The organism is Aeromonas sp. sif2416 (assembly GCF_019218665.1).
GTDB classification, from domain to species: Bacteria; Pseudomonadota; Gammaproteobacteria; order Enterobacterales; family Aeromonadaceae; genus Aeromonas; species Aeromonas encheleia.
The window spans coordinates 229,851-287,521 of sequence record NZ_JAHUXC010000004.1 but is presented as its reverse complement, the minus strand read 5'-3'; the positions used below and the strand labels follow the sequence as shown (position 1 = coordinate 287,521).

The window sequence follows — 57,671 nt, the reverse complement described above, 5'->3', positions numbered from 1 at the left end:
AGATCCAGCATGGACCAGCGCCCGATGAAATCGATGATGCGATACATGATGAGTTGGCGCTTGCGTCGCACCGGCTTGGCCCGCTGCAACTGCCAGCAGATCCAGCCCAACCCCAGTATCTTGCCGATGGGGACTATGATACTCGCGGTCAGCACTATGGTGGCGATACCCGACATCTTGCTGCGATAGAGCGCCATGATACCGCTGAAGATGGTATCGGACTGCAGCAATCCCTTGTTGTAAAAATGGGTGATGGGCAGCAGATTGGCGGGCAGCAGCATGAAGGTAGCCAGCGCCAGCAAACCCCATGACCAGGCCAGCGAATGGGGGATACGCATCTGCAAGGGGCTGTGGCAGCGGGGGCAACTCAGCGAAGGCTGATAGCGCACCAGCAGGCCGCAGGTGTGGCAACGGCACAGCCCCAGCTCACGGGCGCTGGTCGGGATCATGGTTTTGCTCCTGCGAGGCTGCTTGCAAGGGTATCCGCTCCCAGTAGGGGGCGGGGTCAAACAGGATCAGCAGCGTCATGTTGAGCAGCATCAGGATCCCGAGGCTCAGCAGCCCGCCCCCCAAGCGCACATCGGCGATGTCGATGAGCTTGAACAGCGCGACCAGCAGGCTGACGATGTAGACCTCCAGCATGGCCCAATGGCGGAACACCTCCACCATCTTGAGGGTCAGGGCCAGTATGCCCCAGCGTTTGGCGAGACCGGAGGCGAGCGCAAAGATCCCCAGCAGCAAGCCGGTCGGCGCCAGCGCGGCGCACCAGAGCACCAGAGCCGCCACCCAGAACTCGCTCTCATCCAGTAGCACCATGATGCCCTTGAGCAGGTTGGCATCGGAGTTGACCCCGGCCAGGCGCAGGTAGATCAGCGGCTCGAAGAAGGCGGAAGGCAACAACAAAAAGCCGGTGATGGTGAGTGCCATCAACTGGGAAGGGCGAAAGGCATAGCGCCCGTAGAGGTGCTGATGACAGCGGGGACAATGAGCATGCCGGCGCAGCGGCAGCAACTTGCGTTCGATCAGCAAGTCGCAGGCCGGGCAGACAAGCACGGAATGGGGATCCGACATACGATTCAACCTGTTGAAGGAATTGATGAAATTTACCCTAAAAGCGCTCTCCTGTCTTGTTTGGGGCAGAGCGGAGGCCATAAGAAGAGCGGCTCGCTGGCCAGCTGCCGGGGGGAGGGGACATGGCATCCACCCAACCACGCCGTACAGAAGAAGGCTGCGGCCCAGTCACGATGGGATCTCAGCGTCCCAAAGCATCGGCTCATGGCGTTATTTGCAATACTGTATATACGTACATATACTTGTACTCACTATCATGAGGAGGACGCCACTATGGCCGTTGAGATCAAGTATGTTGTCGTGCGTGGGGGAGTGGAGAAGATGACCTTTGCCAGCAAGAAAGAGGCGGATGCCTATGACAAGCTGCTGGATACCGCCGATGAACTGATGACGCTGCTGGCCGGGGCCCCCGTCCAGCTGACGCCCGAGCAGCAGGAGAGCCTGGCCTTTTACCTGGCCGAGCAGCGGGATCTGCTGCAAAACGTGCTGCGCGGTGGCAAGGGGCAGGGGATCAGCCCCAAGGAAGAGAAGGTGGACGTCGAGAAGCCCAAGGGAAAATCCCTCAAGAGTGTGGCCTGAGGCGAGGAGGGCGGGGTGATCCCCTGACAACTCAGGGCAGCAGCTTTCCTATTCAACAAATTTGAATTCACAGTCATTTTTATCGATATTCCCCCGGGGAAATTTCCAACCAAGGTGCATATCCATTGAATAATGTCATGTTGCGCCGCAGCCTGAGCCACTAACGCGACCGACCGGCAGTCTATGCCAGAGCAGTCCAGCCGACCCTGATGCCGATAACCCCATTTATCGGCATCAGGGTCGAGCGGCCCCCAATCTCACTTCAGTCCACAAGAACCACAAGCGCTACCATGATCCATCCGTCACTTCCGCCCGCCATGCCGCTGTTCGACAACTTGCTCCATCTGGAGGCGGGCAACCCCCAGGTTAACCAGTATCTGGCCAATCTCAGCCTGGGCGGCGTGCCCGACGCCGGCCTGGTCTATGAGCTGGCCGTCGACTGGCTGCTGGAGCAGCGCCATAGCGAGAACAACTACAAGACCTATCGCAGCGAGCTGACCACCTTCCTGCATTGGTGCTTCAGCGAGGTGGCCATCAGCCCGAAGGATCTCACCAGGCGCATCATGATGCGCTATCTCGACTACTGCCAGGCACCGCCACAGGTGCTGATCGCGTATCGTAACGTGGCCCAGTTCATGCTCGACAAGGAGTGGGGTGAGCGACTGCCCAACCCCCAGTGGCGGCCATTCCTGGGCAAACGGGAACTGGGCCTGGAGCTGCCATACCGCCTAAGCGAGCAGGCGATGAAGACCAAACTCGCCATCTTGTCGGCCTTCTTCCAGTTCCTGATCCAGGAAGAGTACATGGACCGCAATCCGGCGCTCCTGCTGCAGCGGGTGAAACGGCCCGTCAGCCAGGATGCCGACGATCAGGGCCAGTCTTTTACCGAATTGCAGTGGTCCTATGTGATGCAGGCCACCGAACAGTTGGCGGACGAATGCCCGGCCCAGCACGAGCGCAGTCGGTTCCTCATCAGCCTGATGTATGCCTGCTATCTGCGTATCTCTGAGGTGGCGGCCAGACCCGGCTTCAGCCCGGTCATGAGCCAGTTTCGCCGAGACAGCAAGACGGGCGTCTGGGGCTATTACATTCCACGCAGCAAGGGCGGCAAGCGGCGCACCGTGGCCGTATCCCAGGCCTTGCTGGAGGCACTCAAACGCTATCGCACCTTTCTGGAACTCTCGCCGTTGCCTGCGCCCAACGAACAGACACCGCTCTTCGTCCGCCACAAGGCGGCAGCCCACGGCCGGGAGCAAGGTGAGCTGAATGCCAACCTCGGGATCCGCCAACTGCGGGACCTGGTGATGACGGTACTGGAGCAAGCGGCCAGCCTGGCCGAGCGGGATGGCTTTCCTCAGGATGCGGCCGAGATGCGCCAGCTGACACCACATTCCATCCGCCACACCGGCATCACCCATGACATCAACTTGCATGGCCGGCCGCTGTCCCACGTCCAAGCCGATGCGGGGCACGACAGCATCGACACCACCTCCAAGTATCTGCACACCGGCAACAGCGAGCGCCACGAGAGCGCCAACCATAAACCGCTGGATCGTCTACATGAATGAGGCCGCCACTTACTAAAGAATCCAGATTGCCGTTTGTGGACGACCCACACGATGGCAATGAAAACGCCAGCACTCATGCCTAAAACCAATAACCGCGCATAATGTATATTATGTTAAATAACATAATCTTGTTTCCTGTTCCCGCTAATCGAACTGTGTATAATGGAAACAATTGATCCTATCCCCGACCGGATGTCTTAAGTGGCTGAATTAACATCAGAACAATTAAAACCCGCTTTTGCGATTGAGCAGTTTCCTACGCTCAGCGAGCTCGACCCCATCCCTTTTGCCGCCTTACAACCCAGAGCCATTTCTGGCATCAAACGACTGGCCAGTTTCGACGGTGACTGCCCGGTCATGCTGCTCAACGGCTTCCCGGGGGCCGATTATGAGAACGTCTGCCAGACGCTGATCGCCGCCTCCAATGGCAAGGATGGCGACCTGTTCGATCTCTGCTATACGGAAAACCTCAACAATCCGTTCAAGCCGATCTGGCTGCGCCTGCAACCCGGCAGCGGTTTCGAGTTTTGCGAGATGGTTGGCGAACTGCTCAAGCTGATGAGCCATCACCTGGATGCCGAGCGTCTGGTCACCCGGATCATCCGCAAACAGAAAAATGACCCCAAGATCGTGGATTTTCTCTCCGATCTGGCGGCACACGTGGCCCAGGGGCTCGAATTCCAGCATCCGGTGCTCATCAATCTGCTGATCCATCATGAGGATCAGCAAGCCCCCGTCATCTATGGCCGGGACCTGAACTGGGACACCCTGTTCGGTTCGATCAACTACCAGACGGAACAAGGCTCGGTCTATGCCAACCAGCATCTGCTGGAGCCGGGCCTGCTGCGAGAAGCCAACGGCGGCTATCTCATCCTGCAGCTCGACGAGCTGCTCGATCAGCCCCATCTCTGGTTCAAGCTCAAGAATGCCATGCAAAAAGGCGAGCTGGACTGGAACGCCTATCAGGAAGGCAAGACCCTGACCCCCTTCTTTACCCCTGAGGCCACCCCGATCCGGTTCAAGCTGATCCTGGTAGGCGACCGCCTAGAGGTGGCCGAGTTCCAGATGCTGGACAGGGACATGTCGGAGCGTATCTTCCTGCGGGCCGATCTGGTGTCCGAGGTGAATATCGAAGAAGATCTGCCCGAGTTCCTGCAATACCTGGCCTGGTTGCGGCTGCGCTGGAACCTGCTGGACTTCACTCCGGGTGCCCTCCTCGCCTTGTGCCGCCATGCCAGCCGCCTGTGCGACCATCAGGAGTGGCTCGCCCTCTCCGAGGTGCAACTCGGCGCCATCATGCGTATGGCCGACAGCCTGGCTCGCGAGCTGGAGGCAACGACCGTCACCGACGAACACATCCTGCTTTCCCTGGAAGAGCAGGATTACCGCCTCAACTATCTGGTGGAGCAGTCGGATCAGGGGGTCATCGATGGTCAGATCCTGCTGCAGACCGACGGTGAGGAGATCGGTCAGATCAACGGCCTGTCCGTAATTCAAGTGGCCGGACACCCCTATGATTTCGGTGAGCCCGTCCGCCTGACCGCGACCGTGCACCTGGGGGATGGCGATGTGGCGGATATCGAGCGCAAGGCCGAGCTGGCTGGCCATATCCACGCCAAGGCGATGATGATCATCCACGGTTATCTCTCCAACAAGTTTGGGGCCGAAAACCCCTCGCCGCTCTCGGCTAACCTGGTGTTCGAGCAGTCTTACCACGAGATTGACGGCGACAGCGCCTCCCTGACCGGTCTGTGCGCCCTGCTCTCCGCCCTCGCCCGCCAGCCCATCTCTCAGCGCTTCGCCGTGACCGGCGCGGTCGATCAGTTCGGCAATGTGCAAGCTGTGGGTGGCGTGAACGAGAAGATCGAAGGCTTCTTCCGGGTGTGCAAGATCCACGGCATCACCGGCAAGCAAGGCATTATTCTGCCCGGCACCAACGCCCAGCAGCTCAACCTGTCCGATGAGGTGATTGCCGCCGTCGAGGCGGGTCAGTTCCATATCCATCCGGTGGATCATGTGGAAGAGGCCATCGAGTTGCTGACCGGCTGCGTGGCGGGTGAGCCGGATATTCCGGATACCCTGTTTGGCCGGATCCAGGACAGACTGGATGAACTCAATGGCACCGCCCCCAAGAGCGGGTTGCTGCGCAGCCTGCTTGGCCGCCTATTCGGCCTGTAAATAAAGAGATCGGAGTTGTTTAGCGCACAACTGTACGCTAAATTGGCCCGGCTTTGACTCATATGAAGGATAAACAGCGTGACCCTAGATAACGACACCATTCAGCCCCGCCTTTCCCTGTGTGAACAAGGCAAAGAATCCTTTACCCGTGACGAGCTGCTTGCCTGCAGCCGTGGCGAATTATTCGGTGAAGGTAACAGCCAACTGCCCGCCCCCAACATGTTGATGATGGATCGCATCGTCAGGATCACCGACAACGGTGGCGAACATGGCAAGGGCGAGATCATCGCCGAACTCGATATCACCCCGGACCTCTGGTTCTTCGACTGTCATTTCCCGGGTGACCCCGTCATGCCAGGCTGTCTGGGTCTGGATGCCATGTGGCAGCTGGTCGGCTTCTTCCTGGGCTGGAAGGGTGGTCCTGGCAAAGGCCGCGCCCTCGGCGTGGGTGAAGTGAAGTTTACCGGTCAGATCCTGCCGACCGCCAAGAAGGTCACCTACAAGATCACCTTCAAGCGGGTCATCAATCGCAAGCTGGTCATGGGCATCGCCGATGGCGTGGTCGAAGTGGATGGCCGCCCCATCTACAGCGCGACCGACCTGAAAGTGGGCCTGTTCAAGGACACCACCGCATTCTGATATGTGACCTGCGCGCATAAGGTCAAGGGGCTGAACATGGCCCCTTTTCCTTTTTCAGGATGGGTGACCAGAGTGATCTTGCTCGAGAGGGATCTTCTCGGGGAAACGTAAAGGGGCCAGCACGGCCCCTTTCCTTTTTTGATGAGTGATGAAGTCTCGGTTACTTCATGAAGAGGCCTGAGCCTCGCCCCTCCATGGCGTCGCGCCAACCACCAAGCCAGTGCCCTCTGGCATCCAGGCATTGGTACGGACACGCTTCTTTCTGTTTGCCGACTACGCCAGCCTGATAACCACGAGCGCGAGCTCTTTCCAGACGGTCCCGTTTCTGTCTCTTCATCATCTACGACCCTCTTCGTGGAACAAAAAAGCGACCAAGTTTTCACCGGTCGCTTTCATCTTTACCCCACGGGGGGAATAGGGTCAAACAAAAAATGTCATGCTATTCCGGCATTGTGACACAAGGTGCTGAACTGCATTAATTTTTCATTACCCCACTTTTTATCGTGGGTGGCGGCGCAGCCAGGCAAAAGGCAAGGCCAGCAGCGTCAACCAGAACAGGCTGCCACCACCGCCATCTTCGCCATCCTGACCGGTCTGGTTATTGACCGGCGCATTGCTGACCACATAGTTGGCTGGATCGTTACCCTGGTAATCCTTCACCGCCGGAGTGAGTTTCACACTCACTACGGTGGCATTGGTACGCAGGTTCAGATCGCTCTCGCTGTTGTAGCGATAGGCGGTTGCCACCACGGTGCCATCGGTGCTGATGCCGCTGGCGTAGGCAATATGGTAATACTTGCCATTCTGGGCACACTGCTTGGCGCCGGCATCATCCAGACCACAGATCAAGTCGTTGAGGTACCAGTTGTTGCCAGTGTCCGCATTGAGCAGGAAGCCTTCCTGCATGCGGTTGGTGCCGTTAGCCACAGGCTGGGTCTGGTGGCGGGAATCACGCCAACCGACCACCATGTCGTGATCATTGATGGCAGCGCCTTCGGAGCCGGAGCCGCTCAGCGGTTTGTCCTGCAGAGGAATGGACGCGGTTTCCTTCGTATTCAGATTGAATACGAACATCTCGGTCGGCCGGTTCTGACCCTTGTTGATACTGTAACGCTGGTTACCGATCACATAACCATTCTCGTTGACAGACACCGCCCAGCTATTTTGCAGCACGCTATCATCCTTGCCCGGCTCACCGTCGGGCAGCGGAATGACCTGAGTCGTGCCTACGCTGCCGGCATTGAGATCCAGCGTCCAGTAGCTGGCCAGGTTGCGGCCATCCAGATCACCCGATCCCACTTCACCGGTGGAGCTGTAGCCCACCCCATACAGGGTGCCCTTGTATTCGGCGGCGCCCAGTGCAGAGGCAGTCTGCAGCACCTCGTCGCGCTGACGGCCATAGTCGCGGGCCTGCATCAGCTTGTTGAAGCCACCCGAACCATTGAGCAGCCAGAAACTGGCCTGGGTATCGAGGCCCGGGCAGTAACGGAAATCGCCGTACTCATCGTCATTGCCAGCGAAGCACCAGTTGTAGAAGTCACCGCCTACGTTATGGCGATATTTGCCACTGGCGGCGGTTCCCGTCACCAGGTACTGACCGTTGTCCAGCTTCTTGATGCTGGTCGGGACGCTTATCGCGTGGGTGCTGGCGGCATCCTTAAGCTCAACCGGAGTACCGTCATCGACGATGGCAAAGGCGGTGCGCAGCTTGCCGTTCATCTTGTAACCAACCCGATTTGTCGGCGTATCACCCAGGGCAGTCACCAGGCCGTCGGTCTCAGTGCTGACGACATAGCCGACTTCGCTGCGCTGATCGATGCCATCAAGGAAATCGCGGCGCCACTGGTAGGCAAAGCCCGGATTGTCGTCCCAGAAAGAGTCACAGACGGAGCTTGAGAGGAAGCAGCCCTGCTCAAACCGGAAACGATCAACCAAGAAGTCGGCAGACCGCACGGTCGAGAAGTACTCGGCCATGTTGTTTCTGGTATTGATCCCGATGAGTCCGCTACCATCGGCACTGATCCCGCTGGCATATCCCTTGACTTCGTCATCGACAATGGTGAAAAAGGGGCTCTGTGCCGCCTGTGCATTGAGGCTGGCGCCGACCAGGATGGCCAGCATGGATAATTGCTTTTTCATCTACTTCCTTAGTCTTGATGTTTCAACGCTTCCAACTCCTCCCAACGGGAGAAGGCGTGTTCCAATGCAGCCTCTGCTGCATTCAATGCATCCAGTTTAAGCTGGGTTTGCTCGGCAGGCAGGGAGAAGAAACTCGGGTCGTTTACCTCCGCCTGCAGGGCATCAAGTTCGGTCTCCAACTGTTCCAGTCTGGCCGGCAGATTATCCAGCTCCAACTGCAACTTGTAAGAGAGCTTACGTGTTTTTTTCGCCTGCTCCGCCGCTTGCGCGACAGGCTCTGCCACTTTCGGCGCCGCGGTCTTGACCGCCAGCTGTGCCTCTTGCAGGGCACGGGTTGCCATCATGTCGGCATAACCACCCACATAATCGCTGATCCGGCCATCCCCTTCAAACAGCCAGCAACCGGTGACAGTGTTGTCGATGAAGCGACGATCGTGGCTGACCAGCAGCAGAGTGCCAGGGTAATCCGCCAGCAACTCTTCCAGCAATTCCAGCGTTTCGACATCCAGATCGTTGGTTGGTTCATCCAAAATCAACAAGTTACTGGGTTTGAGGAACAACTTGGCCAACAGTAAACGGTTTTTCTCACCCCCTGACAAGGCCTTGACCGGGGTCCTTGCCCGTTTGGGTTCGAACAGGAAGTCTTGCAGGTAGCCGAGGATGTGGCGGGAACGGCCGCGCACCATCACTTCCTGCTTGCCCTCCCCCACGTTTTCCATCACCGTCTGCTCGGGATCGAGCTGATCGCGATACTGGTCAAAATAGGCCACTTCCAGCTTGGTGCCGCCCTTGACCACACCACGGCTTGGCTCGAGTTGGCCGAGCAGCAGCTTGATCAGCGTCGACTTGCCGCAACCGTTGGGGCCCACCAGCGCAATCTTGTCGCCGCGCAGCACCTGCAGATCCAGCCCCTGGAACAGAGTACGATCGCCAAAGTCCAGCCCCAGACCTTCGGTCTCGAACACCAGCTTGCCGGAGCGATTCACATCGTCCATCTGCAGCTTGGCTTTACCCTGCAGCTCACGGCGCTGACCACGCTCCATCCGCATCGCCTCGAGGGCGCGCACCCGGCCTTCGTTACGGGTGCGGCGTGCCTTGATGCCCTGGCGGACCCATACCTCTTCCTGGGCCAGCTTGCGATCGAACTCGGCGTTTTTCAGCTCCTCGACCCGCAGCCACTCCTCTTTACCCAGCAGGTACTGATCGTAGTTGCCGGGCCAGGAGGTGATCTCGCCGCGATCGAGATCGATGATCCGGGTCGCCAGCTTGTGGATGAACTCCCGATCGTGAGAGATGAAGACGATGGCGCCACGGAAATCTTTCAGGAACTCTTCCAGCCAGTTGATGGCTTCGATGTCCAGGTGGTTGGTCGGCTCATCGAGCAGCAGCAGATCCGGATCGCAGGCCAGGGCACGGGCCAGCGCCACCTTGCGCAGCCAGCCACCGGACAAGCTGTCGAGGGTCGCATCGGGATCGAGGTTGAGCAGGGTCAGCACCTGGCTGATCCGGGTCTCTAACTGCCAGCCATTCTGGTAATCGAGCTGCTCTTGCAGCTCGCTCATCTTGCGGATGTTGGCGTCGGAGGAATCGTGGCCCAGCTCAATGGCAATATGGTGATACTGCTTGAGCAGTTCGCCCACCCCGGCCAGCCCTTCGGCGGTGTAGTCAAACACCGTCAGATCGCTCGACGCGGGCGGATCCTGCTCGAGGCGGGTCACTTTCAAGTCTTGCTGCTGCACCATGCGGCCGTCATCGAGCGGCAGTTCACCGGCGATGACCTTCATCAGGGTGGACTTGCCCGCCCCGTTGCGTCCCACCAGACAGAGACGCTCGCCACGCTCGATCGCCAGTTCGGCATGGTCGAGCAGCGGGAAATCACTGAACGACAGACAGGCGCCGTGCAATGTTAATAAAGCCATGTCATTTCCTTAATTCTTCATGAAAAAGCGGGCCAGACCCGGTCTGCCCCACTCTCAATGTCATACGCACACAATAGTGTTTCGCCTACGCCGCCAGCCAGAGCCTGAGCTCGGCCAGGGTGAAGGGCCAGCCCAGCTCGCGGCCGGCCTCGTCACGCAGCACCGGGATGCGCACCCGGTAAGCGGCCAACCAGTCGGCATCCTCCATGATGTCGCACTGGCGGGTCCGCGCGGCCAATCCCGCTTCCTCCACCAGCGCCCAGGCCTGTTCGCACAGGTGACAGCCGTCGGTGTGAAACAGGGTCAGCATCAGCTGGCATCCGCCGCTTGGTCGGCGTGGGTGATGATCCAGCAGTTATGGATATGCACGTTACGCTCGAAGTCTTTCGGCCGGGTCTTGCTGGTGATGTTCTGCGCCTTGAGGCCCGTGGCCTCCAGACCGGCCAGGTCCATCTTGAAGTGACGCTTGTTGTTGGAGAACACCAGGGTGCCGTCGGCCGCCAGCAGACGTTTCAAATGCTGCAACAGCAACAGGTGATCGCGCTGCACGTCGAAGCTCTCGTCCATCCGCTTGGAGTTGGAGAAGGTGGGCGGATCGATGAAGATGAGGTCGTATTGATCATCGGCCTCGGAGAGCCACTTCAGGCAGTCGGCCTGCACGAACTTGTGCTGGCGGCCCACCTGGGAGTTCAGACGCATGTTGTCCTGCGCCCAATCCAGGTAGGTGTAAGACATGTCGACCGTGGTGGTCTCACTCGCACCGCCCAGCGCCGCGTGCACTGTGGCACTGCCGGTGTAGGCGAACAGATTCAGGAAACGCTTGCCCTTGGCCATCTGACCCAGCATGCGACGGGTCTGACGGTGATCCAGGAACAGGCCGGTATCCAGGTAGTCATAGAGGTTGACCCAGAGGCGTGCACCGTACTCCTGCACTTCCATCCGGTGTTGCTCGGTGGCAAGCTTCTGATACTGCTGCTTGCCTTCCTGGCGCTCGCGCACCTTGAGGATCACCTTCTCGCCGTCCATGCCGGTCACCTTGATGGCGGCCTGCACCATGTCGAGCAGACGCTGACGGGTCTTCTGAGCGGGGATGTCCTTGGGCGCCGCATACTCCTGCACCACCAGGTAATCCTGATAGCGGTCGATGGCGGCGTTGTATTCCGGCAGGTCCGCATCGTAGATGCGGTAGCAGTCGATACCCTCTTTACTCGCCCACTTCTCCAGGGTCTTGAGGTTCTTGCGCAGACGGTTCGCGAAGTCCTGGGCCACCTCTTTCTGGGAGGCCACGGAGTCCAGCGCTATCTGGTAGTTACGCAACTGACACTCGAGTGCGCCGTTGAACAGGCGATACTGCTTGTCGGCCCGCAGGCGCAGGCAGCTCAGCAGCTCCGGCGAGGCAGACAGGATGGAGACGCGCCAGCCCTGGAAGCTGCGACGCAGGGCATCGCCCAGCGCCTGGTGCACTTCCAGCAGGGCCGGGAATTCGCCGAGGCGCTCGCCATAGGGCGGGTTGGAGATCAACATCCCCACCTGACGAGCCTCATCCTCACCGGCCGGCATGGGCAGCGGGTTCTCCAGCGCGCTCACATCGGCCTGCTTGAAGGTGATGAGGTGAGCGACACCGGCGGCCTTGGCGTTGTCACGGGCCTTCATCAGCACCCGGGGATCGGCGTCACAACCAAACAGCTTGACCTCGCAGCGCTGCATGCCGCGCTTGGCACGCACCTGGGCTTCCATCATCAGGCTCTGCCACAGCTCGGCATCGTGTTGCAGCCAGCGATCGAAGCCGAAGCGCTCGCGGCGCAGGGCCGGTGCCATGTCGGCGGCGATGAAGGCCGCTTCGATCAGCAGGGTGCCGGAACCACACATGGGATCCATCATGGGCTCACCGGCCCAACCGCTGCGGGCTATCATGGCGCAGGCCAGATTCTCCTTGAGCGGCGCCTCGCCGGTACCCTGGCGATAGAAACGCTGGTGCAGGGCCGGACCGGACAGGTCCAGGGTGATGTTGGCCTTGCCCTTGCCAAGGTGCGCCATGATGCGAATGTCCGGCGACTTCTTGTCGATGTCCGGGCGCACATGACCGCGCTTGGTGAAGCGATCGACGATGGCATCCTTGATCTTCAGCGCGCCGTATTGGGTGTTACGGATGGCGGGGTTGGTGCCGGTAAAGTCCACCGCTATGGTGGCGGTGCCGGGGAAGTGCTCCTCCCAGGGGATGGTGTGGGCGCCCAGATAGAGATCCAGATCGTCGTTCATCTGGAACTCGGACAGCACCAGCACGATACGGGAGGCGAAACGGCTCCACAGGCAGGCCTTGTAGCCTATCGCCAGCTCGCCTTTGAAATGCACGCCGGCCACGGTCTCACGGACCTGCTCTGCGCCCAGGGTGGTCAGCTCGTCGGCCAACAGGTTTTCCAGCCCCTTGGGGCAGGTTGCAAAGAATTCTTTCATCACGCTCACGGGGATGCCATAAAAATAGTGCCGCATTATACCTTATCGGCCCGCACTCGGCATCCGAACCTTGGGTATCCCGCGAATATAAAGGGCCCTCCGCCATGGCCAAGCGCCGGGGCGGCGTGTTGTCTCGCCGATCCCGGGTCTATTTGAGGGGGTCGTCAACATCCTGCGGTTGCAGGCCAGCTACCGCTGACTCAGTCCCTGTCGCAATGAGGCATTTTAAAACAAAGGGAAATAGAGACAGCGACGATCTCGCTCGATGAGCCGCCAGGCAGAGATGGATATCATTGAAAATAACCGGAGCCGATTATTGGAAGGTGAGTTTAAAAAATGAACGATTAATGGCGGCACGCTATTAGCTGACCTGCCGATACTGCGCCACCGTTGTCGTTCTGAGCTGCATGCGATTATTCATCACCTTGATCACTCCGAAGCGTGGCAGGATCTTGCTGGTCGCCAACACTAATTCCTCGGTCAGGTTCAGACAGACGCTCGCCTGTTCGCCTGCCTCTATGATCATGAATTCTCCCCTGCCATGGGAGGTATCCATACGCACCAAGGTACCGATATCGAGCGTGCAATGAGTCTGTTGTTCATTAAAGAACCAGCTCTGCGGCATCAAGGGTTTATAAAAACGACTGACGGCGATGGCATTCAGCACCAGCTGAACCTGATGGGGTGTACTCCAATCGAGTTCGGCAGCCTTGTCCATCAGCTGATAATAGAGGGCGGCGTCGTCCACACAGAATGGCTGGGTGGTGAAGGAGCTGGGGACGAGTTGTCGCCCCTTATATTCGGTGGCAAATATCATGCGGTCGGACAAATCCAGCATCAGACGATCATCCTGAGCATCGTAATGCCACTGCCAATTGTCATTGGGTTGGATACACATGGAGTTGCCCTTACTTAAGCCGTTACTCGACTTTATTCCATGTCGAGAATTTGAGCAACTTTAAATAAGGGCAACCGTCTATTTTTTAAATATGGGTGACGATCTCTTTCACCAGACTCGGGCCCTTATAAATAAAGCCGCTGTAAATTTGGACCAGACTGGCACCCGCGGCTAATTTCTCCCGGGCGGCCATGGCACTGTCGATGCCCCCTACCCCGATAATAGGCAGCGCGCCATCGAGGGCCTTGGCCAGCTGGCGGATCACTTCGGTGCTCTTGTGTTGCAGGGGGCGCCCGCTCAGGCCACCCGCCTCGCCGGCGTGGGGCAGGTCATAGATCATGTCACGATCCAGGGTGGTATTAGTGGCGATGACCCCATCAATCCCGTTTTTGATCAAGGACGCGGCCACCTGATTAATTTCATCCAGGCTCAAGTCAGGTGCAATTTTAACGGCGAGTGGTACGTACTTCTTATATTGAGCCGCCAACTCCTGCTGCCGAACCTTCAACGCCGCCAGCAACTCATCCAGTGCCTCGCCGTATTGCAATTGGCGCAGACCCGGGGTGTTCGGCGAGGAAATATTGACGGCGATATAACCGGCATGATCATAAACCTTGTCCATGCAGATCAGGTAATCATCCTTGCCCTGCTCGATGGGGGTATCCTTGTTCTTGCCGATATTAATGCCGATCACCCCCTGATATTTGGCCTCCTTGACCCGGGCCACCAGATGATCGACACCCTTGTTGTTAAATCCCATCCGGTTGATGATCCCCTCCGCCGGAATAACCCGGAACAGACGCGGCTTGTCATTCCCGCTCTGGGGCTTGGGAGTCACTGTCCCCACTTCGATAAAGCCAAACCCCATGGCGCCAAATGCATCGATACACTCCCCGTCTTTATCCAGCCCAGCGGCCAGTCCCACCGGATTGGCAAAATTAAGCCCCATGACGGTGACGGGGCGAGTGGGCAATGCGTGGCGGAAGAAACAATCGAGTGGCGTACCGAGAAGGCGGGGCAAATATTTGATGGAGAGATCGTGTGCCTGTTCAGGATTGAGCTTGAACAGGAAATGCCTTGCGAGGGGGTACAGCATGTTTGCTCCTTAAAAAAGCCCCGGCAACTGGCCGGGGCTTTTGGTGTGATGATGCCAATAAACGTTATATCGAGGTTCGGCAATTCAACTGGAGCAGGTTCAACTCTCGCAAGGCCACCGAGAACTTGGCGAACTCGTGAGTACTGGTGGTCTTGAAGTCGGCCAACATGTGGGTCCAACGGGACAAGAGTTGCTCATGCTCCGAAATCCAGTCGGCCAGTATGGTAGCGCATTCACCCTGCTCTTTGCACCCTTCCAGTACCACGGAAGTGAGGCTGCGTTGCTGCCAGTCCAGATCTTCGCGGAAGGAGGCCCGCGCCATCGCCTGCCAGTGGTTGCCCACGGGTTGATGGTTGATCTGCTCGAGGAACCAGTGCAGGTCGAGCTTGGCGCCGAGGCGGTAGTAGACGTTGGCGGCGCGCAGTATGTCGGTCTTGTGCTCAGCGGCGATCTGCGCCAGATCCAGGCTGGAGAACAGGCTGCTCATGTGCGCCACCTGACGGGCAATCTGCTCGGGGACCTGCTTGGCCACCAGCGCGGCCACCGCCTGCTGGTGCTCGGCCACTTCGCTCTCGTCCATCACCTCGTAGAGGTGCTGGGCCAAAGTCTCGAAGGCCGGGCGGAAGAAGGCGATGTTTTCGCTGATGCTCCAGCTGCGATTGCGGGCGCGCAGGAACCAGCGGGTGGCACGGCGCACGATGCGGCGGCTGTAGAACATCAGCTCGAGCTGGGTATTGGCATCCACCAGGTTGTCGCAACCCTCGATGTCACGCCAGAGCGCATTGAGGCCAAACACCTCGCGGGCCATGGCGAAGCAGCAGGCCACCTCGGCCACCGAGGCACCGGTCTCGTCCTTCATCCGGCTGGCGAAGTTGAGCCCCATGTCATTGACCAGCATGTTGGCGACGCGAGTCGCGATGATCTCGCCGCGCAGCGGGTGCTGGGCAAGCTGGGCACCGAACTGCTGCTGCAGCTGGGCCGGGAAGCTGGTCACCAGCATGTTGGCGAGGAAGGGCTCGTCGATCACTTCCGGGCAGTTGAGCTGCTCTTTCAGCACCATCTTGCCATAGGCCACCAGCACGGCGAGCTCGGGACGGGTCAGCCCCTGCCCTGCCGCCATCCGCTCGGACAACTCCTCATCGGAGGGCAGGAATTCCAGCGCCCGATCCAGCTTGCCTTCGCGCTCCAGCCCCTGGATGAAGCGTTGCTGCTCCTTGAGCTGCTCGGCGCCACGGAAGGCAGTGACCGAGATGGACTGGGACTGACGATAGGCGTTGGTGATGACGATCTTCGCCACCGCATCCGTCATCTCGTACAGCATCTGGTTGCGCTGCTTGAGGGTCATGTCGCCTGCGGCCACCAGCTGGTTGAGCAGGATCTTGATATTGACCTCGTTGTCGGAGCAATCCACCCCGCCCACGTTGTCGGTGAAGTCGGTGTTGATGTGACCGCCCTGGCTGGCGTACTCCACCCGACCGAGCTGGGTGAAGCCGAGGTTGCCGCCCTCGCCGACGATGCGGGCACGCAGATCACGACCGTTGACCCGCAGCACGTCATTGCTGCGATCGCCGACCTCGGCATCGCTCTCGCGGGAGCTCTTCACATAGGTGCCGATGCCGCCATTCCAGAGCAGGTCGACGTTCAGGCAGAGCAGCGCCTTGATCAGCTCGTTCGGCGCCATGCTGGTCTTGTCGGTGCCGAGCAGGGCCTGAGTCTGCGGGCTCAGCTTGATGGACTTGGCCGAGCGCAGGAAGATGCCGCCGCCCTCGGAGAGCAGTTCGCGATTGTAGTCATCCCAACTTGAACCCGGCAGATCGAACAGGCGCTGGCGCTCGACGAAGCTCTTGGCGGCGTTGGGGGTCGGGTCGATGAAGATGTGCATGTGGTTGAAGGCGCCCACCAGCTGGGTGTGCTCGGAGAGCAGCATGCCGTTGCCGAACACGTCCCCCGCCATGTCGCCTATCCCCACACAGGTGAAGTCGCTGGTCTGGCAGTTGAGGCCGAGCTCGCGGAAGTGGCGCTTGACCGACTCCCAGGCGCCGCGCGCGGTGATGGCCATCTTCTTGTGGTCATAACCGACCGAGCCGCCGGAGGCGAAGGCATCGCCGAGCCAGTGACCATATTCGTGGCTCAGCTCGTTGGCGATGTCGGAGAAGGTCGCGGTGCCCTTGTCGGCCGCCACCACCAGGTAGTAGTCATCCTCGTCGTGGCGAACCACGTCTTTGGGCGGGATCACCTCGCCCTGGATGATGTTGTCGGTCACATCGAGCAGGCCGCGGATGAACAGGCGATAGCAGGCCTTGCCCTCTTCCTGAAGGACGGCGCGCGGGGCGCCGACCGGCATCTGCTTGCAGTAGAAGCAGCCCTTGGCACCGACCGGCACTATGACGGTGTTCTTGACCTGCTGCGCCTTGACCAGACCCAGCACCTCGGTGCGGAAGTCTTCCTTGCGATCCGACCAGCGCAGGCCGCCACGGGCGACCTTGCCCCAGCGCAGATGCACCCCTTCCACTCGCGGTGAGTAGACGAAGATCTCGAATTTTGGCAGCGGCAGCGGCATGTCGGTGATGCTGGACGGCGCCAGCTTGAAGGAGATGTAGGGCTTGATCTCGCCCTGCGCGTCCCGCTGATAGAAGTTGGTGCGCAGGGTGGCGTCGATCATCTCCATGTAGCGGCGGATGATGCGATCGTCATCCAGGTTCGCGACCTGATCCAGCTTGGCGGCAAGCTGCTCGTGCAGTTTCTCCTGCGCCTTGGCATCTTGCTTGATGGCTGGGCAGAGGCGTTGCTCGAACAGGGTGAACAACAGCTGGGCAATCTCGGGATAACGGGTCAGCGTCTCCTCGATGTAGGACTGGCTGAAGGAGACACCGGTCTGGCGCATGTACTTGGCATAGGCCCGCAGCACCGAGACCTGACGGCCAGTGAGGCTGGCCCCCAACACCAGACGGTTGAAGCCATCATCTTCCAGGGTCTTGTTCCAGACGCCGGCGAAGGCCTGCTGGAAGCGCTGCTGGCTCTGGGCCAGATCGAACGGCTGATCGCCGCGCAGCAGCATGGAGAAGTCGAGGATCCAGAACACCTCACCGGTCGGGGTGCGCACCTGGTACGGGGTCTCCCCGATGATCCGCAGCCCCATGTTTTCCAGCATGGGCAGGACGTCAGAGAGGTGGATTGGCTCGGTGCGGTGGAACAGCTTGAGGCGCACCCGGCGATCGTTCTCCTCTTCCTGGGCGCGGTAGAACAGCATGCCGAGCGGATTGCTCTCGCTCAGGCTGTCCAGCGCTATGATGTCGGCCACGGCGGAGCCTGGCAGCACATCTTCCTTGTAGGCACGGGGGAAGGCGGTGCTGAAGCGGCGACGCAGGCCGTTGCCGAGGGCCTCGCCATAATGGGAGAGCAGCACGGAATCCAGGCGGTCATCCCAGCTGCGGGCGGCTTCAATCAGGTTGTTCTGTACTTCGTTCACATCCACATCCACGTTGTTATTGTTGACCCGCACTATGTAGTGGGTCCGGGCCAGCACGCCTTCGGAGAAGTAGACGTTGAACTCCACCTCGTCGCTGCTGCCAAAATATTTCTGCAATATCTGCTGGGTCTTGACCCGCAGCGCCGTGTTGTAGCGCTCCTTGGTGACATAGACCATGCAGGAGAAGAAGCGGCCGTACACATCGCGGCGCACGAACAGGCGCAACATGTCGCGCTCCTGCATCTCCAGCACGCCGAGGCCGGTGGCCAGCAGCTCCTCTTCACGAGCCTGGATCAGCTCGTCGCGCGGGTAGGTTTCCAGCACGTTGAGCAGCGCCTTGTAGGCGTGGGAGCCCTTCTCGTGACCGGAGGCGGCCATGATGCGCTCGAGACGATGGCTGATGAGCGGTATCTGGGTGGCACTGGTGTTGTAGATGGACGAGGCGTAGAGACCGATGAAGCGATCCTCCCCCACCACCTTGCCGTGCTCATCGAAGCGCTTGATGCCGATGTAGTCCACATAGGCCGGGCGGTGCACGCGGGCCTTGCTGTTGGACTTGGTCAGGATCAGCAGATCCGAGCTCAGGGCCGCGTGACGGGCGCTGGCGGGCATGCTGCCCAGCCGCTGGCCCTCGTCCTTGATGGAGTTCTTCATCAGGCCGAGGCTGGAATCCGACAGCGGCAGGATCTCGTGATCCCCTTCCACCGCCTTGACGTCATAACGGCGATAACCCATCAGGGTGAAATTATTGGCCGCCACCCACTTGAGGAAGGCGACACTGGAATCCACCTCGGCCTGGCTGACCGGGTTCTTGCGCTTGGGCAGCTCATCGATGATCTCGTTCAGGCGGGCCAGCATCGGCTGCCAGTCACCCACCGCCAGCGCCACTTCGCCAGCCACGGATTTCAATTCGGCGGCCAGGGCCTCCATCTGCTCGTCAGAGGTCAGATGGTCGATCTCGATGAGGAAGGCGGTCTCCACCGAGGTCTGCTCGGCGGTGTTGTCGAGCTCAAGAATGGCGCTGATCTTGCCCTCGCCGCTACGAATAAGGTGCAGCGGCTGGTGCAGCATCATGTGAGCGGTGATGTTGAGACGCTTGAGGGCCATGCGGATGGAGTCCACCAGGAAAGGAGTGTCCTGCAAGATGATCTCGACGATGGTGTGGGGAGACTGCCATCCGTGGCGGGTCAGCTCGGGGTTGTAGACCCGGATATAGGGATCCGTGCCGGTGCGCTGGTTGAGCGCATTCCACAGGCTCAGCGCCGCCCCGTAGAGATCGCTGTCATTGCGATCGTGCAGATCGGTGCTGGCCATGTTGCCGTAGAACTTGGCGACGAAGCACTCGACCAGGGAGGCACTCTTCTTGGGCAACTTCTGATGGATCAGGCTGAGAACGTTTTCGAGCAGAACTGAGGTAGGGGCGTCTTTCAATGCCATTGCTAGTTTCCTTATCGGACGACATCACCGACACATGGGTAACCACGCTGGATACCCACCGGTACAGAGTTGCTGCGAAGTGTAATGTCTTGGATCAAGGAAGGCGAGCAATGGTGATAATGGGATGTTAAAAACAAGGGACAGATCACGGCTTGGGTTGTGATAAATTTTGCCAAGTCGGCAAAAAATAGAAAATCACACTGGCTTATGGCAAATCTACCGGATAGATAGTGACTTAAAGCAGATAATTACTCGGGAATCTGTTCTGTTTTTGTTAATTTATGCGTTCCAGGCTGATGAAGCGATGATCGTCCTGGGTTTTCAGCCGAAAGTAGCCGTATACGCCAGTGGTTGCGACAAAACTCCGAATTTTTTCCAGCCCGAGCTCTATGGTCAACCCCTGCTCGGTACGTACCACCAGCCGCCTGGCATGGCCCTGATACATCAGCAGGATCTCCTCGCAGCTCAACGTCAGTCGAAGGGTATATTGCCTCACCTTGTTGGTTCCTCTTCTCTCTATACACACGTCATGAACGGGTCTGCCGGATCCGAACGAGAGGGCAGGAGAGCCTGGCTCCCCTGCCCTCTGTTCAACCAGGCGAGATTACTGCTGCAGCGCCTTGCTCACCTTCTCGAACAGATCCCGCGCCAGCCCGTCCAGCTTGAACAGTCGGAGCAGCTCGGCCCGGATCAGCCCCTTGCGCACCTCGTCCAGCCGCTTGAACTGGATCAACGGGGTGATCAGGCGGGAGGCCACCTGGGGGTTGACCTCGTTGAGCTCGATCAACAGATCGGTCAGGAAGCGATAGCCGCTGCCGTCGATGGCATGGAACTGCACCTGGTTGTTCATGGCGAAGCTGCCCACCAGGGCACGCAGCCGGTTCGGGTTGCGAATGCTGAAGGTGGGATGGCGCATTGCCTGACGCACCTCGACCAGCGCATCGCTCGCCGGCTTGCTGCCGACCAGGCGCAGCCAGTTGTCCAGCACCAGACCATCCTGGGCCCACTTGCCTTCAAAATCGGCCAGCAGTTCGGCGCGGCACGGCAGCAGATGGCCATTGGCCACCTGCAACGCCATCAGGGTATCGGTCATGTTGTCGGCCTGAGCGTATTGCTCGCGCACCAGGGCATCGGTGCCCTCACTGTCGAGCGCCGCCAGATAACCCAGCACCACCCCTTTGAGGGCGCGCTTGGCCATATCGCTATGCACCACCCTGTAGCCCTGCAGGCGCAGTCCCTCGTAGCTGGCGGCCAGCCGAGTACCGAACGCCTGTGCCAGGGCGCGGTGGATGGCATCACGGACCCGGTGGATGGCATCGATGTCGGCGACCTCGAACAGCTCGGCTAGGGTGGCCTCCCCCGGCAACGCCAGGATCTCGGCCTTGAGCGCCGGATCCAGCTCCGCCTCGTCCAGGATGGCGACGAAGGCCGCCAGCAGGGTCGCGGAGAGCTCGACATCCAGGCCCTGTTGTACCCGGGCCACCCCTGCGATCACCGCCTTGTTGATCAGCATCTGGGCCGCATCCCAACGGGCGAACTCGTTGCGCGCGAAGCGCATCAGGAAGGCCAGCGCCTCGTCGCTGTACTCATAGTGCAGCTTGACCGGGGCGGAGAAGTCTCGCAGCAGGGAGAAGACCGGCTTGACCGGCACCCGGTCGAAGACGAAGGTCTGCTCCGCCTCCAGCACGTCGAGCACCTGGCCGATGGCCTGGCCCTGATACTGCAGCGGGATCACGGCCCCGTTTTCGTCATACAGCTCGATGTCGAGGGGAATGTGCAGCGGCAGCTTCTGCGGCTGATCCTGGGTCGGCGGCGTGTGCTGGCGCACGTGCAGGCGGTAGATACCGGTGGCGGCATCGTACTCGTCCGTCACGGTGAGCTCTGGGGTGCCGGACTGGCTGTACCAGCGACGGAAGCGGCCGAGATCTCGGCCTCCGGCATCTTCCATCGCCTGCACGAAGTCATCGCAGGTGACGGCCTGGCCGTCGTGGCGCTCGAAATAGAGCCGCATGCCGGCCTGGAAATTGTCCTCACCCAGCAGGGTATGCAGCATGCGGATCACTTCAGAGCCCTTCTCGTAGACGGTCAGGGTATAGAAGTTGTTCATCTCGATCACCACATCCGGGCGGATGGGGTGCGCCATGGGGCCGGCGTCTTCGGCAAACTGCGGGCCGCGCACGGTGCGCACATTGTTGATGCGGTTGACCCCGCGCGAGCCCAGATCGGAGGAGAACTCCTGATCCCGGAACACCGTCAGCCCCTCTTTCAGGCTGAGCTGGAACCAGTCGCGGCAGGTGACGCGGTTGCCGGTCCAGTTGTGGAAATATTCGTGGCCTATGACCCGCTCTATGCCGTGGTAATCGGCGTCGGTAGCGGTCGCCGGGTTGGCCAGCACGAACTTGGAGTTGAAGATGTTCAGCCCCTTGTTCTCCATGGCGCCCATGTTGAAGAAGTCCACCGCGACGATCATATAAATGTCGAGGTCATACTCGAGGCCGAAACGCTGCTCGTCCCAGCGCATGGAGTTGATCAGGCTCTCCATGGCGAAACCGGCTCTGTCCAGGTTGCCCTTGTCGACGAAGATCTCGAGCGCCACCTCGCGACCGCTTCTGGTGCGGTAGCTGCTGCGCTCCACATCGAAGTCACCGGCCACCAGGGCGAACAGGTAGCTGGGCTTGGGGAAGGGATCCTGCCACTGCACGAAGTGACGGCCCCCGTCCAGATCGCCGCTCTCGACCTTGTTGCCGTTGGAGAGCAGGAAGGGATACTTGCCCTTGTCGGCGCTGATGCGGGTGCTGTAACGCGCCAGAATGTCGGGGCGGTCCAGATAATAGGTGATGCGGCGGAAACCCTCCGCCTCGCACTGGGTGCAGTAGGCGTCGCCGGACTTGTAGAGCCCCTCCAGCGCCGTGTTGGCGGCGGGATCCAGATCGGTGACTAGGGTCAGCACGCATTCGGCCGGCAGGTTGAACAGGGTCAGGCTGCTCTCCCCCTGCTCGTACTGAGTGAAGGGCATGCCATCCACGCTGATGCTCCGCAGGACGAGTCCCTCGCCGTCCAGCACCAGCGGCGCCTTGTGCTCACCGTTGCGACGCAGACGGGAGATGGCTGTGACACGGGTCAGGGGCTCCTGCAACTGGAAGTCGAGATCGATGCTGTCGATCCAGTAGTGCGGCGCCTGATAATCCTGGCGATATTTGGCCGTCATGGCCTGGGAGTGATCGGTCATTATTGTGTGCTTCCACGCTTTGTTATTGACGTGTCAGAGGCTGTCACAACGGATCGGCAGGGTCAAATAGTTTGCATTCCACTGGCGAACAGCGGCCAAAAAGAAAGGGCGACCGAAGTCGCCCTTGTCAGTTCGCATCGCTGCGTGTTCGATCAGCTTTTCTTGCTCAGGCGAGCCAGGTCCGCCGTGATGTTCGCGGCTTCGATCTGGTACTCGTCAGGGGCCTCGAAATCGGTCGGCAGTGCATCCAGGCTCTTCACCGTCGGCTTGCCAAGACGGGTCAGTCGCTCATTGGCTCGCACCAGCGCCTTCTCGTCCTGCTTGGCCTGCTCGGCCAGCCGCTCGGCTTCGTTCAGGGAGACCGACTTCTTGTCCTTGTCCTCCTGATACTCCTTGATGTCCTGCATCACATAGGCAAATTCCGGATCCTTGTTGATCCGCGCCTCGTGATCGCTCTTCAGCCTGGAGAGCAGGCTGGAGAAGTCCCCCAACTTGCCATAACTGGCCGAGGCAATCTTGTCCCAGGGCAGCGCATTGAACTCGCGGCTCTCCCCCGTCTCCTCCGGTGACACGGCGGTGGGGAAGCTGATGTCCGGGGCGACGCCCTTGTTCTGGGTGCTGCCACCATCGATCCGGTAGAACTTGGCGATGGTGTACTGCACATGACCCAGCGGCTGCTCGTAGAAGTCGTAGACCTTGGCCAGGCTGCGATGCTGCTGCACCGTGCCCTTGCCGAACGAGTTTTCACCCAGGATCAGGGCGCGACCATAGTCCTGCATGGCGGCGGCGAAGATCTCGGAGGCCGAGGCGCTGTAGCGATCGATCATCACCGACATGGGGCCGCCGTAGTAGACATTGCCGTCATCATCGCCATTGACCGTGATGCGGCCCATGTGATCACGGATCTGCACCACGGGCCCGCTGGCGAAGAACAGGCCGCTCAGGGCCGAGGCCTCGGTCAGCGCACCGCCGCCGTTGCCACGCAGATCGACGATGAGGCCATCGATCTTCTGCTTGTTGAGGCTGGAGAGCTCCTTGATGACGTCGTCGTGCAGATTGACGTAGAAGCTCGGGACCTCGAGTATCCCTATCTTCTTGCCTTCCGCATTGATCACCTTGGACTTGGCGGCCCTGTCTTCCAGGCGCACCTTGTCACGGGTCAGCTCGATCAGCTCGGTCTTGGCGGTTGCGCCCTTGCCGCGCTGGATCTCCAGCTTCACCTTGCTGCCTTTGGGACCCTTGATGAGTTCGACCACGTCATCCAGACGCCAGCCGATCACATCGACAATCTTGCCATCGTCCTGCCCGACCCCGGTGATCTTGTCATCGGGTTTGAGGTGGTTGGACTTGGCGGCCGGGCCACCGGGCACCAGGGAGCGGATGACGGTGAAGTCATCCTCCGCCTGCAGCACGGCACCTATGCCTTCCAGCGAGAGGTTCATCTCGGTGTTGAAGCGATCGGCGCTGCGCGGCGAGAGGTAGCTGGTGTGGGGCTCGATGGCCCGGGCGAAGGAGTTCATGAAGAGCTGGAACACGTCCTCGCTCTCGGTCTGGGACATCCGCTTGATGGCGTTGTTGTAACGCTTGCCAAGCAACTCCTTGATCTCGGGCCACTCCTTGCCGCTGAGCTTGAGGCTCAGGGCATCGAACTTGACCCGTTGACGCCACAACTCGTTGAGCTCGGCCTCGTCCTTGGGCCAGGCCGCCCCTTCCCGATCGAAGATGTAATTGTCGGGCTGGGTGAAATCGAAGGGAGTGTCGAGCAGTTTAAGGGCGTATTCGAACCGCTCATAACGCCGCTGCTGACTCAGGTTGAACATCTCGTAGGCAGGAGCCAGCCGTCCTCTTTCGAGATCGGTGTCAAAACCGGTACGGTACTTTTCAAAGCGGCTGATGTCAGAGGCCAAAAACAGGTTGCGGCTGTAGTCCAGATTCTCCAGATACTTGTCAAAGATCACGGAGGAAAAGGCATCGTCCAGCTTGAACTGTTTGTAATGGGAGCGGGTAAACAGATTGGCAATTCGCTTGCTGGCCGTAGCATGTTGGCTCTCTTGAGCCAACACAGGCAAATCACTTTCCTTGAGCACCGGCTCGATGGCCTGTGCAAGCCCGGCAAGCGCCAGGCTACAGGCAACGAGGGAAAAACGAATTACGCCATGCTTCAACATTTGTCTCCTTAGAGAACCAGATGCTCGAACTTGACCCGCAACATCATGCCGGTCTGCAATTGAACCTGTACGTCGTCCTTGGTCACTTCCTTGATGGTCGCCGGGACAGGGTTCTTGCCCAGCACGACGCGCACGCCCTGGTCCACTTTCAGCGTCGCGGCATCGACTTTCACCAGCGGAGCTTCGGCAACGGGAGCGGCCTTGGGGGCGGCTTTCGGTTTGTCGGAACGGGCGGCATCGGCTTTGCGTGGCGCGGGACGGCGCGGCTGCTTCGGCTTGTCTTCCTTTTCCTTGGTATTGGTGCGGCGGCTGGCAAAGACACGCTCTTTGCTCTCTTTCAGCGCCTGTTTGGCATGTTCGATGTGCTCTTCGGTCAGCAGCTCACCGGGGTTGCCGTCCAGATCGACACGGGCCTGGCCAGCCTTGAGGCCATGCAGGTAACGCCAGCTGGAGGTGTATTGACGCAGAGCAGAGCGCAGCATGGTCTTGGAGACTCTGTCGTCATCAGCAAGGCGCGCGGCCAGATCCTGGAAGATGCCAATCTTGAGTGGCTTGGCCTCTCCTTCAGCGATGAAGCAGGCCGGGAATTTCTCGACCAGGTAGGCAACGATCTCTTTACTGTTCTTCAGCTTTTCAGTGTTTTCCATGTATAACCTTGGCTTTCATATAGACGCACGGGCCATGCCCGAACACAACAAAGGCCCTATTATAGAGAGCTTGGGGCCTTTTGCGAACCATCTAGCAATGACTTAGAGCATGCTTTCCAAAATTTGCACCGTTTCTTCGAGGCCAATTCGGTCCTCCTGGTCAAAACGGTTAAAAATCGGACTGTCCACATCCAGGACCCCGATGATGTCACCGCCACGGCGCAGCGGGATCACGATCTCCGAGTTGCTGGCGCCGTCGCAGGCGATATGACCGACGAACTGGTGTACGTCGTCCACCAGCTGAGTCTTGCCCTCGGTCACGGCAGTGCCACAGACCCCTCGCCCGACCGGAATGCGCACGCAAGCCGGCTTGCCCTGGAAGGGGCCAAGCACCAGGGTCTCCCCTTGCAACAGATAGAAGCCGACCCAGTTGATGTCAGCCAGCTCCTGATTGAGCAGCGCGGACAGATTGGCCAGGTTGGCGATGAGGTCCGGCTCTCCCTCCAGCAATGCCTGGGCCTGCTGGTTCAGGGTGCGATAAAATGCTTGTTTTTCAATCATGATTAAATGAACTTCACTCCTTGATAATCAGTGCAAGGTACCGTCCTGCCTGAAAAATTCAAATCAAATTTCACTCGGCCCCCCTGCTTTTACCCAAACGGGCCAGCCCCATCAACGGGGAACGGAGAGCGCCAGCTGCTGGCGCTGGCCATTGCTCCACTCGATATTGAGCAGCCAGACCATGGTCGCCGAGGTGCAGGAACCCACCTGGGCTTTCCCCTGCCAACCGCCATCGCTGGCCTCAAATTGCACCGGGATCCGGCCCATGAACATCTCCTTCCCCTCCAGCCAGGCCTTGACCGGGGTGATGGCCGCATCCCCCCCCTGAAGGCGCAAAACGAAGTCATGTTCGGCCTGCACCGGCGCCCCCTCGACGCTGACCGTCAACGGCTTGTTGCCGATGAGGCCGTCGCACGGGCTGTGGGACAGATCACAAATCTGATCATTTCCTGCCTGCGGCAGCGCCGTCTGCGGGCCCGAAAACCAGGTCCGATACGCCATCAATGAGAGCAAAATGGCAAGGACAATCGTCAAGTGTCCGATTTTGCGTGAAGTGAGTCTCTCTTTCATGAAAAAACAGCCTTGTAAGGTACTTTGAAAATACGATTTTCGTGATCTCGCGCAAGGTAAAAACTGGCGAACACGAGACCCGTCAGAGCCAAATATATCACTGTTTGTACTGTTATTTTACCGGTCAGTTCAGTATCATTCTCAATGAATTTTCATTTAACCACCTTTTGCTTTTCCTTTTATTAACAGATGTTAACGAGAGGGATTTCGCAGATTTGGGGTGAAAATGGTCCTGGTCACCGGACAAAAAAATCAAACAACAGCAGCATCGGAAGCGGAATACAACGATGAGCCATACAACAAACCATCCTGAGTACAACTACACCGTTGTGCGCCAGTTCACCGTCATGACAATTGTCTGGGGAATTGTCGGTATGTCGGTTGGTGTACTGATTGCAGCCCAGTTGATCTGGCCTGCCCTCAACTTTGACACTCCCTGGCTGACTTACAGCCGATTACGCCCCCTGCACACCAACGCGGTCATCTTCGCGTTTGGCTGTAGCGCCCTGATGGCCACCTCTTTCTATGTGGTGCAACGCACCTGCCAAACCAGACTGTTCGGCGGCCCCCTGGCCTCCTTCGTGTTCTGGGGCTGGCAGGCCATCATCCTCGCCGCCGCCATCTCACTGCCGCTGGGATACACCACCTCCAAGGAATACGCCGAGCTGGAGTGGCCCATCGACATCGCCATCGCCGTGGTCTGGGTGAGTTACGCCATCGTCTTCTTCGGTACCCTGGCCAAGCGCACCACCTCCCACATCTATGTGGCGAACTGGTTCTTTGGCGCCTTCATCATCACGGTTGCCGTGCTGCACATCGTCAACAACATGGAAGTGCCGCTTTCCGGCATGAAGTCCTACTCCATGTATTCCGGTGCCATGGATGCCATGGTGCAGTGGTGGTATGGCCACAACGCGGTCGGCTTCCTGCTGACGGCTGGCTTCCTCGGCATGATGTACTACTTCGTGCCCAAGCAGGCGGGACGCCCGGTCTACTCCTACCGTCTCTCCATAGTGCACTTCTGGGCGCTGATCTCACTCTATATCTGGGCCGGTCCGCACCACCTGCACTACACCGCGCTGCCCGACTGGGCCCAGTCCCTCGGCATGGTGATGTCCCTGATCCTGTTCGTGCCCTCCTGGGGCGGCATGATCAACGGCATCATGACCCTGTCCGGTGCCTGGCACAAACTGCGCTATGACCCCATCCTGCGCTTCCTGATCGTGTCCCTGTCGTTCTACGGCATGTCCACCTTCGAAGGCCCCATGATGGCGATCAAGACGGTCAACGCCCTCTCCCACTACACCGACTGGACCATAGGTCACGTCCACTCCGGCGCGCTGGGCTGGGTTGCCATGGTATCCATCGGCGCCGTGTATCACCTGATCCCGAACCTGTTCGAGCAGGGCCGCATGTACAGCATTCGCCTGATCAACGTTCACTTCTGGCTGGCGACCGTGGGTACCGTGCTCTACATCGTCTCCATGTGGATTTCCGGTGTGATGCAGGGCCTGATGTGGCGTGCGGTCAACGACGACGGCACCCTGACCTACAGCTTCGTGGAAGCGCTGCAGGCCTCTTATCCCTTCTACTTCGTGCGCTTCCTGGGTGGCTGCTTCTTCGTCACCGGCATGTTGCTGATGGCCTACAACGCCTATCGCACCATCACTGCGCCCAAGGGTTCCCTGGAACCTGTCGCACAGCCAGCATGATTGAAGAGGTCAAAGCATGAGCAACAAAAATCGTCACGAGATCTTTGAAAAGAGCGTACCCATGCTGGTGGTCGGCATCATCTTTGCCATCAGTTTGGGGGGCCTGGTCGAAATCACCCCGCTGTTCTTCCAGAAGCAGACCACGGAGCCGGTGGAGGGCCTCAAACCCTACACCGCCCTGCAGATGGAAGGACGCGACATCTTCATCCGCGAAGGCTGCACCGTCTGCCACAGCCAGATGATCCGTCCGTTCCGCGCCGAGACCGAGCGTTACGGTCACTACTCGGTTGCCGGCGAGAGCGTGTGGGAGCACCCCTTCCTGTGGGGCTCCAAGCGTACCGGTCCAGATCTGGCCCGGGTCGGCGGTCGCTACTCCGATGACTGGCATCGCGCTCACCTGATCAACCCGCGCGACGTGGTGCCCGAGTCCAACATGCCCTCCTTCCCCTGGCTGGAGACCAACGTCCTGACCGGCGAGTTGACCGGCAAGAAGCTGGCGCTGTTCCGGGACAACTTCGGCGTGCCTTATACCGATGAGGACATCAAGGGGGCGAGCGATGCCGTGAAGGGCAAGACCGAGCTGGATGCCCTGGTGGCCTATCTGCAATCACTGGGTCATGCCCTGAAATAAGGAGTAGGGATATGGATTACGGCACATTTCGCGGCCTCTACACCCTGCTGTTGATGGCCATCATGATCGGCATCATCGTCTGGGCTTACAGCAAGCGCCGCAAGGCCTCCTTCGACGAGGCTGCCAACCTGGTTTTTGCCGACGACGAGCAACCCAGTGCTGATAACAAGAACGCAGGAGCGAAGCAATAATGAGCACTTTGTTTAGCATTTTTGTGACCGTCATCAGTTTGGGCACCATCTTGGGCTGCTTCCTGCTGCTGATGTGGTGCATGAAGGACAAGATGGGGTCCGAAGAGGGCAAACCCATGGGGCACACCTTCGACGGCATTGAGGAGATCAACAACCCGCTGCCGAAGTGGTGGTCCTACATGTTCCTCTTCTTCATCGTCACCGGCCTCATCTACCTGCTCGCCTTCCCGGGCCTCGGCAACTGGAAGGGCCTGCTGGGCTGGCAGAGCTCCAACCAGGACATCCGCTCCCTGGCGGACTCCAAGGCCGCGGTGGCCTCCGCCAAGGCCGAAGGGCGCGCGGTCGAGTATGACCGTGAGCTGGTCAAGGCCGACGAAGTCTATGGCGCCAAGTTCCGCGAGCTGGCCTATCAGGCCGATGGCAAGAGCTACAAGGAGATCACCGAGATCGCCAAGGATCCGGAAGCCCTGAAAGTGGGTCAGCGTCTGTTCCTGCAGAACTGCTCCCAGTGCCATGGCTCCGATGCCCGTGGCGGTCGCGGCTTCCCGAACCTGACCGACAGCGAATGGCAATGGGGCGGTCAACCGGATCAGATCAAGACCACCATCATGGGCGGTCGTCAGGGTATCATGGCGGCCTGGGGCGAGATCCTGGGTCAGGATGGGGTCAAGGAGGTTGCCTCCTATGTGCTGAGCCTGTCCGGCCGCAAGGTCGATCTGGTCGAAGCCAAGAAGGGGGAAGCCCGTTTCGCCATGTGCGCCGCCTGTCACGGCCCGGATGCCAAGGGCGGTATCGCCTTCGGGGCGCCGGATCTGACCAACAATACCTGGTTGTACGGCGGCTCCCGTCAGGTGGTGGAGCAGACCATCACCCACGGGCGTCACGGCGTGATGCCGGCCTGGAAGGATATCCTGGGGGAAGACAAGGTCCATCTGCTGGCATCCTATGTCTATAGCTTGTCCCACAACGACAAGTAAAATAAGCAGTAACATGTGATAAGCACGTGATTACTCAGCAAAAAGCCTCGACTCTTCGAGGCTTTTTGTTATCTTGTGTTGGCTAAAATCCCTCTATTTTGTTAATCATAGGTTTCGGTAGCACTATGACTCAACCTTGGTATCGCCAATTCTGGCCCTGGTTCATCATCGCCCTCCCCTGCGCCGCCGTCGTCGGCAGCATCGCCACTGCCATCATCGCCAGCAAGGATGGGGTCAACCTGGTGGCCGAAGACTATTACAAGCAGGGCAAGGAGATTAATCAGGACCTCAGCAAGTTTGATCGCGCCGAGGCCCTCCACATTCGCATGGCCCTGGCGGTCAACGGCAACGAGCTGACCCTCAAGCCCCTCGCCGGCAATATCCCGCCCGGGCAGGCGCTGCGTCTCTCCCTGTTCCATCCGACCCTGGCCGGCATGGACAGCGAGCACCTGATGACGGCCGACGGCAATGGCGTCTATCGCCTGCTGTTCGACAAGGCCCCCACCGGCAAGTGGCACATCCGGGTCGATGCCTTCGACCACGAGTGGCGCCTGCAGGAGACGGTACAGCTGCCGACCAAGGCCCCCATCGAACTCGATCCCAAGGGACGCTAAGCCATGACGGGTTGCTTCCACTGCGGTGAGCCGGTGCCCGCTGGCAGCAGCTATGCGCTCGAGATCAAGGGTATAGTGCAACCCATGTGCTGCCCCGGCTGCCAGGCTGTGGCCCAAACCATTCTCGAATGCGGTCTCGCCAGTTACTACGAACACCGCACCGCCCCCGGCATCAAGGGGGAGCTGGTGCCCAGCGAACTGGCCGCCCTCAGCCACTACGATCTGGCCGAGGTGCAGCAGGATTTCGTCACCGACAGCGGCGCGGGCAGCCAGCGCGAGATCCAGCTCAGCGTGGAAGGGCTGACCTGCGCCGCCTGCGCCTGGCTCATCGAGCGTCACCTGACCCGACTCGACGGCCTGCACTACGTCAACGTCAACACCACCACCCACAGGGCCCGCATCAAGTGGGATCCGGCGCGGCTCTCCCTGAGTGACATCCTCAAGGGCTTCGCCAAGATCGGCTATCGCGCCTACCCCTTCCAGACCCACAGCCAAGAGGCGCTCTACGCCCGCGAGGTGCGCAGCTACATGTTCCGCATGGCGCTGGCTGGCCTCGGCTCCATGCAGGTGATGATGTGCGCCGTGGCGCTCTACATGGATCTCTTCATCAGCGTCGAGGAGGAGTTCATGATCTACTTCAAGTGGATCAGCCTCTTGCTCTCGACCCCCATCATGATCTACTCGGCCCAGCCGTTCTATGTGGGCGCCTGGCGCAGCCTGAAGCAGGGCCACCTCTCCATGGACGTGTCGGTGTCGCTGGCGCTGATCGGTGCCTTCGTCGCCTCCATCTGGGCCACGGTATTCAATACGGGTGAGGTCTATTACGACTCCATCACCATGTTTGTCTTCTTCCTGCTGCTGGGGCGCCTGCTCGAGCTGCGGGCCAGGCGCAAGGCGTCGGAGTCGAGCTCCAACCTGGCGCGGCTGGTGCCCATCATGGCGACCCGCATCGACGAGGATGGCGAGCACGACGTGGCCGCCAAGACGCTGCAAGTCGGGGACAGAGTGCGGGTGCTGGCGGGGGCCACCCTGCCCGCCGACGGCATCATCACCCTGGGGCAGGCCAGCCTCAACGAAGCCATGCTGACCGGCGAGCAACTGCCCCTGCTCAAACGACCCGGGGATCCCGTCTATGCCGGCACCATTAACACGGATGCGCCGCTCGACATCCGGGTCAGCCACCCCATCGCGGAGTCACGCCTGGCCCAGATCATGCGGCTGCAGGACAGCGCCCTCGATGACAAGCCCGCCATCGCCCAGCTGGCCGACGTGCTCTCCCGTCACTTCATCCTGGTGCTGCTGCTCATCGCCGCCGGGGTCTGGACCTACTGGCACTTCCATCAGCCGGAGCAGGCGTTCTGGATAACACTGGCGGTGCTGGTAGCCACCTGCCCCTGCGCCCTGTCGCTGGCCACCCCGACCGCGCTCACCTCGGCCACCGCCCACCTCACCCGTACCGGCATACTGCTGCGCCGCGGCCACGTGCTGGACGTGCTGACCCGCACCAACCGGGTGGTGATGGACAAGACCGGCACCCTGACCACGGGCAACATCAGCCTTACCGGTACCCAGGCGTTGGCCGAGCTGAGTGAGGCCCGGTGCCTCGCCATCGCCCAGGCGCTCGAGGCCTATTCCGAACACCCCATCGCCCGCGCCTTCAGGGGCTCGGCCGGCGAAGGTGTCGCACCGATGCCGGCGAGCGAGGTGCTCCCCGTCATCGGCCACGGCATTCAGGGAACGGTCGCCGGCACCCGCTATCGCATCGGCAGCGCCCGCTGGCTCGGGCTGGCTGAGGAGCAGAGCGCGGTGCAGGGGCTGGCCATCTATCTGGCCGACGACTCCCGCCTGCTGGCCCGCTTCACCCTGGCGGACACATTGCGCCCGGATGCCAGGGCGCTGATCCAGGCCTTCAAGGCCGCCGGGCTGCACACCACCATACTCACCGGGGACGGCTCGGCCGAGGCCGACGCGATCGCCGGTGAGCTGGGGGTGGATGAGCTGGTGAAAGGGGTGACGCCGGATGGCAAGCTGAGCTACCTCAAGGCGCGAGAAGCCGCGGGCGACATCAGCATCATGGTGGGGGATGGCATCAACGATGCTCCTGTGCTGGCCGGCGCCCACGCCTCCTTTGCCATGGCGGGTGGCACGGATCTGGCCAAGAACAGCGCCGACGCCATACTGCTGGCCGACGATCTCTCCCGCCTGCTGACGGCCCGTACCCTGGCGCTGCGCACCCGCAAGATCATCAAGGAAAACTTCGCCTGGTCCATCGGCTACAACCTGCTGGTGCTGCCGCTGGCGGCCAGCGGCTGGTTGCCCCCCTATCTTGCGGCGGCGGGCATGTCCCTTAGCTCGCTCATAGTAGTGACCAACTCCATGCGCCTGAACCGTTGAGGCTCAGGCGCCAGGGCCACTTGCCGCGATGACAGGGGCCTGCCGGCCCCAACTGGTTTATCATGACCCCTCCCACAGCAAGGCTCGCATCATGAACATCATCTTCGTCCTCATCCCCATCGCCATCCTGTTCGTCATCATCGCGGGGGTCGTCTTCTTCTGGGCCATTCGTTCGGAGCAGTTCGAGGATCTGGATCGCCAGGGCTCCAACATCCTGTTCGACGAGGAGCAACCCACCGCCAAGGGCGAGGACTCGAAACGCGATGACAAACAGCCTTGATCTGATGGGGGCCCTGCTGGTGGGGCTGGCAGGCTCAGGCCACTGCATCGCCATGTGCGGCGGTGTCTCGGCCGCTCTCTCCATGGCGATCCCGCCCGACAAACAGCACTTCTGGGGCCGGCTCGGCTACCTGCTCAACTACAACCTGGGGCGGATCCTCAGCTATGTGATCGCGGGCGCCCTGGTCGGTGGACTGCTGGCCACCACCGGCGAGCTCGGGGCCGGCAAGCATGCCATCGCCGGCTTGCGGCTGGTGGCGGCGCTGCTGATGGTAGCCCTCGGTCTCTATCTGGCCGGCTGGTGGCAGGGCATACTGCTGCTCGAGCGTCTCGGCGCCAGGCTCTGGCCCCACATCAGGCCACTGGCGGGCAAGTTTCTCCCCTTCCATTCGGCCCTGCAGGCCCTCCCCTTTGGCATGGTGTGGGGCTGGCTGCCCTGCGGTCTGGTCTACTCCATGCTGACCTGGAGTGCGGCGGCCGGCTCCGCCAGCGGCGGGGCCTTGCTCATGTTCTGCTTCGGCATCGGCACCCTGCCGACGCTGTTTGCATTGGGCGGCCTGGCGGACAGGTTGCGTTACTGGCTGACCCTGCGCAGCCTGCGCGTCGGAGGGGCTCTGCTGCTCATCCTGTATGGACTGCATACCCTCTGGATCGGCATTGCATCCTTTTGAAACCCTATCCAAAACGGATGAGTTGATGGTAAACTTGTTTGATATAAATCAATTATTCATATGAGCCTATGATCCCGGACAAGAAACCTGGCAGACGTATTCAGAGCGGTGGCTGTGCAATTCATTGCCAGGATTGCAGCATCAGCCAGCTCTGCATCCCCTTCACCCTGAACGACAACGAGCTCGATCAGCTGGACAGCATCATCGAGCGCAAGAAGCCGATCCAGAAGGGCGAGGAGCTGTTCAAGGCCGGTGATGAGCTGAAGTCGCTCTACGCCATCCGCTCCGGGACCATCAAGTCATACACCATCACCGAGCAGGGGGACGAGCAGATCACCGCCTTCCACCTGGCCGGAGATCTGGTTGGCTTCGACGCCATCCACAAGCAGGCTCACCCCTCCTTCGCCCAGGCGCTGGAAACCGCCATGGTGTGCGAAATCCCGTTCGATGTGCTCGACGATCTCTCCGGCAAGATGCCCAAGTTGCGTCAGCAGATCATGCGACTGATGAGCAACGAGATCATGGGGGATCAGGAGATGATCCTGCTGCTCTCCAAGAAGAACGCCGAAGAGCGCCTCGCCGCCTTCCTGCACAACCTGTCGGTGCGCTTCTCCGAGCGTGGCTTCTCCGCCAAGGAGTTCCGCCTCTCCATGACCCGTGGCGACATCGGCAACTACCTCGGCCTCACCGTCGAGACCATCAGCCGTCTGCTCGGCCGCTTCCAGAAGTCCGGCCTCATCAGCGTCAAGGGCAAGTACATCACGGTGCTGGATCATGTGGCACTCGGTGTCATGGCTGGCGCCACCCGCCCCGCCTGCGGCTGATCACACCCGCCTCTCCCCCCTATTGCCGGATCGGTTCGCCCTGAAATTTGATCCGGCACAGTTCCCCACCTTTCCCCTTGGACTAAGCTGTAAAGGCTAAAGAGTTGCCATCATTGGCGTTTTTGCCAAGGAGGAGAACATGGTCAAGTACCGAAATATTCTGGTGGTGATCAACCCGGAAGAGGAGCGCCAGATCGCGCTCGAACGGGCGGTCAAGATCGCCGAGCTGGACGAGGGCGCCCAGCTGACCCTGTTGCTGACCATCTACGACTTCTCATACGAGATGACGGCCATGCTGTCGGTGGATGAGCGGGAAGAGATGCGCCATGGGGTCATCTCGCAGCGCCGGGAATGGCTCGATGACATCCTGCAGCCCTACCGTGCCAAGGGGGTCGAGTGCGAGGTCAAGGTGGTGTGGCACAACCGCCCCTTCGAATGCGTGATCCAGACAGTGCTGACACAGCGCCACGATCTGGTGGTCAAGGCGACCCACCATCACTCCTTCCTGCAGACCTTCATCTTCACCCCGACCGACTGGCACCTGCTGCGCAAGTGTCCCTGCCCCGTCCTGTTGGTCAAGGAGGGTCATTGGCAGCGAGGCGGCAACATCATTGCCGCCATCAACTGCTCAAGCGATGATCTGGAGCAGAAGGTGCTCAATGAGCGCATCACCCGCGAGGGGGCCGCCATCGCCGATCTGCTCGGTTCCAACCTCTATCTGGTCAATACCTACCCGGGCACCCCGGTCAATGTGGCCATCGAGCTGCCCGAATTCGATCCCAACGCCTATAACGACGCCATCCGCAAGCACCACGAGGATCTGCTGCGCGAGCATGCGGATCAATTTGGCATCGGCCATATGTGGACAAAGGTGGCAGAGGGACTGCCGGAAGAGGTGCTGCCCGACATGGCCGACGATCTCAAGGCAACCCTGATGATCATGGGCTGCGTCGGCCGTACCGGCCTCTCCGCCGCACTGCTTGGCAACACCGCCGAGCACGTGGTGGATCGGCTCAACTGCGACATCCTGATCCTCAAACCGGACGATTACAGCTGCCCGGTGGACGACAGGCGTCATCCGGCATAAGCGTTTCTTGCCCTCCCCCGGGACATGGCTATAATAAGCCGCTTATTTTTGTCCCGGGTTTGAGGCCATGCACGAAGAGCTTAACGCCAAAGAGAAATACAGTTTCAACAAGCTGCAGAAGCGCCTGCGGCGCAACGTGGGTCAGGCCATCGCCGACTTCAACATGATTGAAGAGGGTGACAAGATCATGGTGTGCCTGTCTGGCGGCAAGGACAGCTTCGCCATGCTCGACATCCTGATGAGCCTGAAGGCGAGCGCCCCCATCCATTTCGATCTCGTGGCCGTCAACCTGGATCAGAAGCAACCCGGCTTCCCCGAGCACGTGCTGCCAGAGTACCTGGCCGCCCTCGGCGTCGACTTCAAGATCGTCGAGGAAGACACCTACTCCATCGTCAAGGACAAGGTACCGGAAGGCAAGACCACCTGCGCCCTCTGCTCCCGCCTGCGTCGCGGTATTCTCTACCGCAGCGCCCTGGAGCTGGGTTGCACCAAGATTGCCCTCGGCCATCACCGCGATGACATCCTCGAGACCCTGTTCCTCAACATGTTCTACGGCGGCAAGCTCAAGTCCATGCCCCCCAAGCTGGTGAGTGACGATGGCAAGAACGTGGTGATCCGCCCGCTGGCCTACTGCAAGGAGAAGGACCTGGTGCGCTACGCCGAGGTCAAGGCCTTCCCCATCATCCCGTGCAACCTGTGCGGCTCTCAGGAGAACCTGCAGCGCAAAGCCATCAAGCAGATGATGCAGGATTGGGATCGCCGCTTCCCTGGCCGCATAGAGACCATGTTTACCGCCATTCAGGACGTGATCCCGAGCCACCTGCTCGATCACAAGCTGTTTGACTTCAAGAGCATCAACCGCGATTCCGGCATCATCGACGGCGGCGACAAGGCATTCGATCCGCCCGAGCTGCCGACCGCCCCCCTGCTGAACATCGACGAGATGGACGTGCTGGATGTGATAGAGGTGCGCTAAGTACCGCCTTCCCTGTACCGCACATAGAAAAAAGGAGCGCCTGGCGCTCCTTTTTTATGGATTCTATTCATGGCGGACCCTGATCAACCCTTGTGCAACCAGGGGGTCAGTCGCAGGATCTCCCCCTGCAGCTGCAATTTGCCCGTCGCAAAGTCGGCCAGCAGCGCATTGTCGAGCAGCAGCTGGCCATCTCGCCAGGGCAGCGCCTGCTGGCGATCCCCATCGATGAGGTAGGCGGTGCCGCTCGGCTGTGCCAGGCTCACCCGTACCCCTTCCATCCCCGGCAGGAAGTACTTGCCGATCATGCCCGCCAGCTTGTCCAGCAACGCCTGCATGTCCTGCTGACGCCCCAACAGCTCGCTCACCTCGAACGCCCCCGCTGGTGCATCCGCCATCACCTGCACCGACAGATCGCAGCTGGCGTGCGGCTCGGTCAGCGCCACCACCACGGTGGCCTTGTCCAGGTTGAGATCGTCGTCATAGGGCAGGCGCAGTTCGCCGTCCACCGTCACCTCGGCAGCCACCTCCCTGTCCTGGGTGCTGACCCGCGCCGCGCTCAAGCCACAGCGCTGACCCGTCTGCGGATCGGTCAGATAAAAACCGAGTCTCGCCTGGCCAAATTCCCCCTTGGCGAAGGTCTTCATCTGGCTGTAGAAGGTTGAGTACTGCAGATCCAGCGAGGGCTGCGCCAGCCCAATGGTCGGCAGTAACAGCAAGCTTGCCGCCATGCCATGTCGAACCAGCTTCATATGCCGTCCTTTTGCATCATGCGTTGAAATGATCGGGGCCCTCTTTGCTTGCGCTCTCCCCTACCTCGGTCACCTCGACGGCGACCCCGCACAGATCCCGGTAGAGGATCCCCTTGCAGTTGAAATAGAGGGGGGCCACCCAGATAAGTCCCAGCCCCATGGGGATCAGGGCGAGGAAGAACAGCGCCAGCATGACGCCGTGCAGCAGCACTATGCTGGGCCAGCCACGGGCAAACAGCTTGAGCGAGAGCAGGATGGCCTGGGCCGGCGGCAGGCCGCGCTCCAGCACCAGGGGAACGGTGAACACCAGCCCCATGCCCACCAGCGCGGAGGGAATGAACGCCAGCATCACCGGCAGCCCCACCAGTTCGAACAGGGGGCCAAACAGGCTGGTGATCAGGCTGCCCAGCAGACTCAGGCTACCGAGGCGCAGGAAGTGGCGAAAGAAGTCGAACACCTGGTTCGGGCGGGCCCGCACCCCGACCGACTGTTGCAACCCCAGCATGTCGAGGGCAGAGGTCATGGGGGACATCATGACGGTGATGAGCAGGCTCAACACCAGCGCCATGTCCATGTCACCTTCCTGACTGAGATAGGGGGCCAGCAGGGTGTTGCTCAGCAGGATCCAGATCGCCATGACGCCGGCGATGGCCAGCGACAGGCCAAAGCCGGTGCGCCTGGTCTGTTGCCAGCCCTCCTTCACCACCCCTTGCAGGTCCAGACGATATCCCTGGCTGAGGGACTGTTCGAGGGTTCCACCGATCCGCATTTTATTACTCAATTGACTGTCCAACATCGAAAGCGACTGATCCAAGGTGGCACATTATAGCGATTTGACCGGGCATGCGTAGCCGTTTTTCCTGTTATCTGTTGTTCATAAAGCCATTGATTTTGTTGGCCGGCGCCCGGATCGGCCGCGATGGCGAGCCGTCTCAGGCCGGCCCGTCGCCAGCGATCACGACAGCCGGCTTGGCCCATGCCCGTCATGGGCGTAGGATGCCCAAGACCCATTTGATCGCCGGCGACTCGCCCTCGGGTACAGGCCGGAGATCGCACACAAGGAGACCCGCAATGTCCGAACTGACGCTCTATCTCGCCCCCGGCACCTGTGCAATGGCGGTACGCATCGCCCTGGTGGAGGCCGATGCCCCACATCGGATCAAGCGACTCGATCTGGTCGCCGGCGAGCAGCGCACCCCCGAATATCTTGCCATCAACCCCAAGGGGCGGGTGCCGGCGCTGGTCACCGAGCGCGGCGTGCTGACCGAGACCCCGGCCCTGCTGCTCTATGTGGCACAGCGTTTCCCGGCGGCCGGACTGGCACCGCTGGAAGACCCCTTCCTGCTGGCCAGGATGCAGGAGGTCAACCTGTTCCTCGCCGCCACCCTGCACATCTCCCATGCCCACGGGCGCCGCGGCAGCCGCTGGGCCGATGACGAGCAGGCCATCGCCGCCATGAAGGCCAAGATGCCGCAAAACATGCGCGACGGCTTCGCCGAGGTGGAAAACCACTACCTGACCGGCCCCTGGGTGCTGGGGGATCGCTTCAGCCTGGCCGACATCTACCTGTTCGTGGTGGCCAGCTGGCTGGAGAGCGATGGGGTATCCATCGACGAGTTCCCCAAGGTGGCGGCGCACTCCCGGCGGATGCAGGCCCGTCCCGCCGTGCAGCAGGCCCTGGTGATCTGATCCCGGAAGCGGGCGCCTGCCAGCGCCCGCTTTTTCAGCCATCATCCCCTCGCATTGAGATCGTTTTCACATTTTCATCATCTGTCGCTAGACCCGTTAACCGTTAACGCCTATCTTTCGCCTCACGACGCAACCGGTTGCGTAACCGGTTGCCTGACAGGATAACAGAGATGCGGGGTCCACCCGCCGAGGTGCTGTATGAAACGAGGCAAGCTGCTCAATGCCCCCCTGAGTGCCCTGGTGGCACAGATGGGTCACACCGACGAGATCACCGTTTGCGATGCCGGTCTGCCGATCCCGGCGGGCCCGGAGCGCATCGATCTGGCGCTGATGGCAGGCACCCCCAGCCTTGAGGCAGTGCTGACCGCACTCTTCACCGATCTGGTGGTGGAGAAGGTGATCATGGCGAGCGAGCTCAAGCTGATCAGTCCGCTCGCCCACCAGGCACTGCTCGATCAGATTGCGGCACACGCGCTCGATCAGGGCAAGCCCATCGCCGTCGAATATTGCCTGCACGAAACGTTCAAGAGCCGTACCCGGCAGAGCAAGGCCATAGTGCGCACCGGCGAGGTGACGCCCTACGCCAACCTCATCCTCTGCGCCGGCGTGGCGTTTTAAGGCCATCCTAAGGAAACTGCCATGAGCACCCTCTCCTCGCCTTCCTCCGACCTCACCGGGAACGCCAAGGCCCTCCCCTCGCCCATTCTGGAGCTCACCGGGATCGTCAAGACCTTCCCCGGGGTGCGCGCCCTCGATGAGGCCGGCCTGCGCGTCTACCCGGGTCAGGTAATGGCCCTGCTCGGTGAAAACGGCGCCGGCAAGTCCACCCTGATGAAGGTGCTGACCGGCATCTATCAGGCCGACGGCGGTACTGTCAGCTATCGCGGCCAGCCGGTCCACTTCAAGGGGCCGCGAGACTCCCAGGATCAGGGCATCAGCATCATCCACCAGGAGCTGAACCTGCTGCCGGAGCTCTCCATTGCCGCCAACATCTTCCTCGGCCGCGAACCGCGCACCCGCTTTGGCAACATCGATCACCCGCAGTTGCGCGCGCGGGCCGGCACCCTGCTGGCTCGGCTCGGGGTCAAGCATGGCCCGGATACCCGGCTCGGGGATCTCTCCATCGGCGAACAGCAGATGGTGGAGATCGCCAAGGCGCTGTCGTTCGATGCCAGCGTCATCATCATGGATGAGCCCACCGATGCGCTGACCGACACCGAGACCGAGCAGTTGTTTGTTGTCATCCGCGAACTGCGCGAGCAGGGCTGCGGCATCGTCTACATCTCCCATCGTCTGAAGGAGATCTTCCAGATCTGCGACAGGGTCACCGTGCTGCGGGACGGCAAGTGGATCGGCGAGCAGGCGGTGAGCGAGCTGGACGAGGACAGGATCATTGAGATGATGGTCGGCCGCCGGCTGGAGGAGCAGTACCCGCGCCTCGCCCGCGAGCTCGGCCCCGTCAGCCTGCAGGTGAGCGATCTGAGCGGCCCCGGCGTGCGCGGGGTGAGCTTCTCCCTGCGCCAGGGAGAGATCCTGGGCTTCAGCGGCCTGATGGGCTCGGGGCGCACCGAGCTGATGAAGCTCATCTACGGCGCCAACCTCATCAGCGCCGGTGAGATTGCCGTGGATGGTCACGCCCTGCGGCCCCGCAGCCCCGCCGATGGCCTCAAGGCCGGCATCGCCTACATCTCCGAGGATCGCAAGGGGGATGGCCTGGTGCTGGAGCTGTCGGTGCGGGAGAACATGAGCCTCTGTGCCCTTAACGAATTCAACAAGGGTGGCCGGATCGACGGCAAGGCGGAGCGCCAGGCGGTGGCCGACTACGTGCGGCTGTTCAACATCAAGACCCCGAGCGGCGAACAACTGATCAAGCTGCTCTCCGGCGGCAACCAGCAGAAGGTCGCCATCGCCAAGGGACTGTTGACTCGTCCCAAGGTGCTGATCCTCGACGAGCCTACCCGCGGCGTCGACGTGGGGGCAAAAAAAGAGATCTACCAGCTCATCAACCAGTTCAAGAAGGAGGGGATGAGCATCATCCTGGTCTCCTCCGAGATGCCGGAGGTGCTCGGCATGAGCGACCGCATCCTGGTGATGCACGAGGGACGCATCAGCGCAGAATTCATGTCCCGTGACGCCAATCAGGAGAAACTGATGGCCGCGGCAGTCGGTAAACAGTGGCAAGCAAAGCAAGAGGCACAGCAATGACAACCCAAACCCTTCCCCGCCGTGGCGTCATGAGCAAGGCCTGGTGGATCGAGAACAAATCCCTGGTAGCCCTCTTGGTGCTGATCGGCGTGGTCTCCTTCCTGAGCCCGAACTTCTTCACCGCCGACAACCTGCTCAACATACTGCGCCAGACCTCGGTCAACGCCATCATGGCGGTCGGCATGACGCTGGTCATCCTCACCGCCGGCATCGATCTCTCGGTCGGCTCTGTGCTGGCCCTGTGCGGCGCCCTGGCCGCCACCATGGTGGCCATGGAGCTGCCGATCTGGCTGGTGGTGCCGCTCACCCTGGGTGCCGGCGCCCTGCTCGGCGGCGTCAGCGGGCTCATCATCGCCAAGGGCAAGGTGCAGGCCTTCATCGCTACCCTGGTGACCATGACAGCCCTGCGCGGCGTGACCATGGTCTACACCGAGGGGCGCCCCATCTCCACCGGCTTCAGCGACGGTGCCGATCACTTCGCCTGGCTGGGTACCGGTTACCTGTTCGGCCTGCCGGTGCCCATCTGGCTGATGGCCATCGTCTTCCTGCTGGCCTGGTACCTGCTCAATCACACCCGCCTCGGCCGTTATATCTACGCCCTCGGCGGCAACGAGTCGGCCACCCGCCTCTCCGGCATCAACGTGGCCCGGGTCAAGCTCGCGGTCTACGGCCTGTGCGGCATGCTGTCGGCCCTGGCCGGCCTCATCGTCACCTCCCGCCTGTCGTCGGCCCAGCCGACCGCCGGCATGGGCTATGAGCTGGATGCCATCGCCGCCGTGGTGCTGGGTGGCACCAGCCTGATGGGGGGCAAGGGCCGCATCATGGGGACCCTGATCGGGGCACTCATCATCGGCTTCCTCAACAACGCCCTCAACCTGCTCGACGTCTCGTCCTATTACCAGATGATTGCCAAGGCCAGCGTGATCCTGCTCGCCGTGATGATCGATAACAAAAGCAAGTAATGCACACACAAGGAATGAAACGATGAAAAAGCTCAATACCCTGCTCGCCGCCGCCATCATGTCCGTGCTGGGCACTGCCCAGGCTGCCGATCACACCCTGGCCATGGTGGTGTCCACCCTCAACAACCCCTTCTTCGTCACCATGAAGGAAGGGGCCGAAGCCAAGGCCAAGGAGCTTGGCTACGAGCTGGTGGTGCTGGACTCCCAGAACGATCCGGCCAAGGAGCTCTCCAACGTGGAAGATCTCACCGTGCGCAAGGTCGACGCCATCCTGATCAACCCGACCGACTCCGAGGCCGTGGGCAATGCCATCCGCCTGGCCAACAAGGCGAATATCCCGGTGCTGACCCTGGACCGAGGCGCGGCCCAGGGTGAGGTCAAGGCCCACATCGCCTCAGACAACGTGGCCGGTGGCAAGCTGGCCGGTGACTTCATCACCGAGAAGCTGGGGACCGGTACCAAGGTGATCCAGCTCGAAGGGATCGCCGGCACCTCCGCCGCCCGTGACCGTGGTGAGGGCTTCGCCCTGGCGGTGGCCGCCAACAAGCTGCAGGTGCTGGCCTCCCAGCCCGCCGACTTCGATCGCACCAAGGGTCTGAACGTCATGGAAAACCTGCTGGCCGCCCACCCCACCGTGCAGGCCGTGTTCGCCCAGAACGACGAGATGGCGCTGGGTGCCATCCGCGCCGTGCAGGCGGCCGGCAAAGAGGTGATGATCGTCGGCTTCGACGGCACGGACGATGGCAAGGCGGCGGTGGCCAAGGGTAAACTGGCCGCCACCGTGGCCCAGCAACCGGCCCTGATCGGTGCCATCGGCGTGGAAACCGCCGACAAGGTGCTCAAGGGTCAGCCGGTGGAGCAATCCATCCCGGTGCCGCTGCAGATCGTCAGCAAATAAGTCTGATAAAGGGGGAGGCTCGCCTCCCCCTTTGCTGGTTCTTACAGAGCCGCTTGGCTTGGGCCCACTCAAGCCAAGATGTTCTCAAGCAAGGGTGATCGATATGAATCGTCTCGTAGTTCTCGGCAGCGTCAATGCGGATCATGTGCTGCGCGTCCCCCACTTTCCCCGTCCCGGTGAGACCCTGACCGGCCACGGCTACCAGGTCGTCCCCGGTGGCAAGGGGGCGAACCAGGCGGTCGCCGCCGCACGGCTGGGGGCCCCCGTCTCCTTCATAGCCCGCATCGGGGATGATGCCATCGGTCACCAGATGCAGGCAGGCTTCGCCGCCGACGGCATAGACGTGAGCGCGGTCGAGCGCGATGAGGCGCTCCCCACCGGCATCGCCATCATCTACGTGAGCGACGAGGGGGAAAACAGCATCGGCATCTCCGCCGAGGCCAACGGCGCCCTGAGCCCCGAGATGGTCAAGCGCCACGAGTCCATGATTGCCGACGCCCACACCCTGCTGCTGCAGCTGGAGGTGCCGCTGGAGAGCGTCTTCGAGGCGGCCCGGCTGGCCCGTGCCCATGGCACCCGGGTGGTGCTCAATCCGGCACCCGCCCGGCCACTCTCCGCGGAACTGCTGGCGCTGGTGGATCTCATCACCCCCAACCAGACCGAGGCCGAGCTGCTGACCGGGGTCCCCGTCACCGACGAGGCCAGTGCCCGCGAGGCGGCTGCCCGCTTCCATCAGCTGGGGATCCAGGAGGTGATGATCACCCTGGGCGCGCAAGGGGTCTACTGCAGCAACCCCAGCCAACAAGCGCTCATCCCGGGTTTTCGGGTGACGGCGATCGATACCACGGCGGCGGGAGACACCTTCAACGGCGCCCTGCTGGCGGCGCAGCTGGCGGGCCATGACTTCAACGGCGCGGTGCGTTTCGCCCACGGCGCGGCCGCGCTCTCGGTCACCCGACTGGGAGCCCAGAGCTCCATCCCGAGCAAGGCCGAGGTGGAGACCTTCCTGCTCGCGCAAGCCGCGCAGGGGCACTGATGGCCAATATCAAGGAGGTGGCCGCGCTGGCGGGGGTCTCCACCACCACTGTCTCCCACGTCATCAACGAGACCCGCGTCGTGAGCGATGCGACCCGCGAACGGGTCTTCGCCGCCATGCAGAGCCTCAACTATGCCCCCAGCCTGGTGGCGCGCAGCCTCAAGGTGAAGGAGACCAACAGCATCGGCATGCTGGTCACCACCTCCAGCAACCCCTTCTTCGCCGAGGTGGTGCGCGGGGTGGAGCGCTACTGCTTCGAGCAGGGTTACAACCTGATGCTGGGCAACACCGAGGGCCAGGCCGAGACCGCCCTCTCCTATCTCAAGATGATGCTGCGCAAGCGGGTGGATGGGCTGCTCATCATGTGCAGCGAGGGCCAACAGGAGGTGTTCAACCAGCTCGACTGGCTCAAGAGCCTGCCGGTGGTGGTGATGGACTGGGGCATGGAGAGCAAGGAGGTGGATCTCATCGCCGACAACTCCCATCGCGGCGGCTATCTGGCGACCCGCCACCTGCTGGCGCTGGGCCACCGCGCCATCGGTTGCATCACGGGCCCCCACAGCCGGGCCCCGGCCAATCAGCGCCTGGCGGGCTTCGAGCAGGCGATGCAGGAGGCTGGCCTTGCCATCAACCCGGCCTGGGTCCAGGAGGGGGATTTCGACTGTGCCAGCGGCCACGATGCCATGCTGCGCCTGCTGGCCATGCCAGAACGCCCCAGCGCCCTCTTTGTCTGCAACGACATGATGGCCATGGGGGTCATCAGCGCCGCCCATCGCGCCGGCCTCGTCATCCCGCGGGATCTCTCCCTCGTCGGCTACGACAACGTGGCGCTGGCCCAGTACATGTCACCCCCGTTGACCACGGTCAACCAGCCGAAGGAGGAGCTGGGTCGCCTCGCCGTCACCCGTCTGCTGGCACGGATCAATGGGGAGCGGATCGACAACCGGATGATCACGGTCGACCCTGACCTGGTGATCAGGGACTCCTGCGCCCCCTTCCCGTCCGCCGAGACACCGCACCACTCCTAGCCGCCAGCCATGGCAAGGCGCAAGATCAACAAGGGCGGCCCAATGGCCGCCCTTGTTGTCTATGCCGATTCAATACGGCTGCTCGCGCTGTTCTACCCTGTCCTCCATCTCCTCTTCCGCCCCGAGCCGACTCAGGCGCAGCAAGCCCAGCCGCTGCGCCAGGGGTTGCAGCAAGACATCGTGATCGGCGGGCTCGGGCAGCCAGTAGCGCACCGGCCAGCCGGCCCGCAGAAGCGCGGGGACCCGGCTGCCCAGCTCATGCAACGCCAGCACGCAACCACGCTGGCGCATCTTCTCCAGCAGGAGGGGATCCTCCGTCAGCGTCGGCAGCGCCAGGATCAGCGACGCCGCAGGCAAGGCGGGCAAGTACGCCAGCACATGGGCCAGTTGCGCCTGCTGATGCAGCACTAGCAACACGGGCAAGGGGTGGGTCGACTCCGCCAACAGCCGCGCCACCACCGGGCCCAGCACCCCGCGTTCCTGCATCCAGTCCACATCGCACGGCTGCTGCCCCACCCGCCAGCGCAGGCTGATTGCCAGGACCCGCTGCCCCCGCTCGTCTTCCAGCTCCTCTGACATCGTCTCCAGCGGGGATGGGGCGGCCCCCGCCAGCCACTCCCGCAGCTGATGCAACTGCCGCTGACCCATGTTCAGGGCCGCCTTCATCGCAGGCTGGAACCAGATCAGGGTAGCGTCGTCCCGCTTGGCCTGATTCAGGGCCAGGATGGCCTGCTCCAGCAGCATGCCAGCATCCTCCCCCTCCGCCTGCGCCACCCCGAACCGACAGGCTAGATCGAAGCTGCTCTCCCGGGTCACGAACTCGAACTTCAGCAGGGCCACCATCCCCTCCATCTGCTGTTCGATGACCTCCTGACCACCGGCCAGCACCACGGCAAACTCATCCCCTCCCAGTCGGTAGGCCCGGCCGGGATACTGTTGCCGCAGCTTGGCGGCGACCGTCTGCAGCAGGCGATCGCCGACCTGATAACCGAGCAGATCATTGACCTGCTTGAACCGCTTCAGATCCAGCACCACCAAGGCCTGGGCACGACCCAGCCGCAAGGATTGCTTCAGTTGCGCCTGCAAGGCGCGGCGATTCCCCAGCCGGGTCATGGGATCGAGCAGGGAGAGGCGACGGTTCTGCAGATTGACGCGAATGAGGGCAAACACCAGGACGCCCCCCGTCACCAGCAGGATCAGCTGCCAGATCTGCAGCCAGAACAGGCTCTGGCGGATCTGGTTGACCGAGGCCTCCCGCTCCTGGCCGGAGAGGATCTGATTGCCGATCTGCTCCACCTGGTGGGTCAGCTCGGCAATCCTGGCTTGCGTGCGATCCAGTGCGGCCCCCTCCTGCAGCGCGCCAGCCTGCATCTGGGGCTCCAGCAGCTTGATTTGATCAAACAGCCGCGCCACCACCTTGCCCAGCCCGTAGCGACCACGGGCATCGGCGGTCTCGCTGCTGATGAGGAAGATGTCCAGCCGGTTCCACAGCAGATCGTAATCCAGGCTCAGGGTCTCCATCTCCAGCGCCCCCGCCCGATAGAGGCGCAAGTCATAGAGGAAGCGCTGGGACTCCAGCATGGTCTGGCTGATGTTCCAATGGATGTTGCGATAGAAGGTATCCACCAGCTGCTCGTGACGATGCTGCAGGTAGAGACCCCACACCGATGAGAACAGGAACAGCAGCGAGATGGCGGCAAGCAGCAGATTGTGGCGGTGACGGCGCGTCAAGGGAGGACCTCGATGCGGGTCACCTGCCACACCATGCTGTTATGGATGGCGGAGACATTCAGTTGGGGATGAGCTGAGAGCGGTACCAGCAGCCAGAGCGGCCCCTTGTTGCGACGGGTCAGCGCCTTGTCATCCTGATAGCGCGCCAGGGTCAGCGGCGCCTCGGCAAACAGGGCGAGATCCACCCGCTGCTGATAGCCATTGAGGGCGAAGACCTCGATCTCGCGGACATCCTTCACCCCCTGCGCCGCCAGCAGACCCGCCAGGGTGGCGCCACGGTAGCGGTGCATGCCCTGGGTCCAGGGCGTTTCCGTGTTGAATTCGATCTGCGGCAGGGCCGCAAGGGCCGCCTCGTCGAGGCTGATCTCCCGTTTGTCGGGCAGGATCAGCTGCAGCAAGGGGGTCGATGCCTGCACGCTGGCCGTGATCAGGGCCAGAAGGAAAAACGCGATCCAATGCTTCAAGATGCTCATGATGATTACGCCGACTGCACCCCATATTTTATGGGCCAGTGTGGCGGCTTCATCAAGCCAATGCAACTGTGGTGTTACACAATAGTTATGGGCCGCGCATCTCCATCCAGTTGTGTCCGTCGACCGCCTTGGGCTGGTGCACGCCGCACCGTTGCAGCAACTCATCCACGAAGGCCGGCACCAGCACGGACGCCGGGCCGTAGCGTTTCTCATCGAACTGGCTGCCCACCTCGCTCGGTTCCAGATTGAGCTCTATGGTATGGGCACCGTTGAGCCCCGCCTCGTGCACGAAACCGGCCGCCGGATAGACGGCCCCCGAGGTGCCGATGGAGATGAACAGATCGCACTGGGCCAGGGCGCCATAGATGCGATCCAGCCCGAGCGGCATCTCGCCAAACCAGACCACATGGGGTCGCAGCGGCTGGGGAAACTGGCAGCAGGAGCAGAGCTCCTCCTGGTGGAGCGCCCCGCGCCACTCGAGCACCTGGCCCGAGACCGGGCAACGCACCTTGAGCAGCTCGCCATGCATGTGGATCAGGTTCTTGCTGCCCGCACTCTCGTGCAGGTTGTCGATGTTCTGGGTGATCAGGGTGACGCGCCCCGGCAGCAGACGCTCCAGCCTGGCCAGGGCGTAATGGGCCGGATTGGGATGGATCTGGGGCTGTTGCAGCTGCTGGCGACGAGAGTTGTAGAAGCTTTGCACCAGCTCGGGATCCCGGGCATAACCCTCGGGGGTGGCCACATCCTCAACCCTGTGCTCCTCCCACAGGCCGTCACTGGCCCGGAATGTCTTGATACCGGACTCGGCCGAGATGCCGGCACCGGTGAGGATCACGATATGTTTGGCTGACTGCACCATGGCTGATTTCCTCCGACGGGTTACCAGGCTGACCTTAGCACAGGGGGGCGGGCCAGCCCATTCGCCCTTGGTCTTATGAGCGATCCTGATCCAGGCCGTCGAGCACGCTCAAGTCCAGCCTGACGAATATCATCTCCCGCCCCGTCACCAGGGTCAGCGGCAGCCCCAGGCCCCGCAGCAGAGTCAGCATGGGGCGATTCTGACTCAGCACCTCCGCCGTCCACTCCCGGATCCCCTCCGCCCGCGCCAGCAGCGCCAGCGCCAGCAGGATGCGGCGCCCCGCCCCCCGCTGCTGGAAGTGATCCGCGACTATGCAGGAGAACTCGGCCCGATCCGGGTGCAGCCGCCGCCGGATGGACTGGGCCACGGCCAGAGGGCGGCCCGCGGCATCCGTCAGCAACAAGCCAATCTGGGCGGCGCGCGGGTAATCGAGGAAGAAGGTCACCTGCGAGGGGGTGGGTGGCTGCTTGGGACGCATGAAGCGCAGGTAGACACTCTGCTCGCTGAGCTCCCCATAGGCGGCCTCGAGAGGCGCCGGATCGGCCCCCGCCAACTCCTGCAACCGGCAACTTAGGCCCCCCACCACCATCACCAGAGGCAAGGCGCCCCGGCTGGTGGGATGAGGCCAGCCCGCCAGCCCCGCGCGCAGACGAGCCACGTCGGCCGGCCAGCACAGATAGCGGGTCACCAGCGCCCCATGATGCCGCGATCCTGCCAGGGGGAGGCATCGAGCAGGTTGAAGGGATCGTCGATATAGATGGCGATCCCCAATTCCCTGGCCCGGCCGATGAAGCGGTCAAGCAGGGAGTCCGTCGCCATCGCCTCCAGCTCCGGCAACAGGTGTTGTCCCAGCAGCAGGTGCTGGAGCGGCAGTCGCTCCAGCTTGTCGAACGGCAGATGTTGAATGCTGTCGAGCAGCAGCGCCAGACGGGCCCCGGCCAGGCTGGCCTGCAGCACCAAGGCGAAGCGATCCGCCTTGCTCAGCAGCTGATCGCGCCGGTGGATGACCAGGGTCAGCTCGCCCGCCAGGCGGCCGTGCTGCTCCAGCCACGTCTTGAGCTGCTCCCAGTGGGGTGGCAGCCCGCTCACGGCCAGCCAGATGGGCAAGCTGGATGAGGCCGCATCCGCCAGCAGGCCGAGCTGACCCCGCACCTCGCCATTCCAACTGCGAATGGTGCGCTTCAACCCGCTCAGCCGGCGCTGACGCTGGGGCCCCAGATAGAGGGTCTTGAGCAGGCGGAGCAGATCGTCGCTCTGCAGCGGCTTGGCCAGCGCGGCCAGCACGTTGAAACCGGCGTCGTGCAGCAGGCGACGGGCCCCGTCGATCAGGGTCTGATCATGGGCGGAGAGCAGTATGATGGGCAGACCGCTGTGCTGGTACTGGGGATGGCTCATCAACAGGCTGATGGCATCTTGCTCCGCCAGGCTGAGATCGCAGATCAGCAGTCGCACCTCGCCCTGCTCCAGGGCCCGCAGGCAGGCATCGCCGTCCTGTACCCACTGGCAGGGTAGCCCCAGCGCTTGGATCTCCTGCTGGATGCAGGCCCCCTGAAAGGGGTGATCCTCCAGCAACAGCACCTGCAATCTTGCCAACCAGTCGCGCCACCCCTGTTCCCGCTCCTGCAAGCCCACCAGCCAGGGATCGGAGAGCTGGTAGATGCCCTGCCCTCGGGTCATCAGCCGGGGCAGATAGCTGGCCCCGGCATGGGCGGCGGGCTCGAACAGCGCGATGGCACCGGCGGCAAACAACGCTTCCCACTGCCAGCCAGGCTCGGGCTGGGTGCGGTGCAAGCTGGCGTACTCGGGTACCCCTGCCGCCTGCACGGCCTGATGGGACGCGGCGTCAAGGGCATAGATGCTGACGGGATGGAACCCTGGCTCCAGGCTCACGTCCGATTCCAGCAGCGCCAATAACTCTTCGTCTGTGATGATCATCTCATACCCTCTTGCCCAATTGCCGACAGACCTCATCCACGGCATGGCGCAGTGACTCGATCAGGGGCTGCTCGGGGGCTCGCTGCCAGCGCTCAATCACCTCGACCAGCGCCGCTGCTCCCACCATTTTGGCGGCCCCCTTCATCTTGTGTAAAGCCGTATTGAGGGCCCGCTCATCCCCTTGTGTGACGCAGTCCGCAATGTCGGCCAGATCCTGGCGGGTAGAGGCCAGATAGAGGCTGATGAGCTCGGCGCTGAGTGGCGCCAGCTCTGCCCAGGGCTGGGGCGTCTCCTCCTCCTGACGGGTTCCGGCGGCCTGCCCGGACAGGCTGCGCAGCAAGATGGCCAACTCCTTCAGCATCACCGGCTTGTCCAGATGGCCGTGGCAGCCACTGTCGGCCAGTTGCTCTGCCGCCTGCTCGCTCAGATCCGCGGTGATCACGTAGACCGGCAGCTGTTGCCAGCGCGGGGAGTCCCGCAGCTGACGGCACAGCTCGGCTCCATCCATCACCGGCATCTGCAGATCGGTCAGCACCAGATCGACCGACTCGTGCTGTAGGATATCCAGTGCCAGCCGGCCATTGGCGGCGCTCAACACCTCGGCCCCCAGCTGGCTGAGCTGCATGCCGATCAGCACCCGGTTCACCTCGTGATCTTCCACCAGCAGGATCCGCATGCCGGCCCCCGGCAGGTCCGCGATCTCGCCGCCTTCGCTGGCGAGCCTGGGTTGCAGCAGACTGACCACTGAACCCGGGATCCAGGGTTCCCCCTGCCAGGACCAGTAACGCAGGCCCCGCTCGTCCAGCTCAGCGCTCAGGTAAGGCCCGTCAAGGTCTTCGCTCACGCCGATCTCGACCAGCCAGCCACGCATGTAATCCAACTCAGCGCCAACCAGCCGCAGGCTGAGGGCATTGACCCTGGGTTGCCAGGGTGACTTCTCCCGCAATGGTCGCAGCGGCAGCGAGCAGGTGAAGCGGCTGCCGCCGGTGGCCAGGGCCTCGACCCGGATCTCGCCGCCCATCTGCTCCATCAGCTGGCGACTGATGGCCAGCCCCAGCCCGGTCCCCTGTGCCCTTGGCTGGCCCGGCTCCTCCCCCTGCTCGAAGGGCAGGAACAGCCGGGGCAACAGCTCGGCGCTGATGCCGGGCCCCTGATCATCCACCCCGCAGCAGAGCCACTCCCCCTGCCGGCGGGCCCACAGCACCACCTCGCCGGTCAGGCTGAACTTGATGGCGTTGGCGAGCAGGTTGTGCAGCACCTGCTGCACCCGGTGAGGATCGAGCTCCATCAAGGCGGGCAGATTGGTATCCAGCGCGAGGCGCAGTTGCAACCGCTTGGAGCGCGCCTTGGACCAGTGCACCGCCGCCACGTGTTCGCACAACTCCACCAGATCGGTCGGCTGCGGGGAGAGCCGCAACTGGCGGCTCTCGTTGCGGCTGAAATCGAGCACGTCGTTGAGCAGCCCCAGCAGCTCGTTGCCCGCCTGCCTGACGTGAGTCAGCACCGATGCCTGCTCCGCCGAGAGCTCGGTCTGATCGAGCCACTCCAGCAGCCCCAGGATGGCATTCATGGGGGTACGGATCTCGTGGCTCACGGCCGCCAGGAAGCGTCCCTTGGCGAGCACGGCCTGCTGGGCCTGCTCGTGGGAGAGCTGCAGCGCATGCTCCTGCTCGACCCTGTCGGTCACATCCTGCACCACCCCATAGACGCGCCACCCCTCCCCCTGGCTGCGCCCTCGACCGGAGAACTGCAACCAGCGCGAGCCCTTGGTCGGGTGCCGGTAACGCAGCAGATGGGAGAAGGGACTCCCCGCCTGCAACATGGCCAGCATGGGGGCGCGCATCTTGCGTCTGTCCTGGCGCGCGAGCCGGGTGAGAGTCGCATTGGAGTTGAGCCGGATCTGCTGGCTGGCCAGCCCCAGCAGCTCGTAGCTGCCGCGGCTGACGAATTCCACCCCGGTGATGGCACCGCCCTGCAGGGTGAACTGGAGCACCACCCCGGGCACCGTATTGGTGAGGGCGCGCAGCCGCCGCTCCGCCTGGCGCAGCAGCCGGGTGCGCTCGCGCAGGGCACTGATGTCGGACAGGGCGATGAGATCGCCGGCCGGGGTCTGTGGGCCGAGCTGCAGCGGGATCTGGGCATAGGAGTAGACCTGCTCGCGCAGGGAGAGCTCCCCCTCTGCCCCTTGCAGCCGTGGCTCGGGCAGGATCAGCTCTGCTGAGTAGCGCGCCTCCAGCCGCTTGGCCTGCTTGTTGCGCTTGATGATCTCGCCCCTATCGTTGCGCAGGAACACGGGCATGGGCAGCGCCTGGAACAGGGACTCCCTGAACTTGCTCTCCTGGGCCAGCGCCTGCTCCGCCTTGCGCCGCTCGCGGGCCTCCAGGGCCAGCTGTTGGCGGGAGCGCCAGATCGACCAAATCACCGCCGCGCTGATCAACAGTGCCAGCAATACTGATCCGAGCCAGAAGCCATAGCTGACGCCGCTCTGCTGGGTCAGCACCAGCCGGCGCCAGCGCTGGGTCAGCTCGTCGTTCTGCCGATCGTTGATCGTCATCAGGCTCTGCTCGATCACCCCGGCCAGCCTCGGCTGATCATGCCTGATGGCAAAGCCGAGTCCAAAGCTCTCCGGCAGCTCCTTGACGCTGAGATCGGCCAGCTGGTTGTTGCGCAGCGGATACTGCAGCTGGTAGAGCTCCGCCAGCATGGCGTCGGCCTCTCCCTCCTGCACCGCATCCAATCCCTCCATCAGGCTGTCGACCCGCAGCCAGTCATGCTGGCCGAAGTTGGCCAGCATGCTGGTGTCATACAGCATCTTGGGCACCACTATCTTGCCCTTCACCTCATCGAGCCGCTGATGGGCCCCCAGCTTGCGGCTGACCAGGGCATAGCGGCTCATGGCCACGGTGCGGGTAAAGTCGAATTCCCGGTTGAGCGCCGGCGTCTCCAGCAGGCCGGCCATCATGGCGGCCTCGCCGCTGCGCAGCTTGGCCAGCGCCTCCTCCTTGCTGGCGACGGGGATGACTTCGAAGGTCAGCCCGGTCTGCCTGCTCACCCGCCGCAACACATCGCCACTCCAGCCGACCAGCTGGCCCTGCTGATTGACGCCGCTGTAGGGCATGAAGGCCGGATCCGCCACCAGCTTGATGGTGCGGGAGGTCCCGATGAGCCAGGCCTGCTCCTTGTCGGTGAAGTGCAGCGGGTTGATGTCCTGCTCACTCTGCGGCAAGTAGCGGCCCAGATCCCGGTAGAGGCTGCCCGGCGGGAGGAAACGGATCGCCGTGTCGATCAGCTGCTGCAGCTCGGGTCTGTCTCGCATCATCAGCCGGTAGCTGACCACCAGCTCGTCGCTGCGCAGGCGACGCAGACGCAGCCCCTCGTCCGGGTATTCCCGCATCAGGTAGCGCAGTTGCAGGTAATCGCCGAGGTAGGCGCTGCCCTTGCCGGCGATCAGGGCCGAATACCAGTTATCGGCATCGGTCAGAGCCAGCTGGGACGATTGGGGATAGAGTCCCTTCAGCACCTCGGTCGACTGCCAGATGGGCGAGACCAGGAAGGAGGCCTGCTCCAGCTCGCCCCGGTAGAGGATGGCGGACTCCGCTTCCAGCATGGCCCGGCTCAGCGCCATGCCGGGTTGGGCATGCAGGGAGGGACCTATGTGCGGGATTAGATCGCAGCGCCCCTCTTGTAGACCCTGCTCTACCGCCGACCAGTTGGGCAGCTTGTCAAACTGCAACGGCACCGGCAGTTGCTGTGCCAGGCGTTGCATCTGATCGATGAGCAATCCCCCCTGTTTTTCCAGATAGGGAGGGCGCTGCAGGGCGGGATAGCAGAACGTCAGCTGGGTCAGCGAATCGGCATAGGCCTGGGTATCAGGCGGCAGGGGGAGTACGGCGGCACGCAGTGGCATGGCCAGCAGCGCGCCCAACAGTAGGCTGAATTTTGTCATCGAAATGGGAAAGCCAGGCATTTGCCTGGCTTTCTGTCACTCATTGGGTTCAACATTTTCTACCCTGGCCTTGAGCTTCTGGCCAGGCCGGAAGGTCACCACCCGCCGGGCGCTGATGGGAATATCTTCGCCGGTCTTGGGGTTACGTCCGGGACGCTGATTCTTCTCACGAAGGTCAAAATTACCGAAGCCTGAAATCTTGACTTGTTCACCGCGCTCGAGCGCCTGTCTGATTTCCTCAAAGAAGGCTTCCACCATGTCTTTGGCTTCACGCTTGCTCATCCCGAGTTGGGTGAACAGGTGCTCTGCAATGTCGGCTTTGGTAAGCGCCATAGATCAATCCCTCAAGGATGCATTCAACTCTTCACCGAGGGCCCGCACGACATTGTCTACGGTCTCGGCAATCTCTTTCTCCTCCAGGGTGCGCTGGTTGTCTTGTAAAACTAGACTGATGGCCAGGCTCTTCTTGTCCTCTGCCATACCAGCACCCTGGTATACGTCAAACAAGTTTATTCCAACTAACTGATTTCCGCCAACTTTTTTAATTACTGCGAGCACATCACCGGCCAGAACCTGGTGGTCAACCACCACGGCGATGTCGCGACGGTTGGCCGGGAAGCGGGAAACTTCGGCCGCAACCGGCACCTTGGCGGGGATCAGCTTGTTCAACTCCAGCTCGAACATGATGGCACGGGTCTTGAGACCCAGCTTCTTCTCGAGGCTCGGGTGGATCACGCCGATGTGGCCGATGACGGCGCCATTGCGCAGGATGGCCGCGCTCTGGCCCGGGTGCAGGGCGCTGTGCTCGGTGCGCTCGAAGCTGAAGCTGGCCCCTTCGGCGGTGAGATCCAGCACGGCTTCCAGATCCCCTTTCAAATCAAAGAAGTCGGCGCCACGGCTCTTGATGTCCCAGTGCTCGTCGCTCTGGTTGCCGGTGATGATGCCAGCCAGCATGGGCTCCTGACGGATGCCATTTTCGGCGCTCTCGTCCTTGATGAAGCGCAGACCCTGCTCGAACAGGCGCACGCGCCCCTGCTGGCGGTTCTGGTTGTAGACCACCGCCTGCACCAGACCCGGGAACAGGGAAACGCGCATGGCGGACATCTCGACCGAGATCGGGTTCGGCAGCACTATGGCATCGCTCTGCGGGAACAGGGTCTGCTGGGCCTTGGGATCCACGAAGCTGTAGGTGATGGCTTCCTGGAAACCGCGGTCAACCAGCAGGTCACGCACCCGTTTGAGGGTCACTTGGCCCTCTGCCTGCTCCACCATGGCCAGGGAGGCGGCCGGTTTCAGGTTCGGGATGTTGTTGTAGCCGTAGATGCGGGCCACTTCCTCGATGAGGTCTTCCTCGATGGCGATGTCGAAACGCCAGGAGGGCGCCAGGGCGGTCCAGCCGTCGGCCTCGAGGGTCACCTGCATGCCGAGGCGAGTCAGGATCTCGACCACCTGAGCATCGGCCACGCTGATGCCGATCACCTTGTCGAGCTTGGTACGACGCAGCTTGATGGGGGTCGCCTTGGGCAGATGGGCATCGGATTTGACCTCGATGACCGGACCCGCTTCACCGCCGCAGACATCCAGCAGCAGTCGGGTGGCTCTGTCCATCACCTTGGCTTGCAGCTGTGGGTCTACCCCGCGCTCGAAGCGGTGGGACGAGTCGGTATGCAGGCCATAGGCACGGGCACGGCCGGTGATGGAGAGCGGTGCGAAGAAGGCACACTCCAGCAGCACGTCCGTGGTCTCGGCGGACACGCCGGTGCGCTCGCCGCCGAAGATGCCGGCCATGCAGGCTGGACCCTGTGCGTCGGCAATGACGAGCGTGGTCTCTTTGAGCTTGACCTCGTTGCCGTCGAGCAGGGTCATCGGCTCGTCGGCCTTGGCACGGCGCACCACCAGCTCCCCGTCCAGCTTGGCCAGATCGAAGGCGTGCATCGGCTGACCGTATTCCAGCAGCAGGAAGTTGGTGATGTCGACGATGGCGTCGATGGAGCGAATGCCGCCACGGCGCAGCTTTTCCTGCATCCAGAGCGGGCTCTGGGCGCGCAGGTTCAGCCCCTTGATGACACGACCGAGGTAACGGGGGCAGTCTGCCGGCGCATCGACCCGGATCGGGAAGCTGGCGTCTATGGTAGCTGGCGCCGGAGTCCAGCTTGGCTCGACCACGTCGACGCTGTTGAGCACGCCGATCTCGCGGGCAAGCCCCGCGATGCCGAGGCAATCGGCCCGGTTCGGGGTCAAGTCCACGTCGATGGCGACGTCATTGAGATTGAGATAGTCGCGAATGTCGGTGCCAACCGGGGCGTCCAACGGCAGCTCGATGATGCCGTCCGCTTCCACTTCGATCCCCAGCTCGCTGAAGGAGCAGAGCATGCCGTGGGAGGGCTGGCCACGCAGCTTGGCCTTCTTGATGGTGAAATCACCCGGCAGGGTGGCCCCCACCTTGGCCACACACACCTTGAGGCCGGTGCGGCAGTTCGGCGCGCCGCAGACGATGTCCAGCAGCTCGGCCTCGCCCACGTTGACCTTGGTCACCCGCAGCTTGTCGGCGTCCGGGTGCTGGCCACACTCGACCACTTCACCGACCACCACGTTGTTGAACTGGCCGGCCACCGCTTCGACGGCGTCCACTTCCAGGCCGGCCATGGTGATCTGTTCGGCCAGTGCGTTGTCACTCAACTCGGTGCGGACCCACTCCATCACCCAGGATTTACTGAATTTCATGTTCTCTCGCCCTTACTTGAACTGCTTGAGGAAGCGCAGATCGTTTTCGAAGAAGGCACGCAGGTCATTGACCCCGTAGCGCAGCATGGTCAGGCGCTCAACGCCCATGCCGAAGGCAAAACCGGAGTATTTTTCCGGATCGATGCCGACCGAACGCAGCACGTTCGGGTGCACCATGCCGCAGCCCAGCACTTCCAGCCACTTGCCGTTCTTGCCCATCACGTCCACTTCGGCGCTGGGCTCGGTGAACGGGAAGTAGGAGGGACGGAAACGGATGGTGAGATCTTCCTCGAAGTAGTTGCGCAGGAAGTCGTGCAGTATCCCCTTCAGCTCGGTGAAGCTGGCATGCTCATCCACCAGCAGGCCTTCGACCTGATGGAACATGGGGGTGTGGGTCATGTCGTAGTCGTTACGATAGACGCGGCCCGGCGCTATGATGCGGATCGGCGGCTGCTGAT

49 protein-coding genes (2 of these 49 cut by a window edge) are annotated in these 57,671 nt (G+C 61.7%); 22 read left to right on the top strand and 27 right to left on the bottom strand.

Annotated features, from left to right (window positions below; translation table 11 throughout):
- Positions 1–449 carry the 5' portion of a paraquat-inducible protein A gene (locus KW821_RS10545; protein WP_042654755.1) on the bottom strand. It extends 160 nt beyond the left edge of the window, so only the first 449 of its 609 coding nucleotides appear in the window; the start codon lies at positions 447–449; its stop codon lies beyond the left edge, outside the window.
- On the bottom strand, positions 427–1,071 hold the full coding sequence (locus KW821_RS10540) for a paraquat-inducible protein A (RefSeq protein WP_218291412.1): 645 nt from the start codon (positions 1,069–1,071) through the stop codon (positions 427–429). The genes KW821_RS10545 and KW821_RS10540 overlap by 23 nt, the downstream gene beginning before the upstream one ends.
- 273 nt (positions 1,072–1,344) lie before the next feature.
- Here KW821_RS10540 and KW821_RS10535 point away from each other — a divergent pair, with 273 nt between their 5' ends.
- The 4 genes from KW821_RS10535 to fabA all read left to right on the top strand — a co-directional run bounded on the left by KW821_RS10535 (position 1,345) and on the right by fabA (position 6,035).
- On the top strand, positions 1,345–1,650 hold the full coding sequence (locus KW821_RS10535; RefSeq protein WP_042654753.1) for a YebG family protein: 306 nt from the start codon (positions 1,345–1,347) through the stop codon (positions 1,648–1,650).
- A gap of 317 nt (positions 1,651–1,967) precedes the next feature.
- Positions 1,968–3,218, top strand: a complete 1,251-nt coding sequence (locus KW821_RS10530; protein WP_218291486.1) for a tyrosine-type recombinase/integrase — start codon at positions 1,968–1,970, stop codon at positions 3,216–3,218.
- Between the two features lie 201 nt (positions 3,219–3,419).
- Positions 3,420–5,396, top strand: coding sequence for a Lon protease family protein (locus KW821_RS10525; protein WP_218291411.1), 1,977 nt, complete (start codon positions 3,420–3,422; stop codon positions 5,394–5,396).
- A gap of 78 nt (positions 5,397–5,474) precedes the next feature.
- Positions 5,475–6,035 carry a 3-hydroxyacyl-[acyl-carrier-protein] dehydratase FabA gene (fabA, locus tag KW821_RS10520; RefSeq protein ID WP_042653781.1) on the top strand — a complete coding sequence of 187 codons (561 nt, stop codon included), beginning with the start codon at positions 5,475–5,477 and terminating at the stop codon, positions 6,033–6,035.
- Positions 6,036–6,195: 160 nt separating this feature from the next.
- Here the strand turns inward: fabA and rmf are convergent, their stop codons facing one another.
- The 14 genes from rmf to KW821_RS10450 form a co-directional block, all read right to left on the bottom strand.
- The gene (gene rmf, locus KW821_RS10515) at positions 6,196–6,375 is read right to left on the bottom strand and encodes a ribosome modulation factor (RefSeq protein ID WP_005315693.1); all 180 of its coding nucleotides are present in this window, start codon (positions 6,373–6,375) and stop codon (positions 6,196–6,198) included.
- A 158-nt stretch (positions 6,376–6,533) separates the two neighbouring features.
- Positions 6,534–8,174 carry a DUF3466 family protein gene (locus KW821_RS10510; protein ID WP_218291410.1) on the bottom strand — a complete coding sequence of 547 codons (1,641 nt, stop codon included), beginning with the start codon at positions 8,172–8,174 and terminating at the stop codon, positions 6,534–6,536.
- An 8-nt stretch (positions 8,175–8,182) separates the two neighbouring features.
- Positions 8,183–10,093 (bottom strand): ABC transporter ATP-binding protein, encoded by a 1,911-nt coding sequence (locus tag KW821_RS10505; protein ID WP_218291409.1) that lies wholly within the window; start codon positions 10,091–10,093, stop codon positions 8,183–8,185.
- Between the two features lie 85 nt (positions 10,094–10,178).
- Positions 10,179–10,403 (bottom strand): glutaredoxin family protein, encoded by a 225-nt coding sequence (locus KW821_RS10500; protein WP_218291408.1) that lies wholly within the window; start codon positions 10,401–10,403, stop codon positions 10,179–10,181.
- Positions 10,403–12,583 carry a bifunctional 23S rRNA (guanine(2069)-N(7))-methyltransferase RlmK/23S rRNA (guanine(2445)-N(2))-methyltransferase RlmL gene (gene rlmKL / locus KW821_RS10495; RefSeq protein WP_218291407.1) on the bottom strand — a complete coding sequence of 727 codons (2,181 nt, stop codon included), beginning with the start codon at positions 12,581–12,583 and terminating at the stop codon, positions 10,403–10,405. Before rlmKL ends, KW821_RS10500 begins: the two co-directional genes overlap by 1 nt.
- A 325-nt stretch (positions 12,584–12,908) precedes the next feature.
- Complete coding sequence (locus KW821_RS10490; RefSeq protein WP_218291406.1) at positions 12,909–13,445, bottom strand: cell division protein ZapC; 537 nt, start codon at positions 13,443–13,445, stop codon at positions 12,909–12,911.
- A gap of 85 nt (positions 13,446–13,530) precedes the next feature.
- Positions 13,531–14,541: a quinone-dependent dihydroorotate dehydrogenase gene (gene pyrD / locus KW821_RS10485; protein ID WP_218291405.1), complete on the bottom strand. Its 1,011-nt coding sequence runs from the start codon at positions 14,539–14,541 to the stop codon at positions 13,531–13,533.
- A gap of 64 nt (positions 14,542–14,605) precedes the next feature.
- Positions 14,606–19,447 carry an NAD-glutamate dehydrogenase gene (locus tag KW821_RS10480; protein WP_218291404.1) on the bottom strand — a complete coding sequence of 1,614 codons (4,842 nt, stop codon included), beginning with the start codon at positions 19,445–19,447 and terminating at the stop codon, positions 14,606–14,608.
- Between the two features lie 274 nt (positions 19,448–19,721).
- Entirely contained in the window at positions 19,722–19,943 is a 222-nt protein-coding gene (locus KW821_RS10475; RefSeq protein WP_218291403.1) for a DUF2835 family protein, read from the bottom strand.
- A 108-nt stretch (positions 19,944–20,051) separates the two neighbouring features.
- Positions 20,052–22,676, bottom strand: coding sequence for an aminopeptidase N (gene pepN, locus KW821_RS10470; RefSeq protein WP_218291402.1), 2,625 nt, complete (start codon positions 22,674–22,676; stop codon positions 20,052–20,054).
- Positions 22,677–22,828: 152 nt separating this feature from the next.
- Entirely contained in the window at positions 22,829–24,844 is a 2,016-nt protein-coding gene (prc, locus tag KW821_RS10465) for a carboxy terminal-processing peptidase (protein WP_218291401.1), read from the bottom strand.
- 8 nt (positions 24,845–24,852) lie between these two features.
- Entirely contained in the window at positions 24,853–25,491 is a 639-nt protein-coding gene (proQ, locus tag KW821_RS10460; protein WP_042653792.1) for an RNA chaperone ProQ, read from the bottom strand.
- A 102-nt stretch (positions 25,492–25,593) separates the two neighbouring features.
- Positions 25,594–26,052, bottom strand: coding sequence for a GAF domain-containing protein (locus KW821_RS10455; RefSeq protein WP_218291400.1), 459 nt, complete (start codon positions 26,050–26,052; stop codon positions 25,594–25,596).
- Positions 26,053–26,163: 111 nt separating this feature from the next.
- Positions 26,164–26,622: a hypothetical protein gene (locus KW821_RS10450; RefSeq protein WP_218291399.1), complete on the bottom strand. Its 459-nt coding sequence runs from the start codon at positions 26,620–26,622 to the stop codon at positions 26,164–26,166.
- A 287-nt stretch (positions 26,623–26,909) separates the two neighbouring features.
- On the opposite strand from KW821_RS10450, the gene ccoN reads away from it, so the two are divergent.
- The 11 genes from ccoN (at position 26,910) to ttcA (ending at position 36,978) form a co-directional block, all read left to right on the top strand.
- The gene (ccoN, locus tag KW821_RS10445; protein WP_042653795.1) at positions 26,910–28,334 is read left to right on the top strand and encodes a cytochrome-c oxidase, cbb3-type subunit I; all 1,425 of its coding nucleotides are present in this window, start codon (positions 26,910–26,912) and stop codon (positions 28,332–28,334) included.
- 16 nt (positions 28,335–28,350) lie between these two features.
- Entirely contained in the window at positions 28,351–28,965 is a 615-nt protein-coding gene (ccoO, locus tag KW821_RS10440) for a cytochrome-c oxidase, cbb3-type subunit II (protein WP_042653796.1), read from the top strand.
- An 11-nt stretch (positions 28,966–28,976) separates the two neighbouring features.
- Entirely contained in the window at positions 28,977–29,156 is a 180-nt protein-coding gene (locus tag KW821_RS10435; RefSeq protein ID WP_042076232.1) for a CcoQ/FixQ family Cbb3-type cytochrome c oxidase assembly chaperone, read from the top strand.
- Positions 29,156–30,133 carry a cytochrome-c oxidase, cbb3-type subunit III gene (gene ccoP / locus KW821_RS10430; protein WP_218291398.1) on the top strand — a complete coding sequence of 326 codons (978 nt, stop codon included), beginning with the start codon at positions 29,156–29,158 and terminating at the stop codon, positions 30,131–30,133. The genes KW821_RS10435 and ccoP overlap by 1 nt, the downstream gene beginning before the upstream one ends.
- A 125-nt stretch (positions 30,134–30,258) precedes the next feature.
- Entirely contained in the window at positions 30,259–30,747 is a 489-nt protein-coding gene (locus KW821_RS10425; RefSeq protein WP_218291397.1) for a FixH family protein, read from the top strand.
- A gap of 3 nt (positions 30,748–30,750) precedes the next feature.
- Positions 30,751–33,141 (top strand): heavy metal translocating P-type ATPase, encoded by a 2,391-nt coding sequence (locus KW821_RS10420; RefSeq protein ID WP_218291396.1) that lies wholly within the window; start codon positions 30,751–30,753, stop codon positions 33,139–33,141.
- Positions 33,142–33,232: 91 nt separating this feature from the next.
- Positions 33,233–33,421, top strand: a complete 189-nt coding sequence (ccoS, locus tag KW821_RS10415) for a cbb3-type cytochrome oxidase assembly protein CcoS (protein ID WP_218291395.1) — start codon at positions 33,233–33,235, stop codon at positions 33,419–33,421.
- Positions 33,405–34,091 (top strand): sulfite exporter TauE/SafE family protein, encoded by a 687-nt coding sequence (locus KW821_RS10410; protein ID WP_218291394.1) that lies wholly within the window; start codon positions 33,405–33,407, stop codon positions 34,089–34,091. The genes ccoS and KW821_RS10410 overlap by 17 nt, the downstream gene beginning before the upstream one ends.
- Before the next feature lie 68 nt (positions 34,092–34,159).
- A complete protein-coding gene (locus KW821_RS10405) occupies positions 34,160–34,915 on the top strand; it encodes an FNR family transcription factor (protein ID WP_042653802.1) in 756 nt (251 codons plus the stop codon).
- Positions 34,916–35,054: 139 nt separating this feature from the next.
- Entirely contained in the window at positions 35,055–36,002 is a 948-nt protein-coding gene (gene uspE, locus KW821_RS10400) for a universal stress protein UspE (protein WP_218291393.1), read from the top strand.
- Positions 36,003–36,069: 67 nt separating this feature from the next.
- On the top strand, positions 36,070–36,978 hold the full coding sequence (ttcA, locus tag KW821_RS10395; protein WP_218291392.1) for a tRNA 2-thiocytidine(32) synthetase TtcA: 909 nt from the start codon (positions 36,070–36,072) through the stop codon (positions 36,976–36,978).
- 83 nt (positions 36,979–37,061) lie between these two features.
- Here ttcA and KW821_RS10390 read toward each other — a convergent pair whose 3' ends face one another.
- Together KW821_RS10390 and KW821_RS10385 are read right to left on the bottom strand one after the other, a co-directional pair.
- Positions 37,062–37,727 (bottom strand): DUF2987 domain-containing protein, encoded by a 666-nt coding sequence (locus tag KW821_RS10390; protein WP_218291391.1) that lies wholly within the window; start codon positions 37,725–37,727, stop codon positions 37,062–37,064.
- A 16-nt stretch (positions 37,728–37,743) separates the two neighbouring features.
- On the bottom strand, positions 37,744–38,496 hold the full coding sequence (locus KW821_RS10385) for a hypothetical protein (protein WP_218291390.1): 753 nt from the start codon (positions 38,494–38,496) through the stop codon (positions 37,744–37,746).
- Positions 38,497–38,798: 302 nt separating this feature from the next.
- Between KW821_RS10385 and KW821_RS10380 the strand changes: the two genes are divergently transcribed.
- The 7 genes from KW821_RS10380 (at position 38,799) to KW821_RS10350 (ending at position 45,545) form a co-directional block, all read left to right on the top strand.
- The gene (locus tag KW821_RS10380) at positions 38,799–39,416 is read left to right on the top strand and encodes a glutathione S-transferase family protein (RefSeq protein WP_042653807.1); all 618 of its coding nucleotides are present in this window, start codon (positions 38,799–38,801) and stop codon (positions 39,414–39,416) included.
- Between the two features lie 198 nt (positions 39,417–39,614).
- Entirely contained in the window at positions 39,615–40,034 is a 420-nt protein-coding gene (gene rbsD, locus KW821_RS10375; RefSeq protein WP_218291389.1) for a D-ribose pyranase, read from the top strand.
- Positions 40,035–40,055: 21 nt separating this feature from the next.
- On the top strand, positions 40,056–41,621 hold the full coding sequence (rbsA, locus tag KW821_RS10370; RefSeq protein WP_218291388.1) for a ribose ABC transporter ATP-binding protein RbsA: 1,566 nt from the start codon (positions 40,056–40,058) through the stop codon (positions 41,619–41,621).
- Complete coding sequence (gene rbsC, locus KW821_RS10365; protein ID WP_025327024.1) at positions 41,618–42,583, top strand: ribose ABC transporter permease; 966 nt, start codon at positions 41,618–41,620, stop codon at positions 42,581–42,583. The genes rbsA and rbsC overlap by 4 nt, the downstream gene beginning before the upstream one ends.
- Positions 42,584–42,605: 22 nt before the next feature.
- Positions 42,606–43,481, top strand: a complete 876-nt coding sequence (gene rbsB / locus KW821_RS10360; RefSeq protein ID WP_033131835.1) for a ribose ABC transporter substrate-binding protein RbsB — start codon at positions 42,606–42,608, stop codon at positions 43,479–43,481.
- A 103-nt stretch (positions 43,482–43,584) separates the two neighbouring features.
- Positions 43,585–44,517 carry a ribokinase gene (gene rbsK / locus KW821_RS10355; RefSeq protein WP_218291387.1) on the top strand — a complete coding sequence of 311 codons (933 nt, stop codon included), beginning with the start codon at positions 43,585–43,587 and terminating at the stop codon, positions 44,515–44,517.
- On the top strand, positions 44,517–45,545 hold the full coding sequence (locus KW821_RS10350; protein ID WP_218291386.1) for a substrate-binding domain-containing protein: 1,029 nt from the start codon (positions 44,517–44,519) through the stop codon (positions 45,543–45,545). The genes rbsK and KW821_RS10350 overlap by 1 nt, the downstream gene beginning before the upstream one ends.
- Before the next feature lie 69 nt (positions 45,546–45,614).
- On the opposite strand, the gene KW821_RS10345 is transcribed toward KW821_RS10350, so the two are convergent.
- The 9 genes from KW821_RS10345 to pheS all read right to left on the bottom strand — a co-directional run.
- Entirely contained in the window at positions 45,615–47,276 is a 1,662-nt protein-coding gene (locus KW821_RS10345) for a diguanylate cyclase (RefSeq protein ID WP_218291385.1), read from the bottom strand.
- Complete coding sequence (locus KW821_RS10340) at positions 47,273–47,749, bottom strand: hypothetical protein (RefSeq protein WP_218291384.1); 477 nt, start codon at positions 47,747–47,749, stop codon at positions 47,273–47,275. Before KW821_RS10340 ends, KW821_RS10345 begins: the two co-directional genes overlap by 4 nt.
- An 85-nt stretch (positions 47,750–47,834) precedes the next feature.
- Complete coding sequence (gene cobB / locus KW821_RS10335; protein WP_042652209.1) at positions 47,835–48,608, bottom strand: Sir2 family NAD+-dependent deacetylase; 774 nt, start codon at positions 48,606–48,608, stop codon at positions 47,835–47,837.
- A 73-nt stretch (positions 48,609–48,681) separates the two neighbouring features.
- Positions 48,682–49,296, bottom strand: coding sequence for a GNAT family N-acetyltransferase (locus KW821_RS10330; RefSeq protein ID WP_218291383.1), 615 nt, complete (start codon positions 49,294–49,296; stop codon positions 48,682–48,684).
- Positions 49,293–50,543, bottom strand: a complete 1,251-nt coding sequence (locus KW821_RS10325; RefSeq protein ID WP_218291382.1) for a response regulator — start codon at positions 50,541–50,543, stop codon at positions 49,293–49,295. Before KW821_RS10325 ends, KW821_RS10330 begins: the two co-directional genes overlap by 4 nt.
- A 1-nt stretch (position 50,544) precedes the next feature.
- Positions 50,545–54,489 (bottom strand): ATP-binding protein, encoded by a 3,945-nt coding sequence (locus KW821_RS10320; RefSeq protein ID WP_371317602.1) that lies wholly within the window; start codon positions 54,487–54,489, stop codon positions 50,545–50,547.
- 36 nt (positions 54,490–54,525) lie between these two features.
- Entirely contained in the window at positions 54,526–54,822 is a 297-nt protein-coding gene (gene ihfA, locus KW821_RS10315; protein ID WP_005300715.1) for an integration host factor subunit alpha, read from the bottom strand.
- Positions 54,823–54,825: 3 nt separating this feature from the next.
- Positions 54,826–57,213 carry a phenylalanine--tRNA ligase subunit beta gene (pheT, locus tag KW821_RS10310; protein WP_218291381.1) on the bottom strand — a complete coding sequence of 796 codons (2,388 nt, stop codon included), beginning with the start codon at positions 57,211–57,213 and terminating at the stop codon, positions 54,826–54,828.
- A 12-nt stretch (positions 57,214–57,225) separates the two neighbouring features.
- Positions 57,226–57,671, bottom strand: partial view of a phenylalanine--tRNA ligase subunit alpha gene (gene pheS, locus KW821_RS10305; RefSeq protein ID WP_005315542.1) — the end only. Its footprint extends 538 nt past the window's final position; 446 of the gene's 984 nt are visible here — the last part of the coding sequence; its start codon lies off the right edge, out of view — the gene reads right to left on this strand; the stop codon is at positions 57,226–57,228.

Bases quoted from the DNA above. Each gene is read 5' to 3' on its own strand.
- KW821_RS10535 (WP_042654753.1), top strand. From the start codon at position 1,345: ATGGCCGTTGAGATCAAGTATGTTGTCGTGCGTGGGGGAGTGGAGAAG.
- KW821_RS10325 (WP_218291382.1), bottom strand. From the start codon at position 50,543: ATGATCATCACAGACGAAGAGTTATTGGCGCTGCTGGAATCGGACGTG.
- KW821_RS10320 (WP_371317602.1), bottom strand. From the start codon at position 54,489: ATGACAAAATTCAGCCTACTGTTGGGCGCGCTGCTGGCCATGCCACTG.
- KW821_RS10540 (WP_218291412.1), bottom strand. From the start codon at position 1,071: ATGTCGGATCCCCATTCCGTGCTTGTCTGCCCGGCCTGCGACTTGCTG.
- KW821_RS10450 (WP_218291399.1), bottom strand. From the start codon at position 26,622: ATGAAAGAGAGACTCACTTCACGCAAAATCGGACACTTGACGATTGTC.
- KW821_RS10510 (WP_218291410.1), bottom strand. From the start codon at position 8,174: ATGAAAAAGCAATTATCCATGCTGGCCATCCTGGTCGGCGCCAGCCTC.
- KW821_RS10455 (WP_218291400.1), bottom strand. From the start codon at position 26,052: ATGATTGAAAAACAAGCATTTTATCGCACCCTGAACCAGCAGGCCCAG.
- ccoN (WP_042653795.1), top strand. From the start codon at position 26,910: ATGAGCCATACAACAAACCATCCTGAGTACAACTACACCGTTGTGCGC.
- prc (WP_218291401.1), bottom strand. From the start codon at position 24,844: ATGTTGAAGCATGGCGTAATTCGTTTTTCCCTCGTTGCCTGTAGCCTG.
- pheT (WP_218291381.1), bottom strand. From the start codon at position 57,213: ATGAAATTCAGTAAATCCTGGGTGATGGAGTGGGTCCGCACCGAGTTG.
- KW821_RS10500 (WP_218291408.1), bottom strand. From the start codon at position 10,403: ATGCTGACCCTGTTTCACACCGACGGCTGTCACCTGTGCGAACAGGCC.
- rbsC (WP_025327024.1), top strand. From the start codon at position 41,618: ATGACAACCCAAACCCTTCCCCGCCGTGGCGTCATGAGCAAGGCCTGG.
- rbsA (WP_218291388.1), top strand. From the start codon at position 40,056: ATGAGCACCCTCTCCTCGCCTTCCTCCGACCTCACCGGGAACGCCAAG.
- uspE (WP_218291393.1), top strand. From the start codon at position 35,055: ATGGTCAAGTACCGAAATATTCTGGTGGTGATCAACCCGGAAGAGGAG.
- KW821_RS10405 (WP_042653802.1), top strand. From the start codon at position 34,160: ATGATCCCGGACAAGAAACCTGGCAGACGTATTCAGAGCGGTGGCTGT.
- rbsK (WP_218291387.1), top strand. From the start codon at position 43,585: ATGAATCGTCTCGTAGTTCTCGGCAGCGTCAATGCGGATCATGTGCTG.
- pyrD (WP_218291405.1), bottom strand. From the start codon at position 14,541: ATGCTGTACCCCCTCGCAAGGCATTTCCTGTTCAAGCTCAATCCTGAA.
- proQ (WP_042653792.1), bottom strand. From the start codon at position 25,491: ATGGAAAACACTGAAAAGCTGAAGAACAGTAAAGAGATCGTTGCCTAC.
- ccoS (WP_218291395.1), top strand. From the start codon at position 33,233: ATGAACATCATCTTCGTCCTCATCCCCATCGCCATCCTGTTCGTCATC.
- KW821_RS10390 (WP_218291391.1), bottom strand. From the start codon at position 37,727: ATGAAGCTGGTTCGACATGGCATGGCGGCAAGCTTGCTGTTACTGCCG.
- rbsD (WP_218291389.1), top strand. From the start codon at position 39,615: ATGAAACGAGGCAAGCTGCTCAATGCCCCCCTGAGTGCCCTGGTGGCA.
- KW821_RS10490 (WP_218291406.1), bottom strand. From the start codon at position 13,445: ATGTGTATCCAACCCAATGACAATTGGCAGTGGCATTACGATGCTCAG.
- ccoP (WP_218291398.1), top strand. From the start codon at position 29,156: ATGAGCACTTTGTTTAGCATTTTTGTGACCGTCATCAGTTTGGGCACC.
- rmf (WP_005315693.1), bottom strand. From the start codon at position 6,375: ATGATGAAGAGACAGAAACGGGACCGTCTGGAAAGAGCTCGCGCTCGT.
- KW821_RS10505 (WP_218291409.1), bottom strand. From the start codon at position 10,093: ATGGCTTTATTAACATTGCACGGCGCCTGTCTGTCGTTCAGTGATTTC.
- KW821_RS10340 (WP_218291384.1), bottom strand. From the start codon at position 47,749: ATGAGCATCTTGAAGCATTGGATCGCGTTTTTCCTTCTGGCCCTGATC.
- KW821_RS10420 (WP_218291396.1), top strand. From the start codon at position 30,751: ATGACGGGTTGCTTCCACTGCGGTGAGCCGGTGCCCGCTGGCAGCAGC.
- KW821_RS10350 (WP_218291386.1), top strand. From the start codon at position 44,517: ATGGCCAATATCAAGGAGGTGGCCGCGCTGGCGGGGGTCTCCACCACC.
- KW821_RS10385 (WP_218291390.1), bottom strand. From the start codon at position 38,496: ATGCGGATCGGTGGAACCCTCGAACAGTCCCTCAGCCAGGGATATCGT.
- KW821_RS10425 (WP_218291397.1), top strand. From the start codon at position 30,259: ATGACTCAACCTTGGTATCGCCAATTCTGGCCCTGGTTCATCATCGCC.
- cobB (WP_042652209.1), bottom strand. From the start codon at position 48,608: ATGGTGCAGTCAGCCAAACATATCGTGATCCTCACCGGTGCCGGCATC.
- KW821_RS10530 (WP_218291486.1), top strand. From the start codon at position 1,968: ATGCCGCTGTTCGACAACTTGCTCCATCTGGAGGCGGGCAACCCCCAG.
- KW821_RS10410 (WP_218291394.1), top strand. From the start codon at position 33,405: ATGACAAACAGCCTTGATCTGATGGGGGCCCTGCTGGTGGGGCTGGCA.
- ccoO (WP_042653796.1), top strand. From the start codon at position 28,351: ATGAGCAACAAAAATCGTCACGAGATCTTTGAAAAGAGCGTACCCATG.
- rbsB (WP_033131835.1), top strand. From the start codon at position 42,606: ATGAAAAAGCTCAATACCCTGCTCGCCGCCGCCATCATGTCCGTGCTG.
- ihfA (WP_005300715.1), bottom strand. From the start codon at position 54,822: ATGGCGCTTACCAAAGCCGACATTGCAGAGCACCTGTTCACCCAACTC.
- KW821_RS10435 (WP_042076232.1), top strand. From the start codon at position 28,977: ATGGATTACGGCACATTTCGCGGCCTCTACACCCTGCTGTTGATGGCC.
- pepN (WP_218291402.1), bottom strand. From the start codon at position 22,676: ATGACCGATCACTCCCAGGCCATGACGGCCAAATATCGCCAGGATTAT.
- ttcA (WP_218291392.1), top strand. From the start codon at position 36,070: ATGCACGAAGAGCTTAACGCCAAAGAGAAATACAGTTTCAACAAGCTG.
- KW821_RS10380 (WP_042653807.1), top strand. From the start codon at position 38,799: ATGTCCGAACTGACGCTCTATCTCGCCCCCGGCACCTGTGCAATGGCG.
- rlmKL (WP_218291407.1), bottom strand. From the start codon at position 12,583: ATGCGGCACTATTTTTATGGCATCCCCGTGAGCGTGATGAAAGAATTC.
- KW821_RS10480 (WP_218291404.1), bottom strand. From the start codon at position 19,447: ATGGCATTGAAAGACGCCCCTACCTCAGTTCTGCTCGAAAACGTTCTC.